General features: G+C 67.1%; 46 protein-coding genes (1 of these 46 running past the window's edge). 20 read left to right on the plus strand and 26 right to left on the minus strand.

Annotated features, from left to right (window positions below; genetic code table 11):
- The first annotated feature begins 100 nt into the window (after positions 1 to 100).
- On the plus strand, positions 101 to 1,033 hold the full coding sequence (locus tag ACFVMC_RS30710; protein ID WP_379216092.1) for an NAD-dependent epimerase/dehydratase family protein: 933 nt from the start codon (positions 101 to 103) through the stop codon (positions 1,031 to 1,033).
- Positions 1,034 to 1,232: 199 nt separating this feature from the next.
- Here the strand turns inward: ACFVMC_RS30710 and ACFVMC_RS30715 are convergent, their stop codons facing one another.
- Complete coding sequence (locus tag ACFVMC_RS30715; protein WP_379216094.1) at positions 1,233 to 2,216, minus strand: BtrH N-terminal domain-containing protein; 984 nt, start codon at positions 2,214 to 2,216, stop codon at positions 1,233 to 1,235.
- A 60-nt stretch (positions 2,217 to 2,276) separates the two neighbouring features.
- Positions 2,277 to 3,713 carry a hypothetical protein gene (locus ACFVMC_RS30720; protein ID WP_379216095.1) on the minus strand — a complete coding sequence of 479 codons (1,437 nt, stop codon included), beginning with the start codon at positions 3,711 to 3,713 and terminating at the stop codon, positions 2,277 to 2,279.
- An 89-nt stretch (positions 3,714 to 3,802) separates the two neighbouring features.
- Here ACFVMC_RS30720 and ACFVMC_RS30725 point away from each other — a divergent pair, with 89 nt between their 5' ends.
- From ACFVMC_RS30725 to ACFVMC_RS30735, 3 genes are all read left to right on the plus strand, one after another.
- The gene (locus ACFVMC_RS30725; protein ID WP_379216097.1) at positions 3,803 to 4,507 is read left to right on the plus strand and encodes a glycosyltransferase; all 705 of its coding nucleotides are present in this window, start codon (positions 3,803 to 3,805) and stop codon (positions 4,505 to 4,507) included.
- A gap of 189 nt (positions 4,508 to 4,696) precedes the next feature.
- Entirely contained in the window at positions 4,697 to 5,041 is a 345-nt protein-coding gene (locus ACFVMC_RS30730; protein WP_379216099.1) for a hypothetical protein, read from the plus strand.
- Positions 5,038 to 6,348 carry a hypothetical protein gene (locus tag ACFVMC_RS30735; RefSeq protein WP_379216101.1) on the plus strand — a complete coding sequence of 437 codons (1,311 nt, stop codon included), beginning with the start codon at positions 5,038 to 5,040 and terminating at the stop codon, positions 6,346 to 6,348. Before ACFVMC_RS30730 ends, ACFVMC_RS30735 begins: the two co-directional genes overlap by 4 nt.
- Before the next feature lie 131 nt (positions 6,349 to 6,479).
- On the opposite strand, the gene ACFVMC_RS30740 is transcribed toward ACFVMC_RS30735, so the two are convergent.
- Positions 6,480 to 8,453 (minus strand): NB-ARC domain-containing protein, encoded by a 1,974-nt coding sequence (locus tag ACFVMC_RS30740; protein WP_379216103.1) that lies wholly within the window; start codon positions 8,451 to 8,453, stop codon positions 6,480 to 6,482.
- 67 nt (positions 8,454 to 8,520) lie between these two features.
- On the opposite strand from ACFVMC_RS30740, the gene ACFVMC_RS30745 reads away from it, so the two are divergent.
- Positions 8,521 to 9,465: a pentapeptide repeat-containing protein gene (locus tag ACFVMC_RS30745; protein ID WP_379216105.1), complete on the plus strand. Its 945-nt coding sequence runs from the start codon at positions 8,521 to 8,523 to the stop codon at positions 9,463 to 9,465.
- A 112-nt stretch (positions 9,466 to 9,577) separates the two neighbouring features.
- On the opposite strand, the gene ACFVMC_RS30750 is transcribed toward ACFVMC_RS30745, so the two are convergent.
- Positions 9,578 to 10,354 carry an acyl-[acyl-carrier-protein] thioesterase gene (locus tag ACFVMC_RS30750; RefSeq protein ID WP_379216106.1) on the minus strand — a complete coding sequence of 259 codons (777 nt, stop codon included), beginning with the start codon at positions 10,352 to 10,354 and terminating at the stop codon, positions 9,578 to 9,580.
- A gap of 402 nt (positions 10,355 to 10,756) precedes the next feature.
- On the opposite strand from ACFVMC_RS30750, the gene ACFVMC_RS30755 reads away from it, so the two are divergent.
- Both ACFVMC_RS30755 and ACFVMC_RS30760 read left to right on the plus strand, forming a co-directional pair.
- Positions 10,757 to 11,239 (plus strand): cation:proton antiporter regulatory subunit, encoded by a 483-nt coding sequence (locus ACFVMC_RS30755; protein ID WP_379216108.1) that lies wholly within the window; start codon positions 10,757 to 10,759, stop codon positions 11,237 to 11,239.
- Between the two features lie 6 nt (positions 11,240 to 11,245).
- Positions 11,246 to 12,472, plus strand: a complete 1,227-nt coding sequence (locus ACFVMC_RS30760; RefSeq protein ID WP_379216110.1) for a cation:proton antiporter — start codon at positions 11,246 to 11,248, stop codon at positions 12,470 to 12,472.
- Positions 12,473 to 12,477: 5 nt separating this feature from the next.
- Here ACFVMC_RS30760 and ACFVMC_RS30765 read toward each other — a convergent pair whose 3' ends face one another.
- Both ACFVMC_RS30765 and ACFVMC_RS30770 read right to left on the minus strand, forming a co-directional pair.
- Positions 12,478 to 13,137 carry a response regulator gene (locus ACFVMC_RS30765; RefSeq protein WP_379216111.1) on the minus strand — a complete coding sequence of 220 codons (660 nt, stop codon included), beginning with the start codon at positions 13,135 to 13,137 and terminating at the stop codon, positions 12,478 to 12,480.
- On the minus strand, positions 13,134 to 14,147 hold the full coding sequence (locus ACFVMC_RS30770; protein WP_379216112.1) for a histidine kinase: 1,014 nt from the start codon (positions 14,145 to 14,147) through the stop codon (positions 13,134 to 13,136). The genes ACFVMC_RS30765 and ACFVMC_RS30770 overlap by 4 nt, the downstream gene beginning before the upstream one ends.
- Positions 14,148 to 14,327: 180 nt before the next feature.
- On the opposite strand from ACFVMC_RS30770, the gene ACFVMC_RS30775 reads away from it, so the two are divergent.
- Genes ACFVMC_RS30775 through ACFVMC_RS30790 form a run of 4 tightly spaced genes read left to right on the plus strand, consistent with a single transcriptional unit; the run spans position 14,328 to position 18,467 of the window.
- Positions 14,328 to 14,597 (plus strand): hypothetical protein, encoded by a 270-nt coding sequence (locus tag ACFVMC_RS30775; protein WP_379216114.1) that lies wholly within the window; start codon positions 14,328 to 14,330, stop codon positions 14,595 to 14,597.
- Between the two features lie 35 nt (positions 14,598 to 14,632).
- Complete coding sequence (locus ACFVMC_RS30780) at positions 14,633 to 15,094, plus strand: CBS domain-containing protein (protein ID WP_379216116.1); 462 nt, start codon at positions 14,633 to 14,635, stop codon at positions 15,092 to 15,094.
- Positions 15,095 to 15,136: 42 nt separating this feature from the next.
- Positions 15,137 to 16,423: an SLC13 family permease gene (locus tag ACFVMC_RS30785; RefSeq protein WP_379216118.1), complete on the plus strand. Its 1,287-nt coding sequence runs from the start codon at positions 15,137 to 15,139 to the stop codon at positions 16,421 to 16,423.
- A 16-nt stretch (positions 16,424 to 16,439) separates the two neighbouring features.
- Positions 16,440 to 18,467, plus strand: coding sequence for an acyltransferase family protein (locus ACFVMC_RS30790; RefSeq protein ID WP_379216120.1), 2,028 nt, complete (start codon positions 16,440 to 16,442; stop codon positions 18,465 to 18,467).
- A gap of 12 nt (positions 18,468 to 18,479) precedes the next feature.
- Here the strand turns inward: ACFVMC_RS30790 and ACFVMC_RS30795 are convergent, their stop codons facing one another.
- The 4 genes from ACFVMC_RS30795 to ligA form a co-directional block, all read right to left on the minus strand.
- The gene (locus ACFVMC_RS30795) at positions 18,480 to 18,656 is read right to left on the minus strand and encodes a hypothetical protein (protein WP_379216122.1); all 177 of its coding nucleotides are present in this window, start codon (positions 18,654 to 18,656) and stop codon (positions 18,480 to 18,482) included.
- Between the two features lie 138 nt (positions 18,657 to 18,794).
- Positions 18,795 to 19,871 (minus strand): phospho-N-acetylmuramoyl-pentapeptide-transferase, encoded by a 1,077-nt coding sequence (gene mraY, locus ACFVMC_RS30800; RefSeq protein ID WP_379216123.1) that lies wholly within the window; start codon positions 19,869 to 19,871, stop codon positions 18,795 to 18,797.
- A gap of 113 nt (positions 19,872 to 19,984) precedes the next feature.
- The gene (locus ACFVMC_RS30805; RefSeq protein ID WP_379216125.1) at positions 19,985 to 33,955 is read right to left on the minus strand and encodes an amino acid adenylation domain-containing protein; all 13,971 of its coding nucleotides are present in this window, start codon (positions 33,953 to 33,955) and stop codon (positions 19,985 to 19,987) included.
- Between the two features lie 310 nt (positions 33,956 to 34,265).
- The gene (ligA, locus tag ACFVMC_RS30810) at positions 34,266 to 36,257 is read right to left on the minus strand and encodes an NAD-dependent DNA ligase LigA (RefSeq protein WP_379216127.1); all 1,992 of its coding nucleotides are present in this window, start codon (positions 36,255 to 36,257) and stop codon (positions 34,266 to 34,268) included.
- Positions 36,258 to 36,354: 97 nt separating this feature from the next.
- Between ligA and ACFVMC_RS30815 the strand changes: the two genes are divergently transcribed.
- The 4 genes from ACFVMC_RS30815 to ACFVMC_RS30830 all read left to right on the plus strand — a co-directional run bounded on the left by ACFVMC_RS30815 (position 36,355) and on the right by ACFVMC_RS30830 (position 40,345).
- The gene (locus ACFVMC_RS30815) at positions 36,355 to 37,053 is read left to right on the plus strand and encodes a DUF2993 domain-containing protein (RefSeq protein WP_379216129.1); all 699 of its coding nucleotides are present in this window, start codon (positions 36,355 to 36,357) and stop codon (positions 37,051 to 37,053) included.
- 205 nt (positions 37,054 to 37,258) lie between these two features.
- Positions 37,259 to 38,761, plus strand: coding sequence for a flavin-containing monooxygenase (locus ACFVMC_RS30820; RefSeq protein ID WP_379216131.1), 1,503 nt, complete (start codon positions 37,259 to 37,261; stop codon positions 38,759 to 38,761).
- 139 nt (positions 38,762 to 38,900) lie between these two features.
- Positions 38,901 to 39,842 carry an alpha/beta fold hydrolase gene (locus ACFVMC_RS30825; protein ID WP_379216133.1) on the plus strand — a complete coding sequence of 314 codons (942 nt, stop codon included), beginning with the start codon at positions 38,901 to 38,903 and terminating at the stop codon, positions 39,840 to 39,842.
- 122 nt (positions 39,843 to 39,964) lie between these two features.
- A complete protein-coding gene (locus ACFVMC_RS30830) occupies positions 39,965 to 40,345 on the plus strand; it encodes a hemophore-related protein (protein WP_379216134.1) in 381 nt (126 codons plus the stop codon).
- 57 nt (positions 40,346 to 40,402) lie between these two features.
- Here ACFVMC_RS30830 and ACFVMC_RS30835 read toward each other — a convergent pair whose 3' ends face one another.
- From ACFVMC_RS30835 to ACFVMC_RS30855, 5 genes are all read right to left on the minus strand, one after another.
- Entirely contained in the window at positions 40,403 to 40,921 is a 519-nt protein-coding gene (locus ACFVMC_RS30835) for a nucleoside deaminase (protein ID WP_379216136.1), read from the minus strand.
- Positions 40,922 to 40,962: 41 nt separating this feature from the next.
- Positions 40,963 to 41,343, minus strand: a complete 381-nt coding sequence (locus ACFVMC_RS30840; RefSeq protein ID WP_379216138.1) for an ArsR/SmtB family transcription factor — start codon at positions 41,341 to 41,343, stop codon at positions 40,963 to 40,965.
- A complete protein-coding gene (locus ACFVMC_RS30845; RefSeq protein ID WP_379216140.1) occupies positions 41,343 to 41,999 on the minus strand; it encodes an SRPBCC family protein in 657 nt (218 codons plus the stop codon). Before ACFVMC_RS30845 ends, ACFVMC_RS30840 begins: the two co-directional genes overlap by 1 nt.
- 114 nt (positions 42,000 to 42,113) lie before the next feature.
- Positions 42,114 to 43,355, minus strand: coding sequence for a lipid-transfer protein (locus ACFVMC_RS30850; protein WP_379216141.1), 1,242 nt, complete (start codon positions 43,353 to 43,355; stop codon positions 42,114 to 42,116).
- A complete protein-coding gene (locus ACFVMC_RS30855) occupies positions 43,306 to 43,752 on the minus strand; it encodes a Zn-ribbon domain-containing OB-fold protein (RefSeq protein ID WP_379216143.1) in 447 nt (148 codons plus the stop codon). The genes ACFVMC_RS30850 and ACFVMC_RS30855 overlap by 50 nt, the downstream gene beginning before the upstream one ends.
- Positions 43,753 to 43,834: 82 nt before the next feature.
- Here ACFVMC_RS30855 and ACFVMC_RS30860 point away from each other — a divergent pair, with 82 nt between their 5' ends.
- Positions 43,835 to 44,506 (plus strand): GTP-binding protein, encoded by a 672-nt coding sequence (locus tag ACFVMC_RS30860; RefSeq protein ID WP_379216145.1) that lies wholly within the window; start codon positions 43,835 to 43,837, stop codon positions 44,504 to 44,506.
- Here ACFVMC_RS30860 and ACFVMC_RS30865 read toward each other — a convergent pair.
- The 6 genes from ACFVMC_RS30865 to ACFVMC_RS30890 form a co-directional block, all read right to left on the minus strand.
- Positions 44,500 to 45,618, minus strand: coding sequence for a bifunctional 2-methylcitrate synthase/citrate synthase (locus ACFVMC_RS30865; protein ID WP_379216147.1), 1,119 nt, complete (start codon positions 45,616 to 45,618; stop codon positions 44,500 to 44,502). The genes ACFVMC_RS30860 and ACFVMC_RS30865 overlap by 7 nt on opposite strands.
- Positions 45,618 to 46,532 (minus strand): methylisocitrate lyase, encoded by a 915-nt coding sequence (gene prpB, locus ACFVMC_RS30870; RefSeq protein WP_379216148.1) that lies wholly within the window; start codon positions 46,530 to 46,532, stop codon positions 45,618 to 45,620. The genes ACFVMC_RS30865 and prpB overlap by 1 nt, the downstream gene beginning before the upstream one ends.
- Complete coding sequence (gene prpD, locus ACFVMC_RS30875; RefSeq protein ID WP_379216150.1) at positions 46,532 to 48,034, minus strand: 2-methylcitrate dehydratase PrpD; 1,503 nt, start codon at positions 48,032 to 48,034, stop codon at positions 46,532 to 46,534. The genes prpB and prpD overlap by 1 nt, the downstream gene beginning before the upstream one ends.
- A gap of 69 nt (positions 48,035 to 48,103) precedes the next feature.
- Complete coding sequence (locus ACFVMC_RS30880; RefSeq protein WP_379216152.1) at positions 48,104 to 48,634, minus strand: DinB family protein; 531 nt, start codon at positions 48,632 to 48,634, stop codon at positions 48,104 to 48,106.
- Between the two features lie 43 nt (positions 48,635 to 48,677).
- Entirely contained in the window at positions 48,678 to 49,103 is a 426-nt protein-coding gene (locus ACFVMC_RS30885) for a DUF5360 family protein (RefSeq protein ID WP_379216154.1), read from the minus strand.
- A gap of 83 nt (positions 49,104 to 49,186) precedes the next feature.
- Positions 49,187 to 51,760 (minus strand): DUF4153 domain-containing protein, encoded by a 2,574-nt coding sequence (locus ACFVMC_RS30890; RefSeq protein WP_379216156.1) that lies wholly within the window; start codon positions 51,758 to 51,760, stop codon positions 49,187 to 49,189.
- 125 nt (positions 51,761 to 51,885) lie between these two features.
- Here ACFVMC_RS30890 and ACFVMC_RS30895 point away from each other — a divergent pair, with 125 nt between their 5' ends.
- Positions 51,886 to 52,623: a helix-turn-helix domain-containing protein gene (locus ACFVMC_RS30895; protein WP_379216158.1), complete on the plus strand. Its 738-nt coding sequence runs from the start codon at positions 51,886 to 51,888 to the stop codon at positions 52,621 to 52,623.
- On the opposite strand, the gene ACFVMC_RS30900 is transcribed toward ACFVMC_RS30895, so the two are convergent.
- The 3 genes from ACFVMC_RS30900 to ACFVMC_RS30910 form a co-directional block, all read right to left on the minus strand.
- Positions 52,578 to 53,153: a dihydrofolate reductase family protein gene (locus ACFVMC_RS30900; RefSeq protein WP_379216160.1), complete on the minus strand. Its 576-nt coding sequence runs from the start codon at positions 53,151 to 53,153 to the stop codon at positions 52,578 to 52,580. The two genes, ACFVMC_RS30895 and ACFVMC_RS30900, sit on opposite strands and share 46 nt — an antisense overlap.
- A gap of 41 nt (positions 53,154 to 53,194) precedes the next feature.
- Positions 53,195 to 54,424, minus strand: coding sequence for a nitrate/nitrite transporter (locus tag ACFVMC_RS30905; protein ID WP_379216162.1), 1,230 nt, complete (start codon positions 54,422 to 54,424; stop codon positions 53,195 to 53,197).
- A gap of 71 nt (positions 54,425 to 54,495) precedes the next feature.
- Positions 54,496 to 54,960: a VOC family protein gene (locus ACFVMC_RS30910; protein WP_379216163.1), complete on the minus strand. Its 465-nt coding sequence runs from the start codon at positions 54,958 to 54,960 to the stop codon at positions 54,496 to 54,498.
- 83 nt (positions 54,961 to 55,043) lie between these two features.
- On the opposite strand from ACFVMC_RS30910, the gene ACFVMC_RS30915 reads away from it, so the two are divergent.
- From ACFVMC_RS30915 to ACFVMC_RS30925, 3 genes are read left to right on the plus strand one after another with little or no spacing between them, the layout of a single operon-like run.
- Positions 55,044 to 56,018 (plus strand): helix-turn-helix transcriptional regulator, encoded by a 975-nt coding sequence (locus tag ACFVMC_RS30915; RefSeq protein ID WP_379216165.1) that lies wholly within the window; start codon positions 55,044 to 55,046, stop codon positions 56,016 to 56,018.
- 13 nt (positions 56,019 to 56,031) lie between these two features.
- Positions 56,032 to 56,340 carry a hypothetical protein gene (locus ACFVMC_RS30920; RefSeq protein ID WP_379216167.1) on the plus strand — a complete coding sequence of 103 codons (309 nt, stop codon included), beginning with the start codon at positions 56,032 to 56,034 and terminating at the stop codon, positions 56,338 to 56,340.
- A 33-nt stretch (positions 56,341 to 56,373) separates the two neighbouring features.
- Positions 56,374 to 56,706, plus strand: a complete 333-nt coding sequence (locus tag ACFVMC_RS30925; protein WP_379216169.1) for a hypothetical protein — start codon at positions 56,374 to 56,376, stop codon at positions 56,704 to 56,706.
- Positions 56,707 to 56,718: 12 nt separating this feature from the next.
- On the opposite strand, the gene ACFVMC_RS30930 is transcribed toward ACFVMC_RS30925, so the two are convergent.
- Together ACFVMC_RS30930 and ACFVMC_RS30935 are read right to left on the minus strand one after the other, a co-directional pair.
- The gene (locus ACFVMC_RS30930) at positions 56,719 to 57,021 is read right to left on the minus strand and encodes a hypothetical protein (protein WP_379216171.1); all 303 of its coding nucleotides are present in this window, start codon (positions 57,019 to 57,021) and stop codon (positions 56,719 to 56,721) included.
- 24 nt (positions 57,022 to 57,045) lie between these two features.
- A protein-coding gene (locus ACFVMC_RS30935) for a MerR family transcriptional regulator (RefSeq protein WP_379216173.1) crosses the window boundary here: on the minus strand, positions 57,046 to 57,671 show its 3' portion. It continues 394 nt past the right edge of the window; only the last 626 of its 1,020 coding nucleotides appear in the window; the start codon falls outside the window, past its right edge — the gene reads right to left on this strand; its stop codon occupies positions 57,046 to 57,048.

The following is a 57,671-nucleotide window of genomic DNA, read 5'->3' on the forward strand; positions in this document are numbered from 1 at the left end:
CCTTCGGAGCCTCACCAAAGGCAAACCGACATGAGCTACACCCCACCGCCCTGGGCATCCAGGGCACCAACCCCAGACACCTACGAACTTAGGGACCGACATGAAGGTATTGCTTGCCGGAGCCACCGGCACCCTCGGAACCCCGCTCGTTCCGCGATTGCTGGCGGCAGGGCACGAGGTGATCGGGTTGACCCGATCCGAAGCGGGCGCGGACCGACTGCGCGCGGCCGGAGCCGAACCCGTCCACGCCGGATTGCTGGACCTGGACCGACTGCTGGCCGCACTGGAGGGATACACCGCCGACGCCGTCATCCATGAGGCGACCGCGATCACGGGGGCTCCCCTGTTCCACCGGAACCTGTACGCCACCGACGACCTGCGCGACCGGGGAACCGCCAACCTCATGCAGGCGGCTCGGCTCGTCGGCGCGAAACGCTTTGTGACGCAGTCGTTCTTCCTCGGATACGGCTATCGCGATCACGGGACGGCGTTGGTCACCGAGGACGCGCCGTTCGCCGAGCTCACCGGCCACGGGCCGACCGACCGCCACATGCGTTCGCTGCGCTCCAACGAGGACCAGGTCCTCGGCGCACGCGATATCGACGGTATCGCGTTGCGCTACGGGATGTTCTACGGCCCCGAACCGATGACCCGGGAACTGGCCGGGCAGACCAGACGCCGCCGCCTGCCCGTCCTCCGCCCGTCCGGGATCACCTCGCCGATCCACATCCACGACGCGGCGACGGCGACCGTGGCCGCGCTCGAGCGCGGCCGAGCGGGTCAGGCGTACAACATCGTCGACGATCGGCCGATCGGCTTCGAGGACTATATCCGCGCACTGGCCGACGCGAGTGACGCGCCACCGCCGCGAACCGTTCCCGGCTGGCTGTTGACACCCGTCCCCTACCTGCACGCGCTGATGGTCGAGACGAGAATTCACGTTTCCAACGCCAAGGCGAAGCGGGAGCTGGGCTGGAATCCAACCTATCCGTCGATCTTCGAGGGTGTGCGCACGATCTGGTCCGAGAACTGAAAGGAGCAGGCCGCCAGGTGGATTGCCGCCCGGCGGTCGGCTTGCGATCATCGTTCCAGCTCGGCTTGCGCGTCGAGCAGCAGACCGGGGGCCGAGTCGCCGGTGGATCACCGACAGGAGCGTCTACCGCCCGGAACAAACCGCGCCCCGTGTGGGAATCCCCATACGGTCATTTCACAGCGCAACTGCGCTGTGGCCCTCATGGTTCCAGACGGAGTAGTGCTGTCATGGCCGTGTGCTCCAGGCGGGAGATGTCGTGGAGCAGGGTGCCGGCATGGGTGAGGGGGGTGGTGTTACCGGAGCGGCCGGCTTCGGCGATCGCGGTGGCGACCTCGGTCCACAGGGTGGCCGATTCGGTGAAGAGGCGGTGGGCGGTGTGGAGGTCGGCGCTGGTCAGGTAGTGGGTGCATTCGCCGAGGAAGTCGCGGTAGAAGGCGCGGAAGAGAGCGCCGCCGGTGCCGCCGCGTTCCATCAGCATGGCGGCCTGCGGTAGATCGCGTTCGGGAGTATCGGTGCGTTGCAGCCACTTCCGCACTTGCACGGCGGCCTTCTCGATGCCGCGACAGCCGAGGTTGGCGATCGGCGGGTTCAGAAATTCCCGGGCGCAGGCGGTGACGGCCGGGACGAGGCGAGATTCCGGGGCGAGCCAGGTGCCGGACAGCGTGAAGGATCGGTGCTTCGCGGTCATCGGGCCGCGTTCGGCCCGCGCGGCGGCGAGACTGGTCAGGCTGGTGGCTACCTTGCCGCCCTGTTGGTCGGTGTCGACCAGGTACGCGTCGTGTTCGTCGTAGCCGTAGACGGCGACCATATGACCACCGAAATGCACCTTCGAGCTGAAGTACTCCAGGTGGTAGCTGTCGAGTTGTAACCCGACCGGATCGCCCGCGTTCAGCACCGCCGCCACCTCGGCCCACGCCTTGCGAGGCGAGGTGGTTTCCGCCTCGCGCAGATCCAGGCCCAGTTGCGTGGCCAGATTCCTGGTGAGCTCGAACGGTTTGACCCGGCCGCCGAGAAACGGGAAACCCATGTTCTTGCTGTCCCAGTAGACGAAGGACAACCCGGACCCGAGCCCGAAGCGCATCGGCTCGGACAGATCGAGCCCCAGATGCCGTAGCAGCACACCCGAAGCCGTTGTCTCACAATGCTGGTCACCGCTGGCGGCGACATCGATCACCGTGGTCATGGCACGCCTTCCTCACGGACGAGCCCTCACCCTCCCACAAGCCACCGACAGGTTCGGCGATCAGTAGGGGCTGTGCGCGCAGTAGATCCGGCCGTTCACGCGCGCCAGTCGCGCTACTCCGCGCACCACCGCCAACGGATCCATACCCGCGACGCCGTCCGCGTCGCGCTCCAGCATCGCAGCCCAGCGCGCGGCGACCCCCGCCAGGTCGGCGTCGGACGCGGCGGCCAAAGCGCCGGTCAGCCGACCGGGCACGCCGAACACTCCACTGCCGTCGTTCACGATCGGAGCGACCCACCTCGGCCACGACCACGCGTTGTACTGTTCGCGCGTGGGTACCCGCTCCGACGGGTCCTCGAGGCCGAGGCCGAGGGCGGCGACGATCCAGAGGCGGGACGAGAGGTTGAGGTTGCCGTTCAGGGAGACATTGAGCGAGCCGACGGCGAAGGCGATGACGGCGGCGAACACGGAGACCAGTTCGACCGCGCGGACCAGCGAGCCGCGGATGGTGGCGGCGAGTTCGGCGATGGCGGCTTCGTGGCGGCGCACCTTCTCGCGTTCGGCCGCGCTGTCCTCGGCCTGCTTGCTGGCGATCTCGATGGCGTCGCGCAAGGCGAGGTATTGGCCTTGCAGGAGTTCATGACTCACCCGCCAGCCGCTCGCGGGGAGCAGCCGCAGCGCGGCGTCGACAGCGGCGAGCGCGTCATCGTGCTCGCCGCAGCGATAGCGGCCGGCGGCCAGGCGGAAGCGCAGGATGTGACTGCCCGGGTAGGCGGTGACCGCCTCGGCCGCACGATCCCGAAGCAGTTCGCCGCGACCGTCGAACGGGACGCTCACGGCCAGGCCGTTCAACGCGACATCCGTTGCGGCGAAGGTGCGTTCGGGGGTCTGCCAGACCTCATCGAACAGGATACGGGCGTACTCGTCGGTGACGCGGCGGCTGCCGAACGCGGCGAACGATCGCAATGCCTTGAACAGCACCGAATCCCGGTTCGAGCCGGCGGCGACGGCCAGCGGGGAGGAGTCCAGGAACTGCGCAAGCTCGTCGAACCAGAGATTCGCTCGCAACTTCCCCGCGTGGTAGAGGGTGACGAAATAGGCTCTGCCACAGGCGCTGTCGTCGTTGGCGACGATATCGCGGGTCGCGTCCGCGATCTCCGAAGCGGTCTCGACAGCGTCGCGGGTGATGAACGCATAACCCAGCGCCCATTTCTCGCGGATCGCCGCGCGATGCTCGGCCGCCACCCGCTCCGACAGCCAGCCGGCGCACTCCACCGCGGTGCGCAGGGTGGGCTCGGCCCGAAATCGGTGATTCCAATAGCGGTCGGCGCAGATGAGATAGGGGTCGGTGTCGAAATCGGCCGAACCGACCTCGAATTGCGGCTCCACCCGCTGTGCCAGATATTGCTGGGCCAGCCGGTCACAATCTCGTTCCAGCGCACGCGAATCAGTGGCCCGCATCCCCGCCAGTGCCGCCTCGACAGTGCTGTGATCCATGACTTCCCCTGCCTCCCATGGCATCCGAATGGCCAGCCCACTGAGTACCACAGCGGCACCCGCTCCGTCGAGATGGCAGACTACGGACCGTGCGGGTAGAGGTGGTGACGGCGGTGCATCCCACCTACTCGCATTTCCTCGCCACGGCCTGGCATTCGCTGTGCGCGCAGACACACACCGACTGGACCTGGCTGGTCCAGATCGACGCCGAGGACGCGACTTCGGCACGCACCGCACTGATCGATTGCGGCGCCGCGGCCGATCCGCGGGTACGCCTGGGCGTGAATGGCACCCGCGAAGGCTCCGCCGTCACCCGCAATGTCGCGCTCGGCCGATCCAGCGCGGAGTTCATCCAGAATCTGGACGCCGACGACGAGCTCGAACCCACCGCCCTCGCCACGCTCGCCGCGGCCCTATGTGCCCACCCCACCGCCGGTTTCGCGGTCGGCACCGCCCGCGACCTGCTCGGCTCCGGCGAATTCGTCTCCGTCCCAATCGCCTTCCCACCCGGCCTCGTCCCCCGCGGCGACCTCGTCGACGCCTGGCTCGCGGCCCCCGACGGACGACTACCGGTCCACCCCGCCGGCATCATGTGGCGCCGCGACCTGCTCCTCACACTCGGCGGCTGGGCCGCCATGCGCGGCATGGAGGACACCGCCCTGCTGATCTCCGCCGCCGCCCTCGCCCCGTGCGTGACCACCGCGACCGCCACCCTGCGCTACCGCCGCCACCGCAACCAGCAATCCACCCAACGCTCATTCTTCGAGGGGGGGGGGGGAGTCAAATCACGCTGATTCGGCAGCGCGCCGACATCCTCCGGGCCGGACCGGGGTGGCTCCCACCGGTCCTCGTTACGAGCGGCTGACGCGCTGAATACCTTCCGGGAGGATGAATCACTACGATCGCCAACCGTGTCACGACATGCGAAACTTCGGTCCAGGCGGCTCGAGCCCGAGTGGGCGAGCTTCGATCGGACAAGGCACGTGCTCGCGGTGGTCCACAATGCGACGGCCGCGACTCGGCTGTTCGATGTGCTGCCGCTGGTTGCCGAGGATCCTCGGGTTCAGGTCGAGTTCACGCGGACGGGATCATCGGCATTCGATGTGGGGACCACGGCGTTTCTGAAGCGGCGAGGTGTCGAGCCGATTGCGTGGCGGGAGGCGGTACATCGGACATTCGACTTGGCAATTTCCGCGAGTTACGGTGGGGCGCTGCACAAAATACAGGCGCCATTGATTGTGGTGCCGCACGGAATGGGATACAATAAATATCTCGACAAATCGACAAATCGACAAATCGACAAATCGACAAATCGGTTTTCGGTTTGACTCCTGACTGGCTGATGCACGACGGCGAAGTCGTGCCGTCGATCATTGTCCTTTCCCATGCCGAGCAGCGCGAACGACTACGCATGTCCTGCCCGGACGCCGTGCCGAAAGCTCTTGTCGCAGGCGACATCTGCTTCGATCGCCTGCGGGCGAGCCAGGCTCTGCGGGCATCGTATCGCCGGGCCTTCGGGTTGACACGCCATCAGAAACTGGTTGTGGTGTCCTCTACCTGGGGCCCCGAATCGCTGGTGCACAGCGCACCGGACCTGCCGCTACGTTTGGCCGAGCAATTACCCGCAGACGAATTCCGGGTATTGCTGGCCCCACACCCGAATATTGTTGCGGCGCATTCATCGTGGCAGTTCGGTCAGAATCTCGCGGCCGCAATCCGGGCCGGTGTGACCGTGCCGGAAGACGTCGACGCCTGGCGGGCGGCGATCGTCGCCGCCGACCTTGTCGTAGGTGACCACGGTTCGGTCCCGTTCTACTCCACGGCGCTGGGAATCCCGCTCCTGCTGGCGGCCGCACCCCTGCATCGACTGGACCCTCGGTCACCCACCGCTCAACTTCTGCACACCGCGCCGATTCTGGATCCGCGTGCCGACCTCGTCGCCCAGGTTCGACACACCATCGCCGAGCACGATCCACGGCGCTATTCGGCCATCACGACGCTAGGCAATTCCGAACCCGATGCGAGCCCGCGAATTCTGCGCACCGCCATGTACCACAGCATGGGGTTGGCCGAGCCAGCCGAGCCGGCCGAGCTCTCGACGGTCCCGCTTCCTACATCCGAATTGGTCAGACCCACAGCCTATTCGGTGCACGTCTCGATCGAGCGGGGGACGACGGCCCACATCACCCGCTTCCCCGCGGAACGACTCCACACGCCGGAGGGAATCCCCCGCGGCAGCCACGTGGTCGTCGGCGGCTCCGAACCACGCCGCCAGTGGCTCCGCCTGGCCGACGCACTGATCGGCGCGGCAGGCACCGAACCAGAGCACTGGATCGCCGAAACCCTTGCCTGCTCCCCCGGACTCGCGATTGCAGCCGCTCCCCTCGGGGACTCCGCCTGGCTGTTGGGCGACCGCTCCGGCACAGTCATCACGATCGCGGGCAGTCCGCTGGCCTGTGAGCTCTTCACCTCGGTCGCCGTCGACCGCATGTCTGCCGGCCGAGCACTGTCCGACCTGCACGGCACGTGGACCATCCACTGCGCCGGACGAATCTACTCGTCGACCGTCCGCGCGGCGCCATCACCCGATCGGGTTGCGCACTCTGGTTCCGCCCGAGGAGAGGACGTAGCGTAAACACCTCCGACATCGATGCCCCCGTCGCGGCCTCGCGCAGTTGGCATGCCTGATCGAGGTTCCAATGCGCTGGTCGCAATGGCGTCGACGTCGCCCGTGGGAGACCTGGGCCCTTTGTGTCCACATCACCATCACGAGCTGAGTCGTGCGTGGACTGCCGCAACCAGGTCGGTGCGACCGAGCTCGGCGTAAGCCGCCTCCGCCTGCCGGTACCACTGGTCGGCCGATATCCGGTTGGCCTGCCGGGTGGCTACCTCGCCGAGTGCGGTGCAGATCTCGCCCTGATCGAAGATGCGGCGGCGGCTCGTCATCACGGACAGAGCCGATTCGAGTTCGGTGGTGGCGGTGTCGAATTCGTCGAGTTCGGTCAGTTTGCGACCGCGCCAGTATTGCACTTTGGCAAGGTTCTCGGTCTCGTCCTCGGGTTCTTCGGCGAACAGGGCCGCTGCCGTAGCCAGCAGCGGAAGTGCCTCCGCCGCGGCTTCGGCCTTCGCAAGATGGAAGCAGGCCAGGGCGATGCGGCGCGGGATGCCGATGGCGTCGGCCAATTCCCGATTGCGGCGCAGGGATTCGCGAGCGTCGAGGTTGCGGCCACCGGCGAGTTGCGCCAAGCCCAGCCCCTCCAAGGCGCTCGCGCAAACCTCGGGATGATTGGTGTGGCGCAGAGCGGCCTCGAATTCGCCTCTGGCGCGGGTGAAGTCGTTCAACCAGAGGTGAGCGAGTCCGAGCTGTACGCGCAGGATCGCCTCGGCCAGGGGGTTCGCGGTCTGTTGCGTAGCGGCGATTCCGACGTGGTGAAGGTCCTGGAGGTCATCGAGGGTCCTCTCCTTCTCGTGGAACGGCCACAGTGCCACACACCACCGGATCAGTAGCTCGGGGTATCGATCGGTGGCGTAGTCGACGGCGGCACGCAGGCTGCGCTGCTCCTGCTTGAGCCAGGCCCGCGCCGCAGCCGAATCCGCGAAATCACCTGCTGCGGAGATGATCTCTGGAAACAAGAGTGGCAGCCACGGCCGTGACGGTCCGAGCCAGCCATTGGCCGCAAGGATGCGCTCGTCGTAGTAGTCCAACAGTCGCTTTTCCTCGGCCGCACGCTCGACAGCCGAGCGATCATCGACCTCCCGGGCATGCTGGGCAACCAAACTCCGGACAGTGTAGTGGTTTTCGCCGACCGGCTGGATCAGGTGATTGTCGGCCAGTTCTATCAGCGATTCTTCGACGGGGTAGGTGGGGTTCTCCAACGCAGCCGCCAGGGCGGGCGCGCTGACCAGCCCGCCGTGTGCGAAGAGTCCGAGTGCTCTGTAACACCGGCGATCCGGGTCCGACAGCGCGTGATAGGCGGCTCCGAAGACCACATCGATCGAGAGTACCGAACGGCGGCGATGCTCATCCCGCAGCCGGGCCGCCGTGTCGGCGAGCGGAGTCGCCGACCGCAATGCCGCCCGGCTACAGCTCATCGAACCGACAATGGACAGGGCAAGCGGCAGGCATTCACACAGTCGTACGATCTCTCGGGCCGACTCCGCTTCGGCGGCAACCCGTTCGGCGCCGGCCAATCCGGCGAAGACCTGTACTGCGGTGTCCTCACTGAGCGACTCCACGACAAATAGTTTCCCGCCCGCGGCGTCGATCGGTGTCACGGGCCTGGCTTCGGTCACCAGCACCACAGAACTACCGGCTCCGGGTTGCAGTGCCCGCACCTGATGCTCGGACACCACTCCGTCGAGAAATACGACGTAGGAACCTTCCGTCGTCAACGCGCGATACTTCGCCCGCCTGGCCTCCGGATGATCGGGAATGCTGTCGCCGGGCACACCGAGCTCGACCAGCGCCCAACGCAGTACATCGGAGATCGAGTCCGGCGTGCGGGTATCGCCGGAGAACTCGAAATACAGACTGCCGTCGAGGTATCGGCTGCTCAGGCGGTGCGCGAGCTCCACTCCGGCCGCGGTCTTGCCGCAGCCCGGGCCGCCGGTGAGCACGATGGTCCGATTGCCCGAACCGCCGCCGAGCGCGTGCGCGGTGGCCTGCCTCAGCAGTCGTTCGTGATTGATGAACCGGCTGTTACGTTCCGGCAGTAGCAGATTCGACCTCGACGCGATCATCACCAGTACCCCCGTCGCCCACTACAGTGACCAGAACATCGAGCACTCTACGACACTCGGACCTGCGATGACGATACGACCACGATTGATTCTCACCGGCCTGGCGGCAGCCGGGGCAGCCGCCGGTGTGCTGTTCCTGCTCTATCAGCTGCCGATCTGGCTGGCCGCCGACGAGCTGCGGCGTCTCGACACCAAGGACGGTCTAGCCGCCGCTGCGACACTGCGCGGGCAATTCGTCCCCGTGGTGACGGTGGTGCTGGGACTCGTAGGGCTGCTGTATACGGCCCGGAAGTTCTTCCTGGACAGGGCCAGTCAACACATCGATCGATTCAATACCGCAGTCGAACACCTGGATTCGGAGAGTTCGGTCCGTCGCGCGGGCGGCGCGTGGGCGCTACAGGCGATCATGGAGGACGCGCCGCGGGAACAGCCGCGCGGCCGCAGACTACTGGCGCATTTCTTGCGCGAGCAAACCACAGAGCGCAGGACCGGTTTGGCCGGCGAACACCTGGCTGCACTGGAGGTACTGCGCAGCTACCCCGCGCCCGGTCGGTGGTCCCGCGACACCCCGGAGCCACTGGACCTCACCGGAATTCGCGTGCCACGCGCCGATCTGCACCGGTTCTACCTGCACAATGCGCTGATGTCCCGCACCGAACTCACCGGAGCCGATCTCACGGACGCCGTCCTGACCCGCGCACGTCTGGATCGCAGCACGCTCATCGGCACGAACCTGCGCGGCGCGGACCTGTCCGGCGCGACCCTGGTCGACGCTCGCCTCAACGAGGCGGACCTCACCGGGGCCCGGCTCACCGGCGCCGACCTCACCGGAGCGGCGTTGTCGGGGACCATCCTCACCGGCGCTGTGTTGTCGGGGACGATCCTCACCGGGGCGAACCTGCTCGGGACCGATCTCCGCGCTGCCATCGGGTTGACCTCGGCACAACTCGATGGCGCCGACACCGATTCGACGACGCGCTATCCACCCCACCTATCCGAATTGCCGACCTGATCGGCATGCGTGGACGTCGTGCTCGGCCGAGTACATCGCGGTAAGGCAGCCTGGGTGGGGACGCCCTGACGGACGCGCTGCGGGGGAGAGCTGCGCTGTGCAGCCGCGATTGCTAGATCGGTGTGATCCGGGCCAGCGTCCGGGCGGTGGCGTCGACCTCGAGTTGCACGTGCAGACCGGTATTGTCGCGCCAGGCCCGGATTCGGACGTCGTCGCCGGCCAGTACGGGGCCGACGTGCTCGAGAATCACCCGGTACGGCTGCTCGCGCAGGTCGGGATGGCGGGCGATCGCCTCCTCCACGGCTTCCCAGTGCACGGCGTTGTTGACGTGACCGTAGTGGTCGACATCGGTGACCCGCAGCGGGAACGGCGACACGTCGGCGTCGGGTGCGGGGTCGGCGGCCAGGGCCGCCCGCCAGCGCAGCCGGTGATCGGTGGTGGCGGCGAGCATCGGCGCCATGAAGCGGTCGGTCATGCGGGCCGGGCGGCCGGCTTCGATATCGACGTGGATCAGGAACATCTCGGATTCGATCAGGCCGCCGTTCTCGCTGTCCACCTTGATGCGCATATTGCACCAGCGGTTGGACAGGGCGGAGGGCCAGCGCCGCAGGTGCACCCGGTCACCGAATTCGATCGGCCGCAGCACGTCGATGACGGTGCGGCGCACGATCCAGCCGGGATGCAGGTCACCGTCCTCGACCACGGTGAGATGGTCGTATCCGATGTCCTGGAGATAGCGCGCCACGGCGTCCAGCCGTAGCCGTTGCCGACCGTCGGTGTCGCCCAGGCGCACCGGCCAATGTTCGTGGAACGCCCGGCTCTCGTCCAGGCACGCGGGCAGCGGGGACTCGATCTCGGCCAGCCGGTCGACTGCGGTGGCGGTCTCCATGAACGCTCCTTCCCGAAGGTCAGGCGCGAGCGTACCGAGCCTGCCGCGCCACCGCGCGGGCGGCACGCGCGGAGATTTCGGTGCGAAATGTAATCCATTGCACACCAACATAATTGGAGGTCGAAACCAGCGCGCCGACATAGCCGCGAGTTTGCAAAATCAGCTACTTTACGGAATCATTACCAAACAGGCGAGCCGGGGGACCTGGCCGGCACGCGACTCCACGAGTCCGTCTCATGACGAATCGAAGCGAAAGGAGCCGCCCATGGCATACACGCAACACGCGTACGACACGATGCCTTACCTCTCGCCCCGCCCCCTCGATCCCTAGCCGGACCCCGTTCCGCGCCCACCACGCGCACGCCCGACCCGAACGGCCCCGCCGTGGTTACAGTTGGGCCCGTGAACGTCGAAGTAACGCAGCTGCCCGGCATCGGGGTACGCAAGGACATCTCGCTGGCCGGTTGCCGCCGCACGATCGGGATCATCGATCACAAGGACGGCACGATCGATCTGATCGTCAGCAAGCCCGGCAATCCCGATGAGACACAGCAGATCTCCCTGTCCGACCACGAGGCGACCGTGCTCGCCAACCTGCTGGGCGCACCGCAGGTGGTCGCGAAACTGCAGGATGAACACCGGGAGTTCGGCGAGCTCGTCACCCGGCAGCTCGCGGTCCGCGCCGGCTCACCCTATGCCGGTTGCCCGCTCGGAGATACCCGCATGCGCACCCGCACGTCGGTATCGATCGTCGCGGTGATGCGCGCCGGACACGCGATTCCCTCTCCCGGCCCCGAATTCCTTTTCACCGCCGGTGATGTCCTGGTTGTTGTTGGCACGGCGGAGGGCCTAGCGGCTGCCGCCAGAATTATGACGGATGGCTGAAAGTAGATGGTGGCACACGAAACCGCGCTCGCGCTGATTCAGCTGGGCGCGGTGTTTTTTGGTCTGGGTTTGCTGGGGCGAGTTGCCGCGCGGATCGGTATGTCACCGATTCCGCTGTATCTCATCGGTGGGCTGGTATTCGGCACGGGCGGCTTGATCGAACTCGACCACGTCGACGAGTTCATTCACCTGGCCAGTGAAATCGGTGTCGTCCTGCTGCTGTTGCTGCTCGGTTTGGAATACACCGCCAAGGAACTGGTCACCGGGCTGAAGAGCTCCTGGGCGGCGGGTGTGCTCGACATCGTGTTGAACGCGACGCCGGGCGTGATCGTGGCGTTGATGCTGGGCTGGGGTGTGACCGGCGCGGTCGCGATGGCGGGCGTCACCTATATCTCGTCCTCGGGCATCATCGCGAAGGTGCTCGGCGACCTCGGCCGCCTGGGCAATCGGGAGACGCCGACCATCCTGTCGATCCTGGTGTTCGAAGACCTGGTGATGGCCGGATATCTGCCGGTGCTCACCGCCGTGCTGGCGGGCGTCGGGTTCGTGTCCGGGTTGCAGACGCTCGGCATCGCGCTCACCGCGGTCACCGTCGTGCTGGTGATCGCGCTGCGCTACGGCAAATACGTGTCGATGATCGTCGACAGCGAGGACCGGGAGATCTTCCTGCTCAAGCTGCTCGGCTCGGCGCTGCTGGTCGCCGGGATCGCCTCGGCGCTCCAGGTGTCGGCGGCGGTCGGCGCGTTCCTGCTGGGAATCGCGATCTCGGATTCGACGGCGCACACCGCGACGAAGATCCTGGAACCACTGCGCGATCTGTTCGCGGCCATGTTCTTCGTGCTGTTCGGGCTGAGCACCGACCCCCGGACCATTCCCCCGGTGCTGGGCTGGGCGATCCTGCTGGCCGTGGTCACCGTCGCGACGAAGGTGGCGACCGGCTGGTGGGCGGCCAAACGCGCGGGCGCATCCAAGTACGGCCGGGCGCGGGCGGGCACCGCGCTCATCGCGCGCGGCGAGTTCTCCATCGTCATCGCGGGTCTTGCGGTCTCCGCCGGCGCGGTGCCGGACGAATTCGCGGCCATGGCAACTACTTACGTGCTGCTGATGGCCGTCATGGGGCCGATCGCCGCACGTGTGGTCGAGCCACTGCTGCGGTGGGCCGAAACCCGCAAACGCAGCACCCGCACCGACAACGGCGAATCCCTCGAGGTCACCGACGCCGCCCAATCCTGACACCGTCACGGTTCGATCAGTCCCGCGCGGATCGCGTAGCGGGTGAGCGCGGTGCGGTCGCGCAGATCGAGTTTGGCCAGAATATTGGTCCGGTGCCGGTCGACCGTCTTGGCGCTGATGACCAGCGTCTCGGCGATCTCGCGGGTGGAATGCCCCTCGGCGATGAGCTTGAGCACCTCCTCCTCGCGCGGGGTGAGGATGGTGTCGGGCAGCGACGAGCCGTGGCGAGCGCGTTGCAGATAGTCACGGATCAGCGCGGTGGCCGCACCGGGATACAGGAACGGCTCACCGCGCATGGTCGCCCGGCATGCTTCGATCAGGTCCCGATCGGCGACCGATTTGAGCACATAGCCCGAGGCACCGACCTTGAGCGACTCGAAGAAGTACTGCTCGTTGTCGTACATGGACAGCATGAGGATCCGGACCTGTCCGGCTACCCGGCTGATCTCCCGCGCGGCCTGGATACCGGTCATCCGAGGCATCGCGATATCCAGAATGGCCAGATCGACGGGCACCCGGCTCAACAGCTCCAAAGCCTCCTGCCCGTTGGCGGCCTCGGCCACCACGGTGAGGTCGGGCTCGGCGTCGAGAATCATCCGGATCCCGCTGCGCACCAGCGCGTGGTCGTCGGCGAGCAGGATGCGGGCGGGCGCGGGCGCGGTCATCGGGCGTTGCGCGCGGTGTCGTAGGGAACTCGCAACCGGATGTCGGTGCCGCCGCCCGGCGGCGACTCGACGGTGAGCGCGGCCTGGATCAGCAGTGCGCGTTCCCGCATCCCGCGAATGCCCGCCCCCTCCCTGGTCACTCCCCCACGACCGTTGTCGGTGATCCGCAACTCCACAACACCGGAACCGGAGCGCAATCCGACCAGCACCGTGGTGGCGGCCGCGTGCCGCACGACGTTCGTCAGGCACTCCTGGACGACGCGGTAGCAGACCAGCTCGATATCCGGCGGCAGCCGATCCAGCTGCCGATCCACGTCGCGGGTGACGGTGAGTCCGGCGGTATCGGACACGTCGTGACACAGCGCGGTCAACGCGCTGTGCAGGCCCAGTTCGTCGAGGACATCCGGCCGCAGGCGCCGGGCGATGCCGCGCACTTCGTCCAGGCAGCTCCGCACCGTCTCCTGCACCCCGCACAATTCGTCGACCAGTTCGGCGGGCGCCTTGTCGACAGCCCGTTTCATCGTCAGCAGTGCCACGGTCAAACTCTGTCCGATCTCGTCGTGCAGCTCACGGGCGATCCGTCGCCGCTCTCCCTCCTGTGCCGCCAGCGCGGACGCGCTGGCGGCGGTGCGCTCGGATTCCAGCCGCTCGGTCATGGCATTGAACGAATCGACGACATGCCCCAGATCGCCGTTGTCGATGTCGTCCAGCCGATCGTTGCGGCGCAGCGGATCGAACTGGTGCATGGACGCGATCAGGTGATCCAGGGGCGCCAGGCTGCGTCGCAACAGGATCGCGTTCGCACCCAGCATCACGGCCAACCCGATGAGCAGTACCGGGACCTCGGTGAGCCGGACCCGCGCCGAGACCGTCGCCGGAGACAGGGCCAGCACCAGCGTGCCGAACGCGAACACCAGGCCGTTGATCAGGATGATCCGCCGGAACAGCGCGCCGACCGGCGTACGCGTATGGCGGAGCAGCCTGCTCAGCCCGCTGGCGGAACGGTCCATCCGACCATTCTGCTGGCTCCCGCGCACCCCCGTCCATCCGGTCCAGACCCCATTCGAGCACGTCGAGCCCCCGTAGACCGGGCCTCGAGATGGGGTCGCGCCCCGATGGTGCCGGTCGCCGCGGCCACGAAGACTCTTAGACATTCGAGATTCGGTCGGTACCGGTGGGAGGTGTTCGGGATGCAGGTCGACCGCACGACCATCCCCGGGCTCGGCGTTGTCCATCATCTGCGCACTCGGGGCGGAGCGCGCTTCGCGGTGCTCGCCGAGGCGGGCGGCCGCAAACACGTACTGGTCTATGGATCCGATGCAGCCGACGAACCCTCGATCGATGTCGCCCTGGATCCCGACGAAGCCGACGAGTGCGCACAGCTACTGCACAGCACCTCGATCTTCGACCGCGTCGCACGGCTGGAACAGCTGCTCGCCCCCGGATCGGCACCGCGATGACGACCAGCGCAGCACGCCCGCGAGGGAGCCGCACCATGCAAGCACACGAGATCGCCATCTCCCTGCCCACGATCCGGGTGGGCGACCCGGTCGCCAAAGCCGTCCGCCTGATGGTGGTCAAGCGGCTGCCCGGCATCGTCGTCGTGGACGACGACGGACGCCCGATCGCGGTCCTGCCCGGCACCCAGGTGCTGCGGCTGGCGATCCCCAGCTCCTATCAATCCGATCAGGCCCTGGCCCGCACCGTCGACGAGCTGCACGCCGACCTGTTCTGGCAGGCGCCCGGCAGCCGCACGGTCGGTGATTGCCTGCCCGCGCACAGCGCGAGACCCGCGACCGTGCGACCCGACGCGACTTTGCTGGAGATCGCCGCGCTGATGGCGCACCGGCACAGTCCACTGGTCGCGGTGGTCGACGGGAATCGGGCGCTGGTCGGCGCGGTCACGCTGGAACGCCTGCTGGCCAGCCTCGCAGTCGCCGGGCCCGACGATGAGTAATCATGGGCGGCACCCATTCTCGGGCAGACCGGGAACCGGACGATGGATGGGCTGATCGCCGTCGGAATCTTCGTCGGCGCGTTCTACCTGATCGCCACCGAGCGCGCCGACAAGGTCAAGGTGGTGCTCGTCGCCGCAGGACTGATGACGATCCTCGGCCTGACTCCCGGCGAGCAGGTGTTCTACTCCGAGCACGCGGGGATCGACTGGAACGTCATCTTCCTGCTGCTCGGCATGATGATCATCGTCGGAATCATCAGGCAGACCGGCATTTTCGACTTCCTGGCGATCTGGGCCGCGAAACGATCGCGCGGCAACCCGTTCCGGCTCATGGTGATGCTGATGCTGATCACCGCCATCGCGTCCCCGCTGCTCGACAATGTCACGATCATCATGCTGGTGGCCCCGGTCACCATCGTCGTCTGCGATCGGCTGCGGATCCCCGCACAGCCGTTCTTGATCGCGGAGGTGCTCGCGGCCAACATCGGCGGCGCGGCCACCCTGATCGGTGACCCGCCGAACATCATCATCGGCAGCCGCGCCGGACTGAGTTTCAACGACTTCCTGATCCACATGGCACCCGCCGTTGTCGTGATCTTCCTGCTGTTCGTGCTCTTCACCCGGGTGTTGTTCCGTGCCACGATTCGCGGTGACCTCCCGAACTCCGACACCGTGCTGGCCCTTCAGGAGAAGCGTGCGATCAAAGACCCGCGGCTGCTGTTGCGCTCGTCGATCGTGCTGTTCGGCGTGGTTCTCGGATTCGGGCTGCACTCGATACTGCACGTCGCGCCGTCGATCGTCGCCTTGGTCGGCGCCGGGATAATGCTGCTGGTCTCCGGGCTGGACGTCGGGGACGTGCTCGCCGAGGTCGAGTGGCCGACGCTCGTCTTCTTCGCCGGACTGTTCGTCATGGTCGCCGGGCTGGTGCACACCGGCGTCATCGACTCGATCGGCGCGCTGGCCGTATCCACCTTCGGCGACAACCACATCGGCGCGATGACCACGCTGCTCTTCGGCTCCGCGGTGATCGGGGCCTTCGTCGACAACATCCCCTACACCGCCACCATGGCGCCGGCGGTGGAGGAACTCGTTGCACAGACACCGGACGCGTCGCACCGCCACGGGCTGTGGTGGGCGTTCGCCTTCGGCGCCGACTTCGGCGGCAACGGCACCGCCGTGGCGGCCAGCGCCAATGTCGTCGCGCTCGGCATCGCGCGGCGGGCGGGCCATCCGATCTCGTTCTGGCAGTTCACCAAGCCCGGCATCGTCGTCACGTTCCTGAGCACCTGCTCGGCGTGGATCTACGTGTGGCTACGCTATTTCACATGATGCCGAGAGTTCGCCGATGACCGATTCGTCCGCCACGAGTGGGATCGGGTCGGCGTCGCGAGTTCGTTCCGCACCGTCGGCAGGACCGGGCTATCGGAGCGACCTGGACGGTCTGCGCGGTCTGGCCATCGCGCTGGTGGTGGTGTTCCACATCTGGATGGGCCGGGTCTCCGGCGGCGTGGACGTGTTCCTGGTGCTGTCCGGCTTCTTCTTCACCGCAATGCTGTTGCGGCGCAGCGCGATCAAGGCGACGCTGACCCGGACCGGGAAGCGTTTGCTGCCCGCGCTGCTGGTGGTGCTGGCGGTGGTGGTCGGTGCGACGGTGATCGTGCGGCCCTACACGCAGTGGGGTGACATCTCCGCGCAGACCTTGGCTTCGGTGTTCTACTACCAGAATTGGTATCTGGCCGGTGCGGAACTGGACTACCTGGCGCCGGATCCGTCGGTGAGCCCGCTCCAGCACCTGTGGTCGATGGCGGTACAGGGGCAGTTCTATCTGGCGATGCTGGTGGTCGTCGCGCTGTGGGCGCGGTTCTCGGGTCAGGGCACGCGTGCGCGGATCATGTTGCTGGCGGGCCTGATCGGGGCCGGTACGGTGTCGTTCTGGTACGCGGCCGAGGGGACGGCGCAGCATCAGGCGTGGACCTACTACGACAGCGGCGCGCGAGCCTGGGAGCTGCTGGCCGGCGCGGCACTGGCCGTGGCGGCGCCGTGGATCACGATGCCGCGGTTCGTACGTGGCGTACTCGGGGTGCTCGGCCTGCTCATGGTGCTGTCGTGCGGGCTGCTGATCGACGGCGCCACCCGGTTCCCCGGGCCCGCGGCGCTGTTCCCGGTGCTGGCCGCGCTCGCGCTGATCCTGTCCGGAATGGGGTCGCGCCCGCTGACCGCCAACCGGTTGCTGGCCACCCCCGTACTGGTCCGCCTCGGCGGCATCGCCTACGCGCTGTATCTGTGGCACTGGCCGATCCTGATCTTCTACCTCGCGGAATACGGCAAGGTGACGCCCGGGCTCCAGGGCGGGCTGGTGGTGCTGGCGATCTCGCTGGCGCTGGCGTACGCAACCGAGCGGTGCATCGAGGCACCGCTGCGCGGCGACGGCGCGCACCGGCGCGGCATCGGCCTGGTGACCGCCACGGCCGGAGTCGCGGTCCTGGCCGCGGCGTTCGGCTGGCGCGCGGTGCTGCTCGCCAATCCCCCACATCCGCCGACCACACTGGCCGCCGACCGGTATCCCGGCGCGGCCGTACTCTCCGACGGAGTGGTCGCCGCCGCGGAACCCATGCGGCCCACCGTGTTCGAAGGGCAGATGGACGCGCCGCGGCCCACCTACGACGGCTGCATCACCCCCGATCGGGAGGTGCGGGCCTGCGTCTACGGTGACGAGAATTCCGAACGGACCATCGCGCTGGTCGGCGGGTCGCACTCCGAACACTGGCTGCCCGCCCTCGAAGTGCTGGCCGCCGAGCATCGGTTCCGAATCCTCACCTATCTCAAGGAAGGCTGCCCGCTCACGCTGGTCGACGAGCCGTCCTACGCGCTGGCGCCGTTCCCCGAATGCCGCGAATGGTCCGCGGAGGTACTCGACCTGCTCGACGCGCAGCGGCCGGACTGGGTTTTCCTCACCGCGACCCGGCCCGGCGATCCGGGCGATACCGTGCCACCGGAATACCTGGAGGTGTGGACGGCGCTGTCCGATCGCGGACTCAATACGCTGGCCGTGCGTGACACTCCGTGGCCGCGCCGCGACGGCGTCGGGTATCGCGCCATCGACTGCCTGGCGCATCGCGGCAATTCCTACAGTTGCGGTATCGATCGGGCCGAGGCGCTGAACGCGGTGAATCCGGCGCTGGAACCGGCCTCGGCCTACCCGAACGTCTTCCCCTTCGATCTCACCGACGCGATCTGCCGGCCCGAACGCTGTCTGGCCGCCGAGGGCAATGTCCTGGTCTACCGCGACGAGCACCACATCTCGGCCAGCTACTCCCGCACGCTCGCCGCGGAACTCGGCCGCGAGGTCGGAGCCATCACCCAGTGGTGGTGACCTCGGCGCGCGTCAACCCTGAGCCGCGATGCGCTGCTGAGCCCGGCGGCGCGGATGGCAGCGCTCCGAGCAGCCCAGGTGGATTTCCGCCGCCCGCATCGCATCGATGATGTCCAGCTCACCCGGGTCGGCCAGGCAGTCGTAGAGGTTCTGATACAGCCGCAGTTGCTGCGGGTCCTGGTAGGTCATCGGCGTAACCCCTTCGATACTCGAAGCCTTCCGGCTTGTATCTGCGGCGACCGCGATGTGAGGGACAGATGAAGGATTAGTACCCAATCGATCTTCCTCGAACCCCGCCGATCGATCCACCTCGCGGCGCTGCGGGGCTCAACCGACGGCGGCCAGGTACTCGCCGTAGAAGAGCATGAGGCCGAAGGCGGCGGAGATGCCCGCGATGAGCCAGAAGCGGATGGTGACGGTGGTTTCGGCCCAGTCGCTGAGTTCGAAATGGTGGTGGAAGGGGGCCATTTTGAACAGGCGGGTGCCGGTGGTGCGGAAGATGGCGATCTGGAGCAGGACCGAGAGGATCTCGGCGAAGAACAGCGCACCGACGACGGCCATGAGCAGTTCGGTGCGGGTGGTCATGGACAGCCCCGCCAGCAGGCCGCCCAGGGCAAGTGCGCCGGTGTCACCCATGATGATCTTGGCGGGGGCGGCGTTCCACCACAGGAACCCGATGCAGGCGCCCACCCCGGCAGCGCACACCACGGCCAGATCCAGCGGGTCCCGAACGTGGTAGCAGCCGACGGCCGGCGTGGTGGCACAGGCATTGGTGTACTGCCAGAAGGTGATGATCACGTAGGCGCCGAGCGCGAAACTCATCGAGCCCGCGGCCAGTCCGTCCAGGCCGTCGGTGATATTGACCGCGTTCGACCACGCCACCACGAGAAAGCAAGCCAGCAGCAGGAATACGACGACCCCGAAGGTCACCGCGGAATAGTCACGAACGTAGGACAGGTGCCGCCCCGCGGGCGTGAGACCGTTGCTGTCCGGGAAGCGCAGGGCGAGGATGCCGAAGACGACCGCCGCCCCGAGCTGGCCGACGTATTTCCCGGCCGCCGTCAACCCGAGATTGCGCTGTTTGCGGAGCTTGATCGAGTCGTCCAGGAAGCCGACCACACCCAGCGCGGTCGCCAAACCGAGTACGAGCAGCCCCGACATCGACGGCGCCTCGACGTCGTAGCGGATTCCGATCAGGTGTGATCCGAGATAGCCCGCCCAGATTCCGGCCAGAATCGCGATCCCGCCCATGGTGGGCGTCCCGCGTTTGGCCTGATGACTGCGGGGCCCGTCGAGCCGGATCTCCTGCCCCAGCCCGCGAGTGGCGAACAGTTTGATCAGCAAGGGCGTCAAGCAGATCGACACCACCAGCGCGATCGACGCCGAAAACAGAATCTGCCTCATCCGCTCCCCAAACCTGTCGAACCGGTCCGGCACCACCGGCGCCCGCACAGATGTTAGCGAAGGACAGGAACTGTGCGGCGGTCCGGCGAGCGTGGCATAGTGCCCTCGAGGCGTCATCGATACGAGTAGACGTGCTCGACCATGATCTCCTCGAATCTGTTCTTCATCTTCTCCGCGGTCCCTGCGTCGATCACGTCGGCGGCGTACTCGAGCACACCCCACAGCGATTGGGCTCTCCCGGGCGGCTGGACTTCGGACAAGATCAGGGAGACGTCGAAATCGGCCGGGTTCGTGCTAGCGACCGGTACCCAGTGAGCGGCGAGGCCCGCGCGGTCGAGGTCGGCAGCCGGGATGTTCTGAAATGCCAGCCGGAGCCGAAGCCGAGGACGAATCCCGAGGTGATCGGCAAGGAACTCGAAGGGGATGTCCTGATTGTCGAGAGCGGCCAGGGTGGTCTGCCGGACCCTGGCCAACAGGTCGGGGAATGCCGGCGCTCCGGCTACATCGGTCCGTATCACCAGGAAGTTTGTGAATCGGCCGATGGCGGCCTCCATTCCCGGCTCGGTGCGACCGGCTGTGGGCGCGCAGATGGCCAGATCGCATCCGAGACCGAACTCGGTCAGCATCAGCGCGTAGGCGGTGTGTACAACCATGTAGACGCTGGTGTCGTGAGCGTTGGCGAAGGCCGCCAAGCATCGATATTTCTCCTCGTCCACGCCCAGGTACACCTGTCCGGCCTCCGGCTGGACACCGGGCCGGCGCCGGAGCGCCGGGACGACCTCGGGCAGATGCTCGAGAGCCGCCGTCCAATACGCGAGCTGCGTGTCGATCGGTGACGCAGTGCCGAGCAGCTGAAGTATTTCCTGCTGCCACGCCGCGTGCGCGGCGTATTGGATGGGCAGCGGCTGCCACTGCGGCGCTGTGCCCTCGCCGCGCGCGTGCAGGGCGGTAGCGAAATCCTGGATGAGCGGGGCGGCCGACCAGCCGTCAGCGGCGATGTGATGCAACATGATCAGCAACGCACTGGATTCTGCGCCGGAGTAGCAGCGAATCCGAAGTGGCACCTCGACGCGGACGTCGAACGGCAGCCCGATATCGGCGGCGATGGCCGCGGGGATTTCGTCTGCCACCACGCTGGCGAAATCGATGGTGGCACCGGGCAACACCCGCTGGATACCAGGAAACACGGTGCGCAGGATCTCGTGGCGAACTACCAGATCGGACTGGGCCTGCCGCACGACCTGCGGTGAAACAGGTTCGGTGAAGCGCAGGGACATGACGTAGGCCCGGCCCGGGCCAGGTGCCCGGCGCTCGTACTCGTTGAGCTCCAATAGCCGGCGTTGCGGAAATGCAAGTGGGATGGGATCGGAGTAGCCGATTCCGGCGCGGGCAGGTAGGCCATCGCGACGGACCGGCACGCCGACGAGCGCGGCAACGGTCCGAGCCTCGAAGATCTGCTGCACCGTCAGGTCCATACCGAGCACCTCGCGAAAACGAGCCCGCAGCCGAACCGCGCTGAGCGAATCGCCACCGAGCGTGAAGAAGTCGTCATCGATGCCGACCGCGGGTACTCCCAACACCTCGGCGAACAGGGCCGCGACAGTGGATTCGTGTTCGGTGCGCGGCGCCCGTCCGGTACCGCGGGCGGTGAAGTCCGGTTCGGGTAATGCTTCGATATCCAGCTTCCCATTGACCGTGAGCGGCCAGGTTGTGACCGGCGTGACGGCCGCCGGGATCATATGGGCTGGGAGATGTACCGCGATCTGGCGATACACCTGCGCCGTATCGAATTCATCGCTCGCCCGGACATAGGCGAGTAGCCGATTGCCGCGACTGATCACCTTCGCTTCGGCGATGCTCTCGAGCGCGGCGAGAACCGCTTCGATCTCGCCCGGTTCGATGCGGAATCCACGCAACTGCACCTGGCGATCCGCCCGGCCGAGATATTCGAGCCCGATCCCCCAGCGGCCGAGATCGCCGGATCGGTACATGCGGGATCCAGGCGGGCCGAACGGGTTGGCGACGAAGCGGGTGGCGGTCAGCCCGGGGCGCCCACGATAGCCGCGCGCGACTTGTGCTCCGGCCACGTATATCTCCCCGTCGACCCCGGTCGGTGCCACGCGCACTCGGCTGTCGAGGATATGGACCCCGACTCCGGGCAGGCTCAGCCCGACCGTTCTCGACGACGATGTGGCCGCCCATTCGTCCAGTTCGCAGATCGTCACGTGAACGGTGGTTTCTGTAATGCCGTAGAGATTGACCACGCGCGGGGTGTCGGTGCCGTAGCGGCTGTACCAGTCGCGCATTCTGCCCGAATCCACGGCTTCGCCCCCCAAGACCACATATCGCAAAGTCAGCGCGCTGAGGCCGGTGCCACGGACTGCTTCGCTGAATTGCCCGAAAGCCGAAGGGGTCTGGCTGAGCATCGTGACACGCTCGCGAATCAGCAGGTCCCCGAACAGGTCCGGCGAACGCGACGTGATGTGGTCCACGATCACCGCCATCCCGCCGGTGGACAGTGCACCCCACAGTTCCCACACAGCGAAATCGAAGGCGAACGAATGGAATACGGTCCATACATCGGCGCTGCCGGCTTCGAACAGCGGGAGCGCGTTCGTGAGCAGATGTACGACATTGCGATGGGTGACAGCTACGCCTTTCGGCGTGCCGGTGGAGCCGGAAGTGTAGATGACGTAGGCGAGATCGTCGGGATGAGCGACCGGCCTGTCGAACGCGGGATTCACTGTGTCATCAACGGATTCGACCAGCACCACCGGGGTATTACCGACAGGCAGTTCGGCTCGCAGCCGATCGGCGGTGAGCACACAGCTGGGCCCGGCGTCGGCCAGCACGAATTCGAGCCGACCCGAAGGGTAGGCCGGATCGATAGGCAGATAGGCGGCGCCCACCCGCAGTACCGCCAGGAGCGCAATCGGGATGTCCACTGTGCGCTCGAGTGCCACGGCCACCAGATCACCTGGGCCGACTCCACATCCAGCCAAGTGATGGGCTACGCGATCGGCTTTCTCCGACAGTTCGGCGTAGGTCAGCGTCGTCGAACCGGCGCGGACCGCGTTCGAGTCAGGAGTCGCACGACATTGTGCGTCGATGAGGTCGACCAGAGTGGCGTCGTCTTGCTCACCTATACCGGGACGGCTCGATTGCCGCAGAATCTGGTCGCGCTCCCCGTCGAGAAACACATCGATATCCGCGACCGATTGGGCGGAATCCGCGACAATCCCGGTCAACACTCGTAGCAGCCGGTCGCCGACGCGGCGGATTGTCGGCTCGTCGAAGAGGTCGGTCGAATACGAGATCGCTATGGGTAGATCGCCTTCGGCACTGTCGTCGACGGTTACGGTCAGGTCGAATTTCTCTGTCGGACTGGGCACATCGAGGATCTGGGCCCGGACGCCGGGCAGCGCCAGATCGACCCGGGGCAGGTTCTGAAAGGCCAAGGCAACCTGAAACAACGGCGACCGTGCCGGTACGCGCGGTGGCGCCAGCGCGTCGACCACGGCGTCGAACGGCACATCCGCGTTCGCGAAAGCGGCGACTGCGACGTCTCGTTGCCGAAGTAGCAGCGCGGCAACCGATTCGGCGGGATCGATGCGCGCTCGCAATACCAGCGTATTGACGAACATGCCGATCACACTGTCCATTTCGACCTCGCTACGCCCCGCCACTGGCGTGCCGATCGCCACATCCCTGCTGTCGGTCAGCCGCGCCAGCAGGACCGCCAGCCCGGTCTGCACGACCATGAACATGGTCACGCGATATCGCTCGGCCACGGCGCGCAAGCCGTCCGCGGTCGCCGCGTCGAGCGTGAAGTGAACTGTTGCGCCGGCGTAGGAGGACTCCGGCGGACGAGGATGGTCGCCGGCGAATGTGGATTCTTCCGGCAGCCCGGCCAATTCGTCACTCCAGAAGGCCAATTGGGCGGCAGCTAGCGATCCCGGATCGGCCGGACTGCCCAGCAGCTCACGATGCCATCGAGCACAATCGGCGAACTGCACCGGCATCGGCGCCCAGTCCGGGTTCATACCGGTTGCTCGCGCAGCGTAAGCGAGCATGAAATCTCGAGAGAGCAGGCCCATGGACCAACCATCCGCGCTGATGTGATGGAGCACGAAGACGAGTACCCATTCACTGTCCGCCGCCAATTCGAGGAGGACGGCACGCACCGGCGCCCCGACAGTGACGTCGAATCCCTGCGTGACGAGTTCGCCGATGCGAGTGGACAGCCGTTCCGGGATGACTACCTCCGGTTCGAACTCGATCCGGGTCGGTGGCAGAATCTGCTGCCGCGCACGCCCGTCCTGTTCCGGATACCGAGTTCGAAGCACTTCGTGCCGGGTTACCACATCGGTCACCGCGGACTCGAGCGCCGGAATATCGAGAGCGCCGGTCAACCGGATCGCGACCGGAATGTTGTAGGTAGCCAGGCCCGGGTTCACCCGGTTGAGCAGCCACATCCGCTGTTGCGGGGGTGAGAGCGGGATCGGTTCCCGGTACGGGCCAGCGATCAGCGGGGGCCGCGAGCGCGCCCCGCGATACCGCATGACCTGTTCCGCAAGACCCGCCACCGTCGGTGCTTCGAACAGCAGTCGAATCGGATACCGAATTCCCATCGCCGCGCTGAGGCGCCCGATTACCCGCGTCGCGATGAGCGAGTTGCCGCCGAGCGAGAAGAAATCGTCGTCCATGCCGACCCGCTCGGCCGCGAGGACCTCGGCGAAGATCGAGGCGACGAGCTGCTCAGCAGAAGTCGTGGGAGCACGATAGGTGGTCGCGGCGAATACCGGCGGCGGCAAGGCGCTTCGATCCAGTTTGCCGACCGGGGTCAGCGGCGGCTCGTCGAGCACGACAACCGCCGTCGGCACCATGTACGACGGTAGCCGTCGGGCGGCGAAGGCGATGAGTGCCGCGGGATCGGGTGCACAGTCGCGCCCGACACACACGTACGAGACAAGGACCGTCGCACCGGAGTGCCGCTCGCATCCGACGGTGACCACGAAATCGACATCCTGGTGCGTAGCCAGGACGGCGTCGACCTCCCCCAGCTCTATCCGGAACCCACGGATCTTCACCTGGAAGTCGGTACGCCCGCGGAACTCCAGCGCACCACTTCGCCAGACGACGAGATCCCCGGTGCGATACATACGCGTGCCCGCGCCGAACGGATTCGCTACGAAACGCTCGGCCGTCAGATCGGCACGGCCGAGGTAGCCACGCGCCAATTGCGTTCCCGCCACATACAACTCACCGCAGACCCCCTCGGGCACCGGCCGCAACCGGGCGTCGAGCACGTATACCTGCGAGTTCCATTCGGGCGAGCCGATGGGCGGGGAGGCAGAATCCGCGCGGATCACCTGGTGGGCGGTGATCGACACTGCCGCCTCGGTCGGGCCGTACAGGTTGAACAGCTCGATCGGCGAATTGTGTCGCAGGAGCCGCTGGGCCAGACTGCCGGGCAATGCCTCACCTATGGAAAGCACCCGGCGTATCGAGGTCGGGAATGCGCCGACAGTCAAGACGTCGAGCATCGATGGGACCGCATGCAGGAGGGTCACCCGTTCTCGCCTCATCAACTCGTTGAGGTATTCCGGATCCTGCTGCCGATCCGGTGCCGCGACCACCAAACGGCCCCCACACGCCACCGCCGACCAGAATTCCCACACCGACAGATCGAATGTCGCCGCAGTCTTCAACAAGAAAGTTTCATCGACGCCGAGACCGAATTCACCTACCTTCCAACGCAATTGATTCACGATCGCCGCATGGTCGATCGCCACCCCCTTCGGCCGGCCCGTCGAACCCGACGTGAAAATCACATACGCGGTGTTCGATGCACGCAGCGGCGCTACCCGGTCCTCGTCCCGAAGCGGTGCCCCATCCACGACGTCGAGAACCAAATCGTCCACGGCCACCGTGGGCACGGCATCAGAGACGAATCCCGCGTCGGCATCGGTCAGCACGCACACCGGTGCAGCGACGTCGAGAATATCCTTCGTCCGCTCGCCTGCCTGATCCGGATCGATCGGCACATAGGCACCACCGGCCTTGGCGACGGCGTACATCGATACGATCAGATCGGTTGAACGACGCAGCGCCAGCGCAACCCGGGATTCCGGCCCGACGCCGAGCGAAATCAAGTGCCGGGCAAGGCGATTGACCCGTACATCGAGATCTGCGTAGGTCATCGTGGCACTGTCGTCGGTGATCAGCGCGGTGCGCTTCGAGTACGCGGACACGGTCTGATCCAGCAGGGACACCAGCGTCTCGCCGACAGCCAGGGCCTGCCCGGTTCGGTTACGCGCGAGCACCAAGTCTGCGCGCTCGATCGGATCCAGCAACTCGATGTCACCGACCGGTGTGCTCGGCACCGCGGTGATTTCACCGAGCAGTCGTGCGAATCTGTCGACGAACGCCTGCACCGTGTCGCGGTCGAAGATGTCGGTGGCGTAGGTGAAGAATCCGTCAATGCCCCTCGGCCGGTCGGCCGCGTCGTATCTGTCGGTGGCGATGAGATGCAGATCGAACTGGGTGAGCTCGGTATCGATATCGAACCCGGTTACGGTGAGATCGGGCAGGTCCAGCGTCGGCAGCGCGAGATTCTGGAATGACAGACCGACCTGGAATACCGGGTGCCGCGCGGTCGAGCGCGCCGGGTTGAGCAGCTCGACGAGCCGCTCGAAGGGAACGTCGGCGTTGGCTATCGACTCGATGTCGATATCGCGCTGCCGCGCGAGCAATCGGTCGAACGGCTCACTCGATTCGATCCTGGTGCGAAACACAACCGTGTTCACGAACATCCCGATCAGGTCGTCGAGCTCAGGCTCGCCGCGCCCCGCGACCGGTGTGCCGATCGCAATGTCGTCGCCACCGGACAGTCGGGCAAGCAGAACTGCCAGAGCAGTGTGCACCACCGTGAACAATGTCGTATTCGCCGCACGTGACAGCTCGATCAGTGCTCGGTGGGTGGTCGCGTCGACACTCAGTTCGACTCGGCCACCGGCGAACGATCGCACAACGGGGCGAGGCCGATCAGTGGGCAGGTCCAGTTGGTCCGGCAGGCCGGAGAGCGCCCGCTGCCAGTAGGCCAGTTGCGTGGCGACCATCGATCCGGCGTCGTCCTCGCTCCCCAGCAATGCACGCTGCCAGACCGAGTAGTCGGCGTACTGCACCCTGAGGGGTGCCCAGCCTGGCGACACTCCCCGGGTCCGGGCCGCGTAGGCCGTCATCAGATCGCGAGTCAATGGGGCCGCCGATGAGCCGTCACCCGCGATGTGATGGACGACCAGTACGAGCACGTACTCCGGTACCGCCCCGTCGAACTGGAACAGCACGGACCTGACCGGCACCTCAGTGGTGACGTCGAATGGCCTGAGTACTACTTCGCCGACCGCCGATTCGACGTCCGCGGCCGCCACCGGCAACACATCCAGGTGCGACACGGCGTCGGTAGCCGACAGGATCACCTGTACCGGGCCGGATTCGGTATCGGGATAGACGGTGCGCAGAATCTCGTGTCGTTCGACCAGATCCGCCATCGCTGATCGCAATGCCGCCACATCGAGTGCCCCGGTCAACCGCACTGCGATCGGTACGTTGTAGGTCGCCGAACCGGCGTCGAAACGATTCAGAAACCACATGCGCTGTTGGGCAAGAGAAAGCGGCAGAGGCTCGGGACGGGCCAGCCTGCCGAGCTCGACCCCGCGTCCTGTGCGCTCGAGTGAGCCCAGCGCGTCTGCCAACGCCAGCACCGTCGGCGCCTCGAACAACTTCCGCACCGGAACCTGCGCATCCAGCACGGTCCCGAGCCGAGCGCTCACTCGGGTCGCGACCAGCGAGTTACCACCCAGCGCGAAGAAATCGTCATCCAGCCCCACCTGTGTGATTCCCAGAGTTTCGGCGAACACGTCGGCAACGATCCGCTGCATCGGGGACGTGGGCATCCGGAAGGTGGCGACCCGGAATCCCGGGTCCGGCAGTGCGCGCCGATCGAGCTTGCCGTTGGCGGTGAGCGGAAACTCGCTCAGAATCAGATAATCGTTCGGGACCATATACGATGGCAGCAGCGCGGACACGGCCGAACTCAACTGTTCGATGTCCAGGTACCCTGCGGCCTCGACAGTCGGTACCACATAGGCCACCAGGCGTGCACCGATCTCGGGATCGGACTTCACGATCACTGCGGCGTGGACAATTTCCGGCAGAGCCGACAACGCGGCCTCGATTTCGCCGAGCTCGATCCGGAATCCCCGAATCTTCACCTGGAAATCAGAACGACCGTGGAACTCCACCACACCATTGCGCCAGGCAACCAAGTCGCCCGTACGGTACATACGTTGACCCACGCCGAACGGATTCGCTACGAACCGATCCGCCGTCAGCTCGGCACGACCGACATAGCCACGCGCCAATTGCACACCGGCCACATACAATTCACCGGTCACGCCGTCGGGCACCGGGCGCAGTCGCGCGTCGAGCACATAGATCCGCGAGTTCCACTCGGGCACACCGATAGGCACGGAAGCCTCGTCCGCTGAGGTCACCCGGTGCGCGGTGATCGACACCGCGGCTTCGGTCGGACCGTACAGATTGAACAGATCGGCGGTATTGCCACGAAGGAACCGCTGTGCCAACGAAGCCGGCAAAGCCTCCCCGATCGCCAATACCCGCAGCAGCGAATCGCCGAGAGTCCCATCGGCCTCTGTGAGCAAGCCTTCCAGCATGGCCGGCACGGTATGCAGCGTCGTAACCCGGGTGTCACGAATCAATTGGTTCAGATAGGCCGGATCCTGCTGCCGATCCGGTGCCGCGACCACCAAACGGCCCCCACACGCCACCGCCGACCAGAATTCCCACACCGACAGATCGAATGTGGCCGCAGTCTTCAACAAGAAGGTTTCATCGACGCCGAGACCGAATTCACCTACCTTCCAACGCAATTGATTCACGATCGCCGCATGGTCGATCGCCATCCCCTTCGGCCGGCCCGTGGAACCCGACGTGAAGATCACATACGCGGTGTTGGCGGCGCCGAACTCACGAACCAGTTCGGCCGGCGCGAGCGCATCGCCGCGGCGATCGGACACGTCCACGACATCCACGGCCACCCAATCCAGCTCCGCACTCACAGAAATGGAATCGAGTATTGCGGACGTAGTCAGTACACACGACGGTGCGACAGCCGTGAGGATGTATTCCAGACGCTCACGTGGCTGCGAAGCGTCCACCGGCACGTATGCCGCACCTGTGCGCGCCACCGCGTACATGGCGACTACCAGATCCACCGACCGGTGAATGGCCAGAGCCACCCGATCTTCCGCACCGATGCCGCGTGCGATCAGCCACCGTGCCAAGCGGTTGACCTCATCGTCGAGTTCGGCGTAGGTCAAGACCCGCCACCGTGGAGTGCCGAGCAGGGTGGCATCGGCGCTTGCCTCATCGGCGACGACGGCCACCGCCTCCGGGTGGGACGCCACGGCCGCGTCCAGCAGCGACACCAACGTCACCGCCGAATCGGCCTCGTCTCGGGTCTCGTTGCCGCCGCTTCGAATCCGATCGCGTTCGATCGCATCGAGTAGGTCGATGTCACCGACTGCGATGTGCGGTGCAGCCAGAATCTGCTCAAGCAGACGAACGAACCGGTGGACAAAACCTTGTGCAGTAGCCTCGTCGTACATGCCCACCGCATAGGTCAACTCACCCCTGATGCCGACCGGTATGCCGGACTCGTCGTAGTGGTCGGCGACGATCCAATGCAGATCGAACTGCGACACCTCGGTGTCGAACACGATCGGTGTCACGTCCAGCCCGGGCATCTGGACACCGACCTCGGTCAGATTCTGGAACGACAAGCCCACCTGGAACAACGGATGACGCGCCCGCGAACGGATCGGATCGAGCACCTCGACCAGTCGCTCGAACGGTACGTCGGCATTGGCGAATACCTGCAGATCGTTCTCACGTTGACGTGCGAGCAGATCGGCGAAGGCCTCCGCCGGGTCGACCTGAGTGCGAAACACCAAGGTATTCACGAACATACCGATCACATCATCGAGCGCCGCCGCACCGCGCCCTGCCGTCGGCGTACCGATCGCGATATCGTCGGTACCCGCCAACCTGGCCAGCAACACCGCCAACGCAGTGTGCACGACCATGAACAGCGTCGCGCCTTCATCGCGCGCCAATTCGATCAGCCCACGATGGATCTCGGCATCGATCGACACCGCGACACTGCGGCCGATCAGCGTTTGCACCGCAGGCCGGATCCGATCCGACGGCAGATCCAGTTGATCGGGCAATCCGGCCAGCGCCCGCTTCCAATAGCCGATCTGGTTGGACAGCAACGATTCCGGGTCATCCTCACGCCCCAGCAACGCGCGCTGCCACACGGAGTAGTCGGCATACTGCACCGTGAGCGGTTCCCACCCCGGCGCCGCGCCGGTGGCACGCGCCGCGTAGGCCGTCATCAGATCTCGGGTCAACGGCGCCATGGACGAACCGTCGCAGGAGATGTGGTGCACCACCGTCACCAGGACGAACTCGGCATCCGCGCCACCGGGCGACCCTCCTTCGACCTGGAACAAGACCACCCGCAGCGGCACCTCCCGAGTCACATCGAAGACCGATGACGCCACGTCCACGACTGCGGCCATGACCCGGCTCGAATCGACCGCCCTCACTTCCAGATCCGGAACTGCTTGTCCCACAGGCACAATTTCCTGGTGTGGAATCCCGTCGCCCTGCGTCGGATACAGCGTTCGCAGTACCTCGTGGCGCGCAACGATATCGGCCACCGCCGTTCGTAGTGCGCTCACGTCGAGTGCGCCGGAAAGGCGCACCGCGGCGGTGACGTTGTAGGCCACCGAGACCGGGTCGAAGCGGTTCAAGAACCACATCCGCTGCTGAGCGTATGACAGGGGAATCGGATCCGGTCGAGCCATAGAGCCCAGGTCGATGCTGGTGATCCCAGTACGGGAGTAGGTACTCAGCGTTGCCGCCAACGAGGCGGGGGTCGGCGCCTGGAACAGGGTCCGCACCTGGATGCGCGAACCGAGCGCAGCGTCGAGCCGGGCAGTGACCCGCATCGCGTCCAGCGAGTTACCACCCAGATCGAAGAAGTCGTCATCCAGGCCGACACGGTGCACACCGAGCACCGCGGCGAACACCGATGCCACGATCTCCTCGACCGGATTCGATGGCGCGCGGAACGTGGCAGCCTCGAACTCCGGTGCCGGTAACGCGCGGCGATCCAGTTTGCCGTTCGAATTCAGCGGAAACGTTTCGAGTATCACGTACGCGGCAGGAACCAGATAGAAGGGCAGATACGCACTGAGCGCCGACCTCACCTGCTGCACATCGATAACTCCGTGCGCTGGCACGAGGTAGGCGACCAGACGATCGCCTCTTCCGGTATCGGACCGGACGGCGACCGCTGCCTGCGCGATCGCCGGGAGCGACAGCAATGCGGTCTCGATCTCGCCCGGTTCGATGCGGAGACCACGCAACTTCATCTGGAAGTCGGTGCGACCGAGATATTCGAGAATGCCGACGCCGTCGGTCTCACGCCAGATCACGCGGTCACCGGTGCGGTACAGGCGGTCGCCGAATCCGAACGGGTTGGCGACGAATCGATCCGAGGTCGTTCCGGGACGACCGAGGTAGCCGCGGGCCAGCTGAACGCCTGCAATATACAGTTCGCCCGGAAGGCCGACAGGCGCGGGGCGCAGCCGCGAATCCAGCACGTAGACACGGGTATTCCAGATCGGACCACCGATCGGCACGGTGGAGACGGCCGGGCTGACCGGCCAATGGGTGGCAACGATCGTTGCCTCGGTGGGGCCGTAGAGGTTGTGCAACTCGGCCGAACCAAGGGTTCGAAAGGCCGAGACTGTGTGCGGGGAGAGCACTTCACCGGCCGCGAATACGCGACGCAGGGTGCGGCACTGCTCGCTCGTGGCAACGGCGAGAAACATATCGAGGATGGACGGCACGAAGTCGGTTACAGTGACCCGATGTTCGGCGATCAACTCCGCCAGCCGAATCGGATTCTCACACTCCTCAGCCGTGGCCAGCACCATTCGAGCGCCGACCAGCATCGGCAAGAACGACCCCCAGAGCGACACGTCGAAACTATTGGACGTCCGGTGCAGCCAGACATCGGATTCGTTCAGGTCGAACGCACTGCGCATCCAGCGCATCTGATTGATCAGCCCGGAGTGGGTGACCGCCACGGCCTTGGGCTCACCGGTCGAACCGGAGGTGTAGATGACATAGGCGGTATTCGCACCACGCAACGACGTTCGACGTTCGTCGGTAATCGACGCCTTCGCGTACTCGGACAAATCCAGAGTATCGATCTCGACGCAGTGGACGTCGGGTGGCAGACCTGCACGGTCGGCGGAGTCCGTGAGCACAGCGACCGGATGAGTGGCCCGTAGCAATTGCTCGGAACGCTCGGACGGATGACCGGGATCGATGGAGACCCATGCACCACCGGCCCGCACCACGGCGTGCATGGCCAGCATCGCGTGCACGCTCCGCCGCATATACAGTGCGACAAGGGATTCCGGACCGACACCGATTTCGATGAGGTAGCGGGCAAGCTGGTTCGCGCGTTCGGCGAGTGCCCCGTGGGTCAGTGAGACTGTGCCACATTCTACCGCGACTGTGTTCGGCGTGCGGGCTGCCTGAGCATCCAGCATGGCGGGCACGAGCCCCTCGGGTATCTCGAAGCCGGTGCAGTTCCACTGGTCCACCATCCGTACGGCCTCGTCGAGGTCGGTAAGTGGGACCTCCCAGACCTGCGCATCGCCATCCGACGCGAGAAATCGCCGTAGGAATCCCAGAAACCGGGTGTGCTGGCGGTGCGCCTCCTGGTCCGAATAGACGTTCGGATTCGTCTCGAACATCACCTGATGTCGCCGCCGCCCGGCACCGCGATAGATGTTCACCACCAGATCGTCGACCGGACCGGTGGACAGTGCGTGTACCTGTCCGTTGGCAGCACCGAGCCTGACGTCCCGGTCGAGCGGTACGACATTGATCCGCGGCCCGAAGCCTCTGACAAGGCGCCCCGATTCGATGAGATCGCGGCGAATATCCGCTCCGCGATAGCGCTGATGGCGCAACGCTCCGCTCACCGCGACCTGCACCTCACGCAGCAGCTCGGACACCGTGGCTGTGTGTTCGACACGCACGCACAGCGGCACCTCGTTGGCTACTATTCCCGCGCTGCGACGCAATAGCGCCGTTGTGCGCGCGGCGACAGGCAGGCTCAACACCACCTGTGGCGTACTCCTGACCTGCGCGTGATAAGCGGCAAAGGCCGCTATGCACAGCACTGAATCCACGGTATTCAACCGCAACGCCGCTGAGTGCAGATCGGCGTCCGCGGGTAGCTCCGCGGCGGTGACGCCGCTCACCGGCGCTGCCGCGACCGTGGGCTCAGCCGCACCGATGCTGTCCTGGTATTCCGATACGCGGGCCAGCCAATAGTCTCGATCGGTATCGAAGCGAGAGCTACCGCGATACGCGAGGTCGTATTCGACTACGGCATCGAGTTCGTCACTCGACACCGGCTCGCGTGGCAGGCCGGCGACTTCTGCCGAGTAGAGTTCCGCCGTACGTCTCAACAGGTTCGTCACGCCGAACCCATCCATAGCGATGTGATGGGCACGGAAGAACCAGAACCATCGGGTCGGCCCGATTCGCAGCACCGCCATACTGACGAGCCGGTCCGTCAGCACATCCAGGTGCTGGCCCGTGGCCCGCAGCATCCATCCCCGACCGGCCGATTCCGGATCGACAGCGGTCCGGAAGTCGATGTACTCGAGTTCCTCGTCAACACGCGGCTCAACGACCTGCCAGAGTCGATCGCCGTCGTTCTCGAGCCGCACGAATCCAGAGCCCAGTTCGATTCCGGCGGCAATGACCGCTTCCCGCAACATCTTTCGGTCCAGATCGCCTTCGAGATCCACGTACGAGGCGAAATTCATCGGACGGGCCGGATCCGACCGACAGGCATCCCATATCTCGACCTGCGCCGCCGTCAACGGCATCCTCTGTTCCACGCTGCCCGAACACCTTCCCGCGAATACGCCAGCCGGGGAAGGAGATACACGACGGAAACGTCCACAGCAGAAGCCATGGTGTCGAGTCCCGGACTGGGTGACAGCCACATGCCATGGCCACCCCCTGAACGCTACTGACTACCCAAGCGTGGCAATACGTCATCGAACAGTACTGACCACGCGGTCATCCGACATGCCCCAAAAAGTGGGCCCAGGCAGACACTGTGACGGCAGCCCCGATCCGGCGCGCAGGGCCGGACCATGCCTCACTGACGCCCGATCGGCGTCGCGTACTCCGGGTGCGCCTGGCCTAGACGACCTTCGCGTCGATCAGCAGTTTCCAGATCTCGCCCTGATCGACGACTTCGACACCGAGTTTTTCGGCCTTGGTGAGTTTGCTTTCGCCGACGCCGGCGCCGGTGATGAGCAGGTCGGTATTGGCGGAAACGGAGGAGGCGGCGGTCGCGCCCGCCTGTTCGCAGAGGCGCTGGAAGGTGGGGCGGGCGACCTTTTCGCCGGAGCGCGGGTCGCTGATGGCGCCGGTGATGACGACGGATTTGCCGGCGAGGGGGGCGCCCGCGGCTACCACCGGCGGCAGATCTTCCGCGCGCACATCGAGGGAGACGCCCGCCGCGCGCAATCGCTCCAGCTCCGGACGCAGGCGGGTGAGATGGGCGACCAGGGACGCGGCGACCTTCGGGCCGATGTCCTCCACGGCGACCAGCCGCTCCTCGCCGGCGTCGGCGACCTCCTCCAGCGAGCCGAAACCGGCCCGGGCCAGCCGGGCGGCGGTGCCGTCGGAGGCCATGGGGATGGCCAGGCCGATCAGCGCGCGACGCAGCCCGACCTGACGGCTGGCGTCGATCGAATCGATCATGCGCTGCGCCGAGACATCACCGATGCGGTCGAATTCGAGCAGGCGCTCCTTGGTGAGGGTGTAGAAGTCGGAGGGGTGCTCCAGAATCTCGGCGGCGGCCAGGCGCTCGATCCAGACCTGCCCGATGGCATCGATATCGGCGGCCGCCCGTGAGGCCCAGTGGATGAGCCGGCGCACCGTCTGCGCGGGGCAGGCGACATTGGTGCAGAACAGTTCCCGGCTGTTGCCCTGCTCGGTGACCGGCTGCTCACACGAGGGACAAACGGTCGGCGCGAGGATCTCGCGTTCGGCTCCGGTGCGGGCGGCCGCGTCGAGCACGCCGGCCACGAACGGGATGACATCACCCGCGCGCCGCACCAGCACGGTGTCACCGACCTTGATGTCGCGGGCGCGGATGACCTCCTGATTGGCCAGCGTGGCCTTGGTGACCGTGGTGCCGCCGACGAACACCGGCTCCAACCAGGCGACGGGAACGATCTTGCCGGTCTTGCCGACATCCCAGACGACTTCGCGCAGCAGCGTCGTCTTCTCCTCGGCGGCGAATTTGAACGCCAGCGCGCCACGCGGGGAGTTCGAGCGAGTTCCGGCCGCCGCGTAGGCATCTCGATCGGCCAGGCGCAGCACCGCACCGTCGAGATCGTAATCCAGGTCGTTGCGGCCCTGTTCGACCGCGGTGATCGCCTCCTGCGCGTGCTGGGCGTCGAAGCCGTACCACGTTTGCGCACCCTCGATCCCGAGCGCGCGCAGGCCCTCTTCCAGATCAACGGCGGCTTCGCCATCGGAGCTGTCCAGGTCGAATCCGAAGAATTGGAGCCGTCGTTCGGCGACGGTGGCCGGATCCTTGGCGCGCAGGGTGCCCGCGGCGGCATTGCGCGGATTGATCAGTGGTTTGTCGGGGTGTGCCGCGTTGTAGGCCGCGAAGGTGGAGCGCAGCATCACCGCCTCGCCGCGCACCTCCACCCGCCCCGGCGCCTCGATCCGCTCGGGGACGCCGTCGACCAGGGCGCGGACCAGCATGGTGACATCGTCACCCGTGGTGCCGTCGCCACGGGTGATGGCGCGCACCAGTTGACCCTCCTCGAACACCAGCGCCAGCGACAGCCCATCCAGCTTGGGCATCACCACCACGGGCTGGCCGGGGAACCGGTTGAAGAACGCCTCGACCTGCTCGGGCTTGGTCGCCTTCTCCAGCGACAGCATGGGCCGCGAATGCCGGATCGGTGCATGCAGCACCGCGGGGGCGCCCACCTGATCCAGCGGGTTCGGGTCGGGAGTGAGCTCGGGGTGCGCCGCGACCAAGGCACGCAGTTCGTCCTCGATGGCGTCGTATTCGGCATCGGCGACCAGCGGCGCGCCCTGGTAGTAGGCGTCGCGCAGCGCCACGATGCGGTCGGCGAGTTCTTGGATGCGTTCCCCTGTTTCCACGTCGATGACGCTACAGACACCCTCCGACATCTCGGGGATCGATCGACGACCGGCCCGGAGCACAGCATGATGGAGGTATGGCCGAACAGGTGAGCGCATGCGCACAGTGCTGATTTCCCTCGTCGTGCTGGCGCTCGCACTGGTCGCCGGCGACCGCGTGGCGGTTGTGCTGGCACAGAACGAGATCGGTCGCCGCATCGCCACCGAATACACGCTCAGCCCCGAACCCGAGGTGAGCATCGGCGGTTTTCCCTTTCTCACCCAGGCCGCCGAGGGCCGCTATCCCGATGTCGACATCCGCGTCGGCGACTGGACCGACCAGAACATCTCGGTCCGCGATCTGGAGGTCGCGCTGCGCGATGTGACGGCCCCGCTGACCGACCTGCTCGGTGGCCGCACCGACACCATGGTGGCGGCCACCGCGACGGCGACGGCGCGGGTGCCCTACGAGACGGTCCGCGATTACGCGCCCGAGGGTGTGGAGACGATCGCCGAGGGTCCGGACGGATTGCGCGTCACCGGCACGTTCTCGATCGAGGGGATTCCGGTGCCCGCGACGGTGGTCGTGTCCGTCGCGCCGATCGAGGACGGTATCGCGGTGACGCCGGTCTCGGTGCAGCGCGCGGGTGGCGGCGGCCCGACGATCTCGCTGGCCCTGCTGCGCGGGGCGCTCACGTTCACGGTGCCGCTGCGGCAGTTGCCGATGGGCGCGCGGCTGACAGCTATCACGCCGGGGCCGCAGGGTTTGCTCGTGACCGCCGTGGCTAACCAGGTGCACTTCTCCGACCTGCCGTAGGTGCGAATTTCCGCCTGCGACAAAAGAAGTCCTGGCGTGTCTACCGTGTTTGCCGCCTGTTAGCTGTAACTTCTCCTCTGCGGCGAACAGGTCTCCTGTTCCCGTCCCGTGCGCGCCCTCGTGCGCGCACGTTCCTGAAATACGGGAAATACCACGGTTTCTCGCTCCCCTCTGTAATCCGACGATGCCTGAAGGAGATCGGTTGATGACACGTGTTCCGGCAACGGCGACCTACGCCGTCGCGATCGTAGGCGCCGGGTTCGCCGGGGTGACCATGGCGAAACGGCTGAAAAACGCGGGGATAGCCGATTTCGTCATTCTCGAGGAAGCAGACGGTGCGGGCGGTGTGTGGCGGGACAATGTGTATCCCGGCTGCACCTGCGATGTGCCCTCGCATCTCTACAGCTTCGGATTCGACCCGTTCCGCGACACCCGCGTGCGGTACCCGAGCCAAACCGACATCCTCGCCTATCTGCGCCGTGTGGTGGACGACCACGATCTGCGCCGCCATCTACGGACGAACGCGGCGGTCTCGGCGGCGAGGTTCGACGACAGCACCGGCCTGTGGACCTTGACCACGCCCGGCGGACCCGTGCAGGCGAAATCGGTGGTGTGGGGCATCGGGCAGTTGCATCGGCCGCGGGTGCCGGAATTCGCCGGCGCGGCGGATTTCACCGGGCGCGCGTTCCACTCCGCCGATCGGGAACAGTGGACGCGACGCGACGGCCTGGACGGCGACATCGCCGTGGTCGGCACGGGATCCAGTGCGACGCAGATGCTTCCGGAGCTGGCGCGGACCGCGCGCTCGGTGACGGTCTACCAGCGGTCGGCGCCGTGGGTGCTGCCCAAGCCGGCCGCGCGGTTCGGGCCGGTATCGCAATGGGTGCTCACGCATGTGCCGGGCGCACACCAGGCGCACCGGGCGGCGCTGGCCTACTGCGGCGACGCCCTGCTGGCGCCGATCATGCGCGGCGGCTGGTCGGCGACGCCGGCCGAGTGGGTAGCGCGTGGTCACCTGCGCCGTCAGGTGCCCGACCGGGCGCTGCGTCGTAAGCTGCTGCCGCCCTATGCGATCGGCGAGAAGCGGGTGCTGGTCGACAGCAAGTACTACCCCGCGCTCATGCGACCGAACGTGCATCTGGTCACCGACCCGATCGACCGGCTGACCGCCACCGGCATCCGCACCGCCGACGGCCGGGAGCGACGGGCCGATGTGATCGTGTGGGCCACCGGATTCCAGGCACAGCAGTTCTTCGGCGGCATCACCGTGACCGGGCGCGACGGGATCGACCTGCACGATGTGTGGTCGGAATACGGTGGCCCGCAAGCCTTCTGGGGCCTGGCCGTGCCGCACTTCCCGAACATGTACATGATCGCGGGACCGCACAGCTTCACCCCCGCCAACTCCAACCCGCTGATGAAGGATGTGCAGGCGCGCTACATCCTGCGCTGTCTGCGCCTGTCGAACCGGCGGCGGGCCCCGATCGAGGTCGCCGAGGCGGCGATGACCGACTACCGCGCCTGGCTCGACACCGCCATGACCGGCACGGTCTGGCCGGCCGGCGCGGCCAGCTGGTTCAAGAGCGCCGAGCGGGTGACCAATCCGTGGCCGGGCACCGTCCGGGAATTCGAACAGCGGCTCGCACACGATCCGGCGGACGCGTTCGTCACCGCACCGGTGACCGCTCCGGTACCGAGCCGAATCTGACGTTTCCGGGCGGCGATCATTTGCGGCGCGGCAGGCCGCGAGCCGAGCTCGGCGAGGTGAACCAGGTCACGGGCCGTCACATCGGTGGCGGCCCGCTCGTCCTGTTCGTATCACCCCGTCACTCCGATTGGAGAGCGCCATGAAGATCCGACCTTGGCAGCGCCGGCTCGTTCTCGTCCTGTCCGCCGTGCTCGCAGTCCTCTGCGCTGTCGCCCTCCCGGCCGCCTACGCCTGGGACGGGCCCGGCTCGGACTACACCTCGCGATACCTGACCCGGGTCGAATCCCGGTATGCCGATACCGATCTCGCGCGATTCCACTACACCGTGCAGGGCAGCGGATCACCGGTCGTGCTGATCGCGGGCGGTGCGCTGTGGGGCTACTCCTGGCGTGATGTGCTGCCGGAGCTGGCGCGTGAGCACACGGTGTACGCGGTCGATCTGCCCAGTCAGGGATACACCGAGCTGCGACAGCGAGATTTCGCCTACGACCTGCATGCCATGTCCGCGGCCATCGGCGCGTTCCTCGACGCAGTCGGGCTGGAGCGCACCGCGCTGGTCGGGCATTCCTGGGGCGGTGCGTGGAGCCTGTACTTCGCCGAGCAGCACCCCGAGCGGGTGCAGCGGCTGGCGCTGCTGGACTCCCCCGGTCTCGACGCCGAGAAAGCACCCATCACACCGGTTTTCAGGACGCCGGTGCTCGGTGAACTCGCCACCAACCTGACCGGTCGCGGTTTCTACGCCGACAGCGTGCGCGGCACCTTCGCCCACCAGGAGCTGGTGACCGAGGAGATGATCGACGAGGGGTACGCACCGTTCGCGACTCCCGCCAACCGGGCCGGATTCCTGGCGCTGTGGCGCAATCTGGACTACCGGCTGACCGATGCCGGGTTGTTCCGGGTGACGGCACCGACCCTGGTGCTGTGGGGCGGCGCCGATGCCTGGCTGCCCGCCTCGCAGGCCGGTCGGCTGGCCGACCGCATCCCCGGCGCTACCGCTACCCTGCTCCCCGGCTGCGGGCACACGGTGCACGAGGACTGCCCCGCGGAGACCATCCCGCTGCTCGCAGAATTCTTGCGCTGACTGCAATTTCACGCCGATGAGCCGGCTCGGCCAATCCGGCGGCCACCTCGCTCCGACTCACCTGTGCCCGGCCGCCGACAGCGGCGGGTGATCATCCAGCTACTACGAAAGGCCGATTGCGCATGAGGTTGATCAGTACCAGGCACGCCGTCGTCATCGCGGGGACGATCACCGGTTTCGTCGCCGCCGCGGGGCTGTGCGGCGCCGGGATCGCCGTCGCCGATCCGATGAGCGATCTCGAACCACTGCTGAGCTCGAACTGCTCGTTCACCCAGATCGACGCGGCCCTGCACGACGTGGCGCCCGAGACCGCGGCCCAGCTCGACGCCGCCCCCGCCCAGAAGGCCGCGCTGCAAAGCGCCTACGACCAGCCCGTCGCCCAGCGCCGCGCCGCCTTTCAGGCTCTCATCGACAAGCAGCAGCAAATGGGCATCACCGCGAAATCCAACCCCGAACTCGCCCCGAAAATGACCCTGGTCGTAGACACCTGTAGCCAGTACTGATCCGGCCCCCGGGTATCGGCGATCCCGCTGCCGGTACCCGGGGCCTTCCTCCGGCGCTCAGTCGGCCTCGGGCCAGGGAGTCCGCTGCTGCAGGGCCTTGATCTCGTCGACGAGTTCGGGGATGGGGCCGGAGGTTTCGATGCGGGGCGCGACCGAGTCGATGGGGACGGCGCGGAAGGGCGGGAGGGCGCGGTGCCAGTTGGTGAGCCAGGTGGTGAGCTGGGCGGAGGAGCTGATGTAGACGATGCGGCCGAGGCCGACCAGTGCGCAGGCGGTGGCACACATGGGGCAGTGCTCGCCGGAGGTGTACATGGTGGTTTCGGCGCGCTGGGCGGGGGCGAGGTGGCGGCCGGCCCAGCGGGCGAGTTCGATCTCCGGATGACGCATCGGGTCGGCGGTGGTGATCTCACGATTGCGGTCTTCGGCCAGACGGGTTCCGGCGCGGTCGGCGAGCACCGAACCGAAGGGGCGATCACCCGCGGCCACCGCATCGGCGGCGAGCTCGAGACAGCGGCGCAGATGGTCGAGTTCGCTCGCCACGATCGGTTCGACGGCGAGATTGTCGATGTCGGACATGGTTTCCCTTCGGAGAACGGACACCCAACTCTACGACCCGATCAGGCGGTTTCCGCGCCACCCAGCGGTGCCTGACGGTCGGCGCGGCGGGTGCGTTTACCGCGCGCGATCTCGGTGCCGAGCGCGTCGAGCGGATTCGCCAGCCGGTGCAGCGGATCGATCAGCGTGGCGAGCCATGCCTGAGCGCGGGCAACCCCCGCCGGGTCGAGGCGATAGACGCGGCGGGTGCCCTCCGCACGCACCTGCACCAGCCCGGCGTCGCGTAGCACCTTCAGATGCTGCGAGACGGCGGGCTGGGAGATGGGCGTGTGGGTGCGCACCGCGTCGACGACGAAGCCCGCTGGCTGTTCGCCGCCCGCCACGAGTTCGAGAATGTGTCGCCGGACGGGATCGCCGAGCGCCTCGAAAAGCTTGCCGGTCATCAGGATTCGGTATCGCCCTCGGGTTCGGTGGTGTAGAAGGCGAAGGTCTGCTCGGCGGCGGCGCGCGCGGCGGCCGGGTCGTCACCGTCGGCGGTCGCGGCGGCGCCCCAGCCGGTCGCGGCGGTACGGATGAATTCGCGTCCCTCCGGAGTTCGGTGCAGGGTGAGCGCCACCTCCGGATCCACCGGGTCGCCGGAGGACAGATGCATGCCCAGGCCGAGCAGCGCCAGATCCCACCCGACACCGACCGCGCCGGGACCGAACTGGTCCCACATCCCGGGATCGATGGCCGCTTCGTGGACCAGTTCGAGTTCGGTGCCCTCGGCGACCGGGGTGAGCGTGACGGTCAGCCAGGACACCTGTGGGCCCATCTCCCAGGTGACGGCGAACAGTTTCGGCGCGTCGCAGCGTTCGACGACACCGTTGGCGTTGCCTTCGAGCTGGTAGCGGCCACCCACCTCCAGCGTGCCGGTGATCGGCATGAACCAGCGCGGAATCCGTTCCAGGGTGGTGAGCGCGCTCCACAGATCGGCCTGATCGGTCGGGTAGGTGCGCCGGGCCACGGCGATGCGCGTGGGCGCACCATCGCGGGCGCCGGTGCGGACTTCCCGGGTGACGAGACCCGCCAGCGCGGCGGGTTCGGTGATCAATGGCATGACAACCTCCTTGTATAAGTTTCTACTTATACTAACAGGAGCGCACGCGGGGCATCAGCCGCACCGGACTCGGGTATGTACCGTGCCTCGCTCCCCGGTGCGACCCGGCCGGGATCAGCGGGTCGCGATGATCGCCGAACCGTGTCCGAAGAGCCCCTGGTTGACCGCGATCGCGGCGCCGGCGTCCTCGACCTGCCGGCCTTCGGCTTGCCCGCGCAACTGCCAGGTCATCTCGCAGACCTGGGCGATCGCCTGCGCCGGAATGGCTTCGCCGAAGCTGGCCAGTCCACCGCTCGGGTTGACCGGCACCCGCCCGCCCAATGTCGTCGCACCGCTGCGCAACAGCTGTTCCGCACCGCCGGGTTCGCACAACCCGATGTCTTCGTACCAGTCCAGCTCCAGTGCGGTGGACAGATCGTAGACCTCGGCGAAGGACAGATCGGCGGGCGCGAGCCCGGCTTCCTCGTAGGCGGCCTGCGCGATGGCGGAACGGAACGCGGTCGGCGGCGTATCGAACGCGACGGCCGAATCGGTGGCAAAATCCGGCAGATCCAGAACGGTCTTCGGAAAGGTCGGGGTGACGGTGGACAGCGCCCGGATCCGGACCGGGGCCGAAATCCCCTTGCGACGTGCGTAATCCATCGAGGTCAGCACCAGCGCCGCACCGCCGTCACTGGTGGCGCAGATGTCGAGCAGTCGCAATGGATCCGCGACGACCGCGGAGGCCGCGACCTCCTCGGCCGACACTTCCTTGCGGTAGCGGGCATAGGGGTTGTTCAGCCCGTGCCTGGCGTTCTTCACCTTGACCGCGGCGAAATCGTCGAGCGTCGCGCCGTGTATCGCCATCCGGCGGCGCGCGTACAGCGCGAAATAGATGGGGTTGGTCGCGCCGAGCAGGTGGAAGCGCAACCAGTCCGGGTCGTCGCGGCGTTCCCCGCCGACCGGCTGGAAGAACCCCTTCGGCGCGGCGTCGGCGCCGATCACCAGCGCCACGTCGCACAGGCCGGCCAGAATCTGGGCGCGCGCGTTGGCAATGGCCTGGGCGCCGGACGCACACGCCGCGTAACTGCTCGAAATGCGCGCACCCGACCAGCCGAGGGCCTGAGCGAAGGTGGCGCCGGAGACGAATCCCGGGTACCCGTTGCGGATGGTGTCGGCTCCGGCGATGTAGCCGACATCGAGGTGGTCGACACCAGCGTCGGCCAACGCCGCACGGGCAGCGACCAGGCCGTATTCGACGAAGTTGCGTCCCCATTTACCCCACTGGTGCATGCCCGCGCCGAGCACCGCGATATCGCGCGTCGTATCAGTCATCGACCGGCCTCCACATCCACACGGTGTGCTCCGCGTCGTCATCGGCGTACAGGGTGCCAAGCGCCAACTCCACCGGCATACCGACGGCCAGGTCGTCGACGCTGAAGCCCGGCACGACCTGCCCGAGGATCACCATCTGCTCGACCTCGAGCTCCACGGCCGCGACCACGTACGGCACGAACGGGTCGGGTGAGACGTAGGGCGCGGGCGGTTTGTAGCGGGCATCGGCGTAGGACCAGATCCGGCCGCGGGTCGAGAACTGGTACTCGTCGAGCTCGGAGCCGTCCTTCGGACCGGCACAGTACGGGTTACGGCAGGCGAGCGTATTCCGCGGGAAATACGGTGTGCCGCAATGCTTGCAGCGCGTCCCCTGGAGTCGGACCGCGCCGTCTTGCGCGGTGAACCAGTTCGCCACGGCGGGGCGTTGTTCTTTCTGCACACCGCCGACCGTATAGGAACACGTTCTATTTCGGGGGCGAATTCGGCTCCGTTCGTACACCCGCGGCGGTACGGTGCTCGAGATGGAAGTCGTGGAACCGCGGGCGATCCGCAATGTCACGCTGTTCGGGGAAAGCGGCACCGCCCGGCCGCTGTCGCGCGGCCCGATCCGATGGTCGATCGGGTCGCAGGAGTACCTCATCCGGGTCGGCACGGCCGGCGATCCGGAGCGATCGATCCGGACTGCCGACGGGCTGATCGTGAGCATCGACGCCGCCGCGGGCTGCACCGCGCAGTTGGAGACGGTGCTGCGCGCCGCCGACGACTACCAGGTTGCCCGCCTGTGCCTGATCGACGGAATGGGGCGCCCCGGCGCCGATTTCGACCGCTGCGTGCGCGCGATCGCCGAGATCCGGGGCGCGATCCCGCTGCCGCTGCACATACCCCTCGGCGCCGGAACGGAATTCGACGGCGTCCTCGATCTGATCCGGCTGTGGGACCTCGGAGCGGCCGACGACAGCCGATGGCAGGTCGCCGCACCGTGCCAGCGCCGACTCCGGGAGACCTTGGGGGCGAAAGACCTCCAGCACGCCCACCAGCGCATCCGGACGCTCACCCGGATCGGGGACGCGATACCGATCCTGTGCGGCGCGGCGCCCGGCGGTGACGGCCGCGCACCGCTGCTGGACGCTGTCGCCCGCTACCTCCCCTCCCCCATGGATGTCTGCCAGCCCGAGCACGCACTCGACTACTGACCGGTGCCCACGGAACGCGGTGCCACACCGACGTATTCACTGAGCGGCCGGATCAGCGCATTGGATTCGGACTGCTCGACGACGTGGGCGGTCCAGCCGGTGATGCGGCTCATCACGAAGATCGGCGTGAACGCCTCGATATCGAAGCCGAGCAGGTAATAGGCGGGGCCCGTGGGGAAATCGAGATTCGGCCGGATTCCGGTGGCCTCGACCATGGTGCTTTCCAGGATGTCGTACATCCGCACCCACCGCCGGCCCTCGGTGCGGGCGGCGATGTCCAAGAAGGCCTGCTTCATGGTCGGCACCCTGGAGTCGCCGTTCTTGTACACCCGGTGACCGAAACCCATCACCTTCTCCTTGGCGGACAGCTTGTTTCGCAACCACTGCTCCGCCCGCGCGGGATCGCCGATCTCGAGCATGTCGTGCATGACGGCCTCGTTCGCGCCGCCGTGCAGTGGCCCCTTGAGCGCGCCGATCGCCGCGGTGACCGCACTGTAGATATCGGACCGGGTGGAGGTGACGACCCGGGCGGCGAAGGTGGAGGCGTTGAAACTGTGCTCCGCGTAGAGGATCAGCGAGACCTCGAAAGCCCGCACCAGCGCCGGGTCCGGGGCCTGCCCGAAGCACATGGTCAGGAAGTTCTCGGCGAATCCCAGATGCGAATGCGGCGGAATCGGATCCAGGCCGTGGCGGCGCCGATGATCGGCCGCGACAATGGTGGGCAGCACGGCCATCATGCGAAGCGCCTTGGCGTGGTTGGCTTTCGGAGAATCGTCGTCCTCCAGCGGATCCTCGGCGCCCAGATAGCTGATCGCGGTGCGCACCACGTCCATCGGATGACAGTTGTCGGGGAGCTTGGCCACCAGCGACAGCAGCGAGCGGTCGGCCCGGCGCGACGCGCGCTCGCGCTGGCAGAAGCGTTCCAGCTCGGCGTCACCGGGGAGTTCGCCGTACCACAGCAGGTGCGCGACCTGCTCGAACGTGCAGGTCGCGGCCAGCTCACCGACCGCGTAGCCACGGTAGGTCAGCGAATTGGTTTCGGGCACGACCTTCGAAATCGCGGTGGTGTCGACGACGATGCCGGCCAGCCCCTTGTGGATGGTTCCGGTCATCACTGATTTCCTTCCAGCGTGAAAGTGAAGATGTCGGAATCGAATTCGCTGTAGCGCTGATAGCGCAGGAGTTCGTAGAGCCGGCTGCGCGGCTGCATGCGGTCCAGCAGTGCGGATTGGGTTCCCGCCGCCGCGATCTCGCGCAGACCCGCCTCGGCCGCGAACATGGCCAGCCGCAAGGTGGTCACCGGATAGATGACCGCGTTGTAGCCGATCGACTCCAGCGTCGCGGCCGAGAGCAGGTCGGACTTGCCGAACTCGGTCATATTGGCCAGCAGGGGAATCGGCACCGCCGCGCGGAACCGTTCGAAATCGGCTGTGGTGCGCAGCGCCTCGGTGAAGATCAGGTCCGCACCGGCCTCGGCGTAGGCCAGCGCTCGATCCACCGCCGCGTCGATGCCCTCGATCGCGGCGGCGTCGGTGCGGGCACAGATCACGAAATCCGGGTCACGACGGGCCGCGACCGCGGCGCGCACCCGGCGCACCATCTCCTCGACCGGCACCACCGCCTTACCGTCCAGGTGCCCGCAGCGCTTCGGGTTGACCTGATCCTCGAGGTGCAGGCCCGCGATCCCGGCGTCCTCGGCCGCGGTCACCGTGCGCGCGGCATTCATCGGTTCGCCGAAACCGGTGTCGGCGTCGATGAGCACCGGCAGATCCGTTACCCGGGCAATCTGCTGGCCGCGCCCGACAACCTCGGTCAGCGTGGTGAGACCGATATCGGGCAGCCCCAGATCGGCGGCGAGCACCGCACCCGAGACGTACACGCCCTCGAAGCCGATCTCCTGGATCAGCTTGGCCACCAACGGATTGAAGGCGCCCGGCAGACGCTGGATCCGTCCGGAGGACAGACCGGCGCGCAAGGCCGCGCGCTTGTCCGCGGCCAGGGTGGCGGCGGCGAGCAGGCCGGTCATCAGAACAGCCCCTTCGCCGATCGGGGCGCGCGCGCGAGCACATCCGCCGATGCCGTGAACGTGAGCTCCGGCAGTTCGGCGGCGGACAGTTCGCCCGCGCGCTGGACCACCGCCAGGAATCGGTCCTGTTCGGCGGGCTCCACCACGCCCTCGGCGAGAGTGCGGAACTTTGCGATGTACTGCTCGCGGGCGAACGGGCGCGCACCCAGCGGATGCGCATCGGCGACAGCCAGTTCGTCGGTGAGTACCGCACCGCCCTTCAGCCTCACCTCGGCGCGAGCGCCGAACGCCCGCTCGCTCGGATCGGCCGCGTGATAGCGCCTCGTCCACTCGGCTGCCTCGACCGTGGAAATCTTGTTCCACAGCGCCACCGTGTCGGGTCGCCGCGCGCGTTCGGGCGCGTAGGACCGCTCGTGATGCCAGCTGCCGTCCTGTAGGGCGACCGCGAAGATGTACATGATCGAGTGGTCCAGAGTCTCGCGCGAAGCCCCGGGGTCGAACTTCTGCGGATCGCCCGAGCCGGTGCCGATCACCGTGTGGGTGTGGTGGCTGGTGTGCAGCACGATCGAGTCGATCCGATCCAGATCGCCGATCCGTTCGCGCAGGCGGAACGCCAGATCGATCGGAGCCTGGCTCTGGTACTCGGCCGAATGCTGCTTGGTGTAGGTGTCCAGGATGGCGCGCTTGGCTTCGCCGGGGCCGGGCAGCGGCACCGAGTACTCCGCCTGCGGACCGCCCAGCAACCAGGCTATGACACCGTCCGCCCCCTCCCAGATCGGCGCCGGCGCGCCCTCGCCGCGCATCGCGCGATCCACGGCCTCCACCGCCATCTTCCCGGCGAAGGCCGGCGCGTAGGCCTTCCAGCTGGAGATCTCGCCTTTACGGGATTGGCGGGTGGCGGTCGTGGTGTGCAGGGCTTGGCCGATGGCCTGGTAGATGATCTCGGTGTCGAGACCGAGCAGGGTGCCGATCCCGGCGGCCGCCGACGGGCCGAGGTGCGCGACATGGTCGATCTTGTGCTCGTGCAGGCAGATTCCCCGTACCAGGTCGGCCTGGATCTCGTAACCCGTTGCGAGACCGCGGATCAGGTCTCGGCCATCGCGGCCGGTGTGCTGCGCGACGGCCAGGACGGCCGGAATGTTGTCGCCGGGGTGTGCGTACTCCGCGGCGAGAAAGGTGTCGTGGAAGTCGAGTTCGCGCACCGCGACACCGTTGGCCCAGGCCGCCCACTCCGGTGCGTAGCGGCCGTGCACACCGAACACCGTCGCACCGGGTGTGTAGGGGTGGGTCAGCGCTTGCGCGCGGGCATTGGCGACCGGGCGGCGAGTGAGCGCCGCGGCGGCCACCGCCGCGTTGTCGATGATCCGATTGACGATCATCGCCTCGACCTCCGGCGCGACCCCCACCGGATCCGCGGCGACTTCGGCGATCTTCCACGCCAGGTGTTCCGCGCGCGGGAAATGCTCCGCCGAACGGCGGGTTCGAACCAGATGATTCTTCATACTTCGCACGCTACACAGCGAGTGCGGGCGCGAAAATGCCACGCAAATGCCTATTTTTGCGGCATGCAATCAGCTTTCTTGCGAAGATTGCGACGATGCGGCCCGGAGTAGCCGCAGCTGGCCGATCTCGGCGGCATTCTTCATCAGCTCGGCGTGTGCCCACGCGACGGTGTGCGCGACGGTCTTCTCCGGATCGTCCGGCCAGGGAAATGCCGCCGGGGCCGTGAGATCGGCGTTTTCCAGCGCGGTCAGATACCGCGTTCGAAGCTCACGCAACCATTCGACCGCCGACTCCGGGCCCGGCCAGGCGATCTCGGTGCGCTCGTGCGCCCGCTGCCCGGCCAGGTGATCGATGGTGACCGTCCACCACCAGCCGATATGCCAGCTGAGCCAGCCGATGGTCGGTACCGGGATCGGGTCGGGCTCGGTGTCCGCCCAATCCGGCTGCCAGGCGCCCGATCCGTCCCGCCGCAGCGTCCAGCAGAGATCCGTTGGCTCCCACAGGAAATCGGCGGGCTCGAGGCGTTCGAGATGAAATTCGAACAGAGCCCACACCAGGTCGAACTGCCAGCGCGACACGGCCGCATACGACGTCTCCATGCGACGCATCGTGCCCGGCGGAAGGTACCTGGGCAATCGATTTCTAGCGGTGCGGGTACCGGCTCTGCATGGGCAGGGCTTCGCGATCGGTCAGCAGCAGACCGAAGACGAGGGCGGGCACGATCATCAGCAGTGCGTTCGACAGCCACCACACCGGGTTGAAATCACCCGCGAAGGCCCAGAACGAGATCGCCATGAAGCCCGCGCAGAAAGTCAGCGTCAAGCCCACGGTGAGCACGAGCCAGCCCAGGCGGTGCTGGACGCGCACCAGATACACGCCGGCGAAACCGAAGAGCACGGCGGCCAGATCCAGCGGGAGGAACGACCAGTTCCACGCCTGCACAATGGGATTCGAGTAATCCCGGAACGCCGCGTCTTTCGGAATCGCGTTCACCGCGACAGCGATCCAGTAGAGCACGAGCAGCGCATCGGTCACCAGCAACAGAATCTTGCCGAGCTTCAACCGCACGACCCCCTCCTTATCGGATATCCGAATGTCGAGCCGGTTGCGCCCAGCTTAGCGACGGCGCCATTGCGCATCGGTGGCGCCGATCACCGGGCCTTCGCGCGCGAGAGGTTCCAGCCCTGCCACGGGTCCTCGTCGAGGTCGGCGCGGATGGCGGCGGCGATGCGGTGGCGCAGGTCCTGCGGGAGACGTTCGGTCGCCGGCAGGGCATCCGGGGACAGCCTGCCCAGATAGTTCAGATCCAGAGCGGGTTTGACCTGGCGGCCGTTCGTGGTTTCGACCGTGGCGCCAGCCAGCCAGCGATCGATATTGCGTTCCGCGATCAAGCCTTCCGGATTGACACAGGCCAATACCAGAAGCGTGGCGGCCGCGGCGCCGAGGGCCGCACGCGGAATCCAGGTGCGGCGCAAGCGGATCAAACTGGCCAGCACCAGCAGATAGACCATCCCGATCCAGAGCTCGAACACCTCGACCAGCAGGCGGAGCACGGTGAAACCGTAGGCGTGCTGGTAGGTCCACATGCGATGCAGCGACGACGCGACGATCACCAGGGTGAGCACGCTGATCGCGGCCACGGCGAGCCGCAGCCAGCGGCGCTCGGCCGCCGATTCCTGTGCGCCCCAGGACTGGACGGCCGCCAGCACACCCAGGGTGAGCATGCTGACGATCGACAGCTGCCAGAACCCGCTGCGGGCATACTCCGCGTAGGTCAACTCGGCGGTGCGCTGCACGTAACCGTTGCCGCCGAACAGCACCGCCAGCTGGGTGGCGACGAACACGGCGAACAGCACCGTCAGCGCGCCGAGCGGCAATCCCCACTCCAGCGTCGACCAGCGCTTGCGAACCATCCGCGCCGCAACGGAATCCGCGTCACCGGCCGGCGGTGGCGGAGCGGCCAGCAGGAACAGGGCACCGGCCACTGCCGATGCCGCGACGGCGAAGACGAACACCCAGCTCACGACCGAGCCGCCGTCCCACGACGGCGTCACGCTCGACACCAGTTCGGCGAAGACCGCGTCCGCGCCCGCCAGCAGCGGCACGAACACCAGCAACAATCCGCCGGTAGCCGCCACCGACCACCCCACTCGGCGGGCCGCGCCGGCCCGCCGCACCCGCACCCGCCGGACCCCGTGATACACCCACGGCACCGCCATACACGCGCGCACCAGCACCGCGATCACGTCATAGGACAGCCCATACCGCGACCGCCGCCCCACCGCCAGCGACCCTGCCACTCCGGCCCCGAGCACACACAGCACGAACAACCACTCCGCGGCCCGCACCGCCCCAACCCCCAACAGCCCCACCGCAATCCCGCCCCACCAAACAGCACCCCACCGCACCAGCGGCGCACTCTGTGCCCCACTCCCCCGCGCGTCTCCGTCCCGCAACAGCCGACTACCGCCGGGCGCGCTCGTCACCGGCGACTCCCGCACCGGAACCGCGCCGCTGCCCAGCAGCACACCCGCTGAACCAGCACCCGTCACGGACGGTTCGCCCATTGAAGCAGCACCCACCGTCGGCGACTCACCCGTCGAGGCTGCGCCACCAGCCAGCGAATCACCTACCAGGGCAGCACCGGCCGATGCAGCGCTGCTGTCGGGCGGGTTACCAGCCGAAGCCGCTCTCCTATCCGACGACTCTCGCTCCGAGACTGCAATTTCCACAGGCGACTCCCCCTCGGAAACAGCGCCCTGCACAGGCGACTCCCCCTCGGAGACAGCGCCCTGCACAGACGACCCGGCCGAGGGAACAGCGCCCTTCACGGGCGGATGCCCCGGCGGGGCAGCAATCCGGCCCGGCGAATCGTCCTCGGGTGCGCGCTCGTCGGGCCGCACGCTTTCCCTTGCCACAGTGGATGATTTGCCCGGCTCACCCCTCTGAGCCGGGACGGCCGGCCTGCGCGCCGCCCAGTCGACTCCGTAGATGCCGGCCGCGGCGATCAGGCCCGCGAGTACCCACCCGATTCCCGGGCGATCCAGTGGGACGAGCACCGCGGCAGCCACGCCGGCGATCAGGATCGCCAGCAGGGCACCGGACGGGAGCGGGACCCGACTGGCCAAAGAGGAAACCTGCGGCGGCAGAACAACTCTCGGATAGGCCGGCATCTCGACCGCACCGCTCATCGGAGCCCTTTCGGCCGACACCCGCACCCCGGCGCTCGGCAGCACGGCCCGTGGTCCACCTCGTGCGGCCGAACGCTCCGCCTGCCCCTTCGACGCGGCGGAGCCGAGTGAATCGCCTACGGCGGCAGCTGCTTTCGCCTGCGGTCGCCCACCGCCCGGCTCGGCGGAAGATCGCGCACCGGTCACGGCGGACACCCCGGCCGCCGAATGGGAACGCACACCTTCGGCGGGCGACAATGCGTCGGATGAGAAACCCGGAGCGCTCGATCCGATGTCGGTCGTGGCCGGCGAATCGACCTCCGGCAGAGAACCTGGCGCCGCGGAACGGTATCCCGCCGACTCAGTGGGTGGCGCGATCGAATCGCCGATCGGATTACCGCCATCGGAATCGCCGGTCGCTGCGATCGCAGACGAACTCGCGTCGGCCTTCGTCTCGCTACTCGCTGGTGCGCCGGCCGGGGTCGAATACGGGCGGCGGGTCAGGCGGGAGATCGGCTGGACCGGGGGACGTTTGCGGGGTGGGGTGGCGGGCATGGGGCTCCAGGTGTGTGGCGCCTCGGGAGGCGGTGGGTACCTGGATGATCCAAGTCGGTGGCCGTGGAGAAGATGTGTAGGTACGGTGCCGACCTCGCGCGAGAGCGAGCGGCTAGGGTTTCGGGGTGGGATTGGTGTTCGAGACGCGCGGGTCGGAATCGGACTGGGTGGAGTCGGTGTGGACGTGCCGCAGCGATCGGATCAGCGAGATGACCTCGGTGGCCACCGAGACCTGGGGGCTGGTGTTCTGGGAGCAGGATGGGGCCGCGCACGCGGCGGTGACCGGGCCGGAAAACCGGTGCGGGACAGCGCCGGTGCCGGAGGGAGCGGAATTCGTCGGCATCCAGTTCGCGGTCGGCACGTCGCTACGGACCGTAGCCACACCGACTCTGGTGAACAGTGGGATCGCGCTGCCGGACGTCACCGAGCAGGGCTTCTGGCTGGCCGGGTCACGCTGGGCCACACCGCGCGTGGAAGACGCCGAGGCACTGGTGCGGCGGCTGGTCCGCGCCGATGTCCTGGCCCGTGACCCGTTGGTCACCGACACCCTGCGCGGCCGCCCACCCGCCGCCACCGAGCGCACCCTGGAGCGCCGCTTCCGCGCGGCCACCGGCCTGACCCGTGGCGCGGTCCGTCAGATCGGGCGCGCCCGCACCGCGGCGATCCTGCTGAGCACCGGCGAACCCCCGGGCCCGGTCGTCGACAAACTCGGCTACTACGACGAACCGCACCTCGCCCGCGCGCTGCGCAAGTATGTCGGGCGTACCGCCGGGCAATTGCGCGAGGGCGACATCGGCACGCTCGCCATCGATCCCGGTCAGCGCACGACGTCGTATACGAGTTTGGCGATCCCGTTGGAATAGGTCGCGGATTCGCGCAGCCGCAACGGCCGCTTGTCCTGATCGGCCCTGGTGAACAGGCTCTTGCCCGCCCCGAGCAGCACCGGGAACACGAGCAGGTTGTAGCGGTCGATCAGATCGGCCTCGCCGAGGCGGCGCGCCAGTTCGGCACTGCCGTGGATGAAGATCGCGCCACCGTCACCGGCTTTCAGCGCGGTGATGTCCTCGACGGATCGCAGGATCGTGATCGAACCCCACCCGTCGATCAGGTCGGAGTCCTTCAATTCCGTGGACACCACGTACTTCGGCAGGTCGCGGTAGGCGGCGTGGTCCTCGGAGTCCCGCCAGATCGGCGCGAACGCCTCGTAGCTGCGCCGTCCGAACATCAGTGCGGTGGTGTCGGCCAGCTCCTCGCCCTTGAGCGAGAATGCCTCGGGCACGAATTCGGTGTCCATCACCCAGCCGCCGGAGCGGTGGCCTTCGACCGTGCTGCCCGGCGAATCCACGACGCCGTCCAGCGACATGAACCCTGTGTAGACCAATTCCCGTGTCAACGTTTCCTCCTCGGTTCGGGAAGGCCAGACTACGAGCCGCGCTACGCCGCTGTCTTGGACGGAACCGACACGTCCGCTTCCACCGCGTGGAGTTTGAACACCGTGTACGCCAATGCCGCGAGGGCGGTCGCCGCGAGTAGCAGCAGGCCCACCGCATAACTGTTGTTCGCCTCGTCGTAGGTGATGCCCATGATCAGCGGCGGGAAGTAGCCACCGAGTCCGCCGGCCGCGGACACGATGCCGGTGACACTGCCGACGCTGGTCGCGGGCGTGCGGCGGGCGACCCAGGCGAAGACACCACCGGTGCCGATCCCCAGCCACACCGCCATCAGAATGAACACCGTCGCGGAGGCGACATCGGCGGGCGGCTTGAACGAGGCCAGCACCGCCATGAGCGCGGTACCCGCGAGGGAGGTCGCCACAATGTATTTGGGTGCGATGCGGTCCGACAGCGCACCGCCGATGGGCCGGGCGATGACCGCGGCGAGCGCGAAGGCGGCGGTGCGGGTGCCCGCGTCGACTGCGGAGAAACCATAGATGTTCTTGATATAGGTCGGCAGGTAGGAGCTGAAGGCCACGAAGCCGCCGAACACCACCGCGTACAGGAACGACATCTCCCAGGTGACACCGAGTTTCATCGCGGCGCGCAGCTTCGGCAGCACCGGGTCGGTGTTCGGCGTGAACTCCGGCGAATTCCGCATGAACAGCACGCACAGCACCGCGGTGACCGCGAGCGCGGCGGCGACGATCAGGTGGGTGGGCAGCAGGCCGAACCAGTCGATGAACCGCGGGGTGAAGAACGCCGAGACCGCGGTGCCGACCATGCCCGCACCGAAGACGCCGGTCGCGAAACCGCGCCGGGCGGGCACGTACCAGGAATTCGCGAACGGGATGCCGACCGCGAAGATGGTGCCGGGAATGCCGAGCAGGAACCCGAAGACCAGCATGAGCGGATAGGACTCGATGCTGCCCGCGATGCCGACCGCGATCACGGGGACGATCGCGGCCAGCGAGACGCCGATGAACATGAGCCGGCCGCCGAAGCGGTCGGTGAGCGCGCCGGACACGATCCGGCCGAGCGAGCCGACCAGGATCGGCATCGCGACCATGATCGAGGCCGCGGTGCTGCTCAGGTTCATGGTGTCCGCGTAGTGCGGCGAGAGCGGGCCGATCAGGTTCCAGGCCCAGAAGTTGATCGCCGAGACCCAGGTGGCCAGCGCCAGATTGAGTGTCGGCGATCCGTTTCGTACCGCTGCCTGTAGCGACGTCACTCGATCAGGAAACCATATGGTCCAGTCCCCTAAGCGGTAACACGCAACATTTCAGCAACACAAAGATTGAGCTATTTCAGCTGCTCCGACGCCACATCCAGGATCCAGGTGACGCCGAAGCGATCACGCAGCATGCCGAATGCCGGAGCCCACTGGGCCGGACCGAATTCCTCGATGACCGTCGCGCCCTCGGCCAAGCCTTTCCACAGGGCGGTCACCTCTTCGATCGATTCGCCGCGCACGGACAGGAAGAACGGCTCCGTCGTGTGAGTGAGGCCGTGCTCGCGGCGGGTGCTCGAGGCCGCGGCCGCGCTCGGAGCGGTCGCGCCCGGCACGTCGTAGGCCATGACGCGGAAGCCGCTGTCCGCGACGACCTCGCCGTAGACCACCTTGGCGGCGTCCGGCGCGTCGGCGGGCATGCCGAAATCGCCGTAGGTGTTGAGGACGGCCTGTCCGCCGAAGACCGACTCGTAGAACTCCAGCGCGGCGCGGGCCTGACCGTGGAAGTTGAGATGGGCGACTGTTCGTACCGACATCGGTGATCCTTTCGCTGTGGAACCCCCAGGTTGTCAGCCGTACCGGACAGGGATTGTCCGGTATTTATGGCAGCCTGGCTCGCATGCCCACCGCGTCTTCGACGGCGACTTCGCGCCGCCTGCTGTCGCTGCTGTCGCTGCTCCAGGTGCGCCGCGACTGGCCCGCCGCACTCCTGGCACAGCGGCTCGGCGTCAGCGACCGCACCGTGCGCCGCGATATCGACCGGCTGCGCGAACTCGGCTATCCCGTGCACACCAGCCGGGGACCCGAGGGCGGCTATCGGCTCGAGGCCGGGAGCGAGTTGCCGCCGCTGCTCTTCGACGACGAGCAGGCGATCGCGCTGACCGTGGCGCTGCGCATCGCGGTCACCGCGGGCGCGGGTATCGCCGACGACGCCGCCCGCGCCCTGTCGACCGTCCGCCAGGTACTGCCGTCTCGATTGCGTTCGCGCGTCGATAGTTTCGAGATCACGGCTATGAAATCCGCTGGGCGCGAGGTCGATCCGCAGGTTCTGCTCGCGCTCAGCAGCATCATCCGCGCGGGCGAGGAGTTGCGATTCGACTACGCCACCGACGATCCGGGCCCGCCGCGTCGACTGCAACCCCATCACCTCGTGGTCCGCGACGGACGCTGGTATCTGATCGGCTGGGACCCGGTTCGCGCGGACTGGCGCGTCTACCGTGCCGACCGCGTGACGCCCCGCAGCCCCAACGGACCTCGCTTCACCCCGCGGCGCCTGCCCGGCGACGACGTCGCCGGTTTCCTCCTCGCCCGCTTCCGCGGCGGCCCCGGGTGGCCGTGCCGCGGCGAGGTCGTGCTCGATCTTCCTGCCGCCCAGGTCTTTCCGTTCGCCGAGGACGGAATCGTCGAGGAACTGGCCCCCGGCCGCACCCGCCTTCTCCTCGGCTCCTGGTCCTGGCCGGCTCTCGCCGCGACCCTCGCCCGCTTCGACGCCGACCTCGAGGTGATCGGACCGCCCGCTCTGCGAACAGCTTTCGGCGAGCTGGCCGATCGCGCCGCGCGTGCCGCCGACCCACGGCCGAGGCAGAATGAGTAGGGGAGGAACTCTGATGCGCTCTGCTGTCGCTCTGATCGGCTCGCTGGTTCTCGGCGGCATCGGCGCTGCGGCCACCGCACTGTGGGTGCGTCTGGCCTATATCGTCCTGTCCTCCCGCTTCTCCGAGGACCACCCGATCGACCCGCACGGCTACGGTCTGATCTTCGGCAGTCTCATGTCGGTTCCGGTCTCGGCCGTCGCCATCGTCACCCTCGCCTACACCGTCCCCCGCCGCTACCGCGCCCGAGTCACGCTCGTCGGCACCATGATCCTGTTCCTCGGCAACGCGACCTTGTTCGTCGCCTGGTTCAGCGCCGCCTGACTCGAGGCAGACTGGATTCGGGAGGAATTTCTTATGCCGAATCGAATCGGGTGGGCAGCGAAACACGATCCGCTGACGATCGCCATAGGGGTCATGGCCGCCGTCATCGGGCTGGGCGCCGCCGCTGTATGGCTCCAGATCGCCTATATGGTCCTGCGGTCTCGGCTGGCCACCGGCGCGAACACCGACCCGCACGGGTACGTTCTGATCTTCGGGCCGTTCATGGCCGTACCGTTCGCTGTCGTCGCCATGGTCGCGCTGCCGTTCGCGGTCCCGCGCCGCTACCGGGCAGCGACGGCGGTCGGCACCACCGTCGCCATGTACCTGGGCACCGCGTTACTGTTCGTCGCCTTGTTCACCTCGTGAACCCGGACGGAACTACAGGTGGCCGAGCGAGTTCCGGGCCTGGTGGACATCCTCGCGCAAGGGGTCTTCGGACGGGTCGTCGGGTTCGGGTCGCGGATTCGCCGCGTAGTCCTCGACGTCGGAGGTGACACTGTCGAGCAGGTCGGCCAAGTCACCGCCTACCGGTTCGTTGGCATCGGCGACCTGCTGGCGCGCTTCGAGCCATTCCGCGACGAAATCCGCGCGGGTCATCTCGCCGTCGGCGTAGGTCTCCATCAGCGTGAGCTGTAGTGCGACCCCGGTGTCGTCGGGGACTTCGAAAGGGTTTGTCCACACGGGGATCAGAATCCCATATCGGGGCTATCCGTTGTCCTCCCGTCTCTGGTCGAGCATGGTGGACAGGGCGGCGGCGATGCGGGCGACCGACTGATCATGATCGTCGGCCAGGGCATGTAAACCGATGCGAGCCAGGGCGATCGGGAGCTCGGCGAGAGCCTGCGTGAGCCGGATCCGGATCGCCCGGGTGGCGGTAGGGGCACCGAGTTCGGCGCGCAGCGCGTCCAGGATGTGGTCCGCGTGCGCGGGATCTCGCGCGAACCGGCCCAGGAGTTCACCCGCCTCGACATCGTTCGGGCCGGTGACCACGGTGGCTACCAGCGCCGGGATGGACTGGGCCAGACCGCGATTGCCGAGAGTGAGCGCGGCCTGAGTTCGTATCGCGCTGTCCGCGTGGCGCAATGCGTCGACCAGCGCCGATGTCGCTGCCGCGCCGGGCAATTCGATCAGCGTCAGGATCGCCCGGCGCCGGATGGCGGGATCGGCGTCGGCCAGCGCCGCGACCACGATCGCGACGCCCTCGCCGCCGGAGCGGGCGAGCGCCCAGCGCAGGGCACCGGCGACATTGAGATCCGGTTCGGTCAGTACGGCCTCGGCCAGCAGATCGGCGGGCATCGATCCGATGTCGGCGGGCGCAAGCGCCGTACGCA

Source organism: Nocardia sp. NPDC127579, assembly GCF_042672005.1.
Classification (GTDB): domain Bacteria; phylum Actinomycetota; class Actinomycetes; order Mycobacteriales; family Mycobacteriaceae; genus Nocardia.

Coding starts and splice junctions, on each gene's coding strand:
- ACFVMC_RS30845 (WP_379216140.1), bottom strand. CDS start 41,999: ATGCCATTGATCACCGAACCCGCCGCGCTGGCGGGTCTCGTCACCCGG.
- ACFVMC_RS30850 (WP_379216141.1), bottom strand. CDS start 43,355: ATGACGACGCGGAGCACACCGTGTGGATGTGGAGGCCGGTCGATGACT.
- prpD (WP_379216150.1), bottom strand. CDS start 48,034: ATGAAGAATCATCTGGTTCGAACCCGCCGTTCGGCGGAGCATTTCCCG.
- ACFVMC_RS30880 (WP_379216152.1), bottom strand. CDS start 48,634: ATGGAGACGTCGTATGCGGCCGTGTCGCGCTGGCAGTTCGACCTGGTG.
- ACFVMC_RS30775 (WP_379216114.1), top strand. CDS start 14,328: ATGCAGGTCGACCGCACGACCATCCCCGGGCTCGGCGTTGTCCATCAT.
- ACFVMC_RS30925 (WP_379216169.1), top strand. CDS start 56,374: ATGCCGAATCGAATCGGGTGGGCAGCGAAACACGATCCGCTGACGATC.
- mraY (WP_379216123.1), bottom strand. CDS start 19,871: ATGAGGCAGATTCTGTTTTCGGCGTCGATCGCGCTGGTGGTGTCGATC.
- ACFVMC_RS30740 (WP_379216103.1), bottom strand. CDS start 8,453: ATGATCGCGTCGAGGTCGAATCTGCTACTGCCGGAACGTAACAGCCGG.
- ACFVMC_RS30915 (WP_379216165.1), top strand. CDS start 55,044: ATGCCCACCGCGTCTTCGACGGCGACTTCGCGCCGCCTGCTGTCGCTG.
- ACFVMC_RS30750 (WP_379216106.1), bottom strand. CDS start 10,354: ATGGAGACCGCCACCGCAGTCGACCGGCTGGCCGAGATCGAGTCCCCG.
- ACFVMC_RS30760 (WP_379216110.1), top strand. CDS start 11,246: ATGGTGGCACACGAAACCGCGCTCGCGCTGATTCAGCTGGGCGCGGTG.
- ACFVMC_RS30860 (WP_379216145.1), top strand. CDS start 43,835: ATGGAAGTCGTGGAACCGCGGGCGATCCGCAATGTCACGCTGTTCGGG.
- ACFVMC_RS30835 (WP_379216136.1), bottom strand. CDS start 40,921: ATGTCCGACATCGACAATCTCGCCGTCGAACCGATCGTGGCGAGCGAA.
- prpB (WP_379216148.1), bottom strand. CDS start 46,532: ATGACCGGCCTGCTCGCCGCCGCCACCCTGGCCGCGGACAAGCGCGCG.
- ACFVMC_RS30910 (WP_379216163.1), bottom strand. CDS start 54,960: ATGTCGGTACGAACAGTCGCCCATCTCAACTTCCACGGTCAGGCCCGC.
- ACFVMC_RS30820 (WP_379216131.1), top strand. CDS start 37,259: ATGACACGTGTTCCGGCAACGGCGACCTACGCCGTCGCGATCGTAGGC.
- ACFVMC_RS30770 (WP_379216112.1), bottom strand. CDS start 14,147: ATGGACCGTTCCGCCAGCGGGCTGAGCAGGCTGCTCCGCCATACGCGT.
- ACFVMC_RS30710 (WP_379216092.1), top strand. CDS start 101: ATGAAGGTATTGCTTGCCGGAGCCACCGGCACCCTCGGAACCCCGCTC.
- ACFVMC_RS30785 (WP_379216118.1), top strand. CDS start 15,137: ATGGATGGGCTGATCGCCGTCGGAATCTTCGTCGGCGCGTTCTACCTG.
- ACFVMC_RS30920 (WP_379216167.1), top strand. CDS start 56,032: ATGCGCTCTGCTGTCGCTCTGATCGGCTCGCTGGTTCTCGGCGGCATC.
- ACFVMC_RS30745 (WP_379216105.1), top strand. CDS start 8,521: ATGACGATACGACCACGATTGATTCTCACCGGCCTGGCGGCAGCCGGG.
- ACFVMC_RS30780 (WP_379216116.1), top strand. CDS start 14,633: ATGCAAGCACACGAGATCGCCATCTCCCTGCCCACGATCCGGGTGGGC.
- ACFVMC_RS30715 (WP_379216094.1), bottom strand. CDS start 2,216: ATGACCACGGTGATCGATGTCGCCGCCAGCGGTGACCAGCATTGTGAG.
- ACFVMC_RS30865 (WP_379216147.1), bottom strand. CDS start 45,618: ATGACCGGAACCATCCACAAGGGGCTGGCCGGCATCGTCGTCGACACC.
- ACFVMC_RS30765 (WP_379216111.1), bottom strand. CDS start 13,137: ATGACCGCGCCCGCGCCCGCCCGCATCCTGCTCGCCGACGACCACGCG.
- ACFVMC_RS30840 (WP_379216138.1), bottom strand. CDS start 41,343: ATGACCGGCAAGCTTTTCGAGGCGCTCGGCGATCCCGTCCGGCGACAC.
- ACFVMC_RS30720 (WP_379216095.1), bottom strand. CDS start 3,713: ATGGATCACAGCACTGTCGAGGCGGCACTGGCGGGGATGCGGGCCACT.
- ACFVMC_RS30795 (WP_379216122.1), bottom strand. CDS start 18,656: ATGACCTACCAGGACCCGCAGCAACTGCGGCTGTATCAGAACCTCTAC.
- ACFVMC_RS30830 (WP_379216134.1), top strand. CDS start 39,965: ATGAGGTTGATCAGTACCAGGCACGCCGTCGTCATCGCGGGGACGATC.
- ACFVMC_RS30825 (WP_379216133.1), top strand. CDS start 38,901: ATGAAGATCCGACCTTGGCAGCGCCGGCTCGTTCTCGTCCTGTCCGCC.
- ACFVMC_RS30890 (WP_379216156.1), bottom strand. CDS start 51,760: ATGCCCGCCACCCCACCCCGCAAACGTCCCCCGGTCCAGCCGATCTCC.
- ACFVMC_RS30790 (WP_379216120.1), top strand. CDS start 16,440: ATGACCGATTCGTCCGCCACGAGTGGGATCGGGTCGGCGTCGCGAGTT.
- ACFVMC_RS30815 (WP_379216129.1), top strand. CDS start 36,355: ATGCGCACAGTGCTGATTTCCCTCGTCGTGCTGGCGCTCGCACTGGTC.